At 60.4% G+C, this 56687-nt stretch carries 52 protein-coding genes, 1 tRNA gene and 1 riboswitch (2 of these 54 only partly in view); of the genes, 34 read left to right on the top strand and 19 right to left on the bottom strand.

The genetic code is table 11. The features are described from left to right. Positions 1 to 1060 carry the 3' portion of an ArnT family glycosyltransferase gene (locus HPQ64_RS15385; RefSeq protein WP_172889381.1) on the top strand. Its footprint begins 335 nt before the window's first position, so 1060 of the gene's 1395 nt are visible here — the last part of the coding sequence; its start codon lies beyond the left edge, outside the window; it ends in the stop codon at positions 1058 to 1060. A 49-nt stretch (positions 1061 to 1109) separates the two neighbouring features. On the opposite strand, the gene metC is transcribed toward HPQ64_RS15385, so the two are convergent. Continuing rightward, on the bottom strand, positions 1110 to 2285 hold the full coding sequence (metC, locus tag HPQ64_RS15380) for a cystathionine beta-lyase (RefSeq protein ID WP_172889380.1): 1176 nt from the start codon (positions 2283 to 2285) through the stop codon (positions 1110 to 1112). Positions 2286 to 2619: 334 nt separating this feature from the next. Between metC and HPQ64_RS15375 the strand changes: the two genes are divergently transcribed. From HPQ64_RS15375 to HPQ64_RS15355, 5 genes are all read left to right on the top strand, one after another. Then, positions 2620 to 3600, top strand: coding sequence for an amino acid ABC transporter substrate-binding protein (locus tag HPQ64_RS15375; protein WP_172889379.1), 981 nt, complete (start codon positions 2620 to 2622; stop codon positions 3598 to 3600). 220 nt (positions 3601 to 3820) lie between these two features. Then, on the top strand, positions 3821 to 5038 hold the full coding sequence (locus HPQ64_RS15370) for an amino acid ABC transporter permease (RefSeq protein WP_172889378.1): 1218 nt from the start codon (positions 3821 to 3823) through the stop codon (positions 5036 to 5038). Between the two features lie 10 nt (positions 5039 to 5048). Next, complete coding sequence (locus HPQ64_RS15365; RefSeq protein ID WP_172889377.1) at positions 5049 to 6194, top strand: amino acid ABC transporter permease; 1146 nt, start codon at positions 5049 to 5051, stop codon at positions 6192 to 6194. A gap of 57 nt (positions 6195 to 6251) precedes the next feature. Beyond that, positions 6252 to 7058 carry an amino acid ABC transporter ATP-binding protein gene (locus HPQ64_RS15360; RefSeq protein WP_281358304.1) on the top strand — a complete coding sequence of 269 codons (807 nt, stop codon included), beginning with the start codon at positions 6252 to 6254 and terminating at the stop codon, positions 7056 to 7058. A 202-nt stretch (positions 7059 to 7260) separates the two neighbouring features. Beyond that, positions 7261 to 7998 (top strand): hypothetical protein, encoded by a 738-nt coding sequence (locus tag HPQ64_RS15355; RefSeq protein ID WP_172889376.1) that lies wholly within the window; start codon positions 7261 to 7263, stop codon positions 7996 to 7998. A 66-nt stretch (positions 7999 to 8064) separates the two neighbouring features. On the opposite strand, the gene sseA is transcribed toward HPQ64_RS15355, so the two are convergent. The 5 genes from sseA to HPQ64_RS15330 all read right to left on the bottom strand — a co-directional run bounded on the left by sseA (position 8065) and on the right by HPQ64_RS15330 (position 12709). Beyond that, complete coding sequence (gene sseA / locus HPQ64_RS15350; RefSeq protein WP_172889375.1) at positions 8065 to 8907, bottom strand: 3-mercaptopyruvate sulfurtransferase; 843 nt, start codon at positions 8905 to 8907, stop codon at positions 8065 to 8067. Beyond that, complete coding sequence (locus HPQ64_RS15345; protein WP_172889374.1) at positions 8904 to 9398, bottom strand: GFA family protein; 495 nt, start codon at positions 9396 to 9398, stop codon at positions 8904 to 8906. The genes sseA and HPQ64_RS15345 overlap by 4 nt, the downstream gene beginning before the upstream one ends. 3 nt (positions 9399 to 9401) lie before the next feature. Further along, the gene (locus tag HPQ64_RS15340) at positions 9402 to 10118 is read right to left on the bottom strand and encodes an alanyl-tRNA editing protein (protein ID WP_172889373.1); all 717 of its coding nucleotides are present in this window, start codon (positions 10116 to 10118) and stop codon (positions 9402 to 9404) included. Between the two features lie 64 nt (positions 10119 to 10182). Further along, complete coding sequence (gene cls, locus HPQ64_RS15335) at positions 10183 to 11649, bottom strand: cardiolipin synthase (protein WP_172889372.1); 1467 nt, start codon at positions 11647 to 11649, stop codon at positions 10183 to 10185. A gap of 28 nt (positions 11650 to 11677) precedes the next feature. After that, complete coding sequence (locus tag HPQ64_RS15330) at positions 11678 to 12709, bottom strand: cysteine synthase A (RefSeq protein ID WP_172889371.1); 1032 nt, start codon at positions 12707 to 12709, stop codon at positions 11678 to 11680. Positions 12710 to 12987: 278 nt separating this feature from the next. On the opposite strand from HPQ64_RS15330, the gene HPQ64_RS15325 reads away from it, so the two are divergent. Further along, entirely contained in the window at positions 12988 to 13620 is a 633-nt protein-coding gene (locus HPQ64_RS15325) for a ChrR family anti-sigma-E factor (protein WP_246270719.1), read from the top strand. A 50-nt stretch (positions 13621 to 13670) separates the two neighbouring features. Further along, positions 13671 to 14462: an SDR family NAD(P)-dependent oxidoreductase gene (locus HPQ64_RS15320; RefSeq protein WP_172889369.1), complete on the top strand. Its 792-nt coding sequence runs from the start codon at positions 13671 to 13673 to the stop codon at positions 14460 to 14462. A gap of 6 nt (positions 14463 to 14468) precedes the next feature. Here the strand turns inward: HPQ64_RS15320 and HPQ64_RS15315 are convergent, their stop codons facing one another. The 7 genes from HPQ64_RS15315 to HPQ64_RS15285 form a co-directional block, all read right to left on the bottom strand. Beyond that, a complete protein-coding gene (locus HPQ64_RS15315) occupies positions 14469 to 15785 on the bottom strand; it encodes an MFS transporter (protein WP_343036024.1) in 1317 nt (438 codons plus the stop codon). Between the two features lie 7 nt (positions 15786 to 15792). Next, positions 15793 to 17022: an SAM-dependent methyltransferase gene (locus HPQ64_RS15310; protein WP_172889367.1), complete on the bottom strand. Its 1230-nt coding sequence runs from the start codon at positions 17020 to 17022 to the stop codon at positions 15793 to 15795. A 2-nt stretch (positions 17023 to 17024) separates the two neighbouring features. Continuing rightward, the gene (locus HPQ64_RS15305) at positions 17025 to 17807 is read right to left on the bottom strand and encodes a DUF1365 domain-containing protein (protein WP_210260335.1); all 783 of its coding nucleotides are present in this window, start codon (positions 17805 to 17807) and stop codon (positions 17025 to 17027) included. Positions 17808 to 17887: 80 nt separating this feature from the next. Further along, complete coding sequence (locus tag HPQ64_RS15300; protein ID WP_172889366.1) at positions 17888 to 19192, bottom strand: NAD(P)/FAD-dependent oxidoreductase; 1305 nt, start codon at positions 19190 to 19192, stop codon at positions 17888 to 17890. Positions 19193 to 19209: 17 nt separating this feature from the next. Next, on the bottom strand, positions 19210 to 20670 hold the full coding sequence (locus tag HPQ64_RS15295; protein WP_172889365.1) for a cryptochrome/photolyase family protein: 1461 nt from the start codon (positions 20668 to 20670) through the stop codon (positions 19210 to 19212). Between the two features lie 244 nt (positions 20671 to 20914). Beyond that, entirely contained in the window at positions 20915 to 21529 is a 615-nt protein-coding gene (locus tag HPQ64_RS15290) for a hypothetical protein (RefSeq protein ID WP_210260288.1), read from the bottom strand. Between the two features lie 465 nt (positions 21530 to 21994). Beyond that, positions 21995 to 22070 (bottom strand) — tRNA-Asn (locus HPQ64_RS15285). A 645-nt stretch (positions 22071 to 22715) separates the two neighbouring features. Next, positions 22716 to 22942: riboswitch (cobalamin riboswitch) on the top strand. A gap of 30 nt (positions 22943 to 22972) precedes the next feature. Between HPQ64_RS15285 and HPQ64_RS15280 the strand changes: the two genes are divergently transcribed. From HPQ64_RS15280 to HPQ64_RS15240, 9 genes are all read left to right on the top strand, one after another. After that, entirely contained in the window at positions 22973 to 23161 is a 189-nt protein-coding gene (locus HPQ64_RS15280) for a CbtB domain-containing protein (protein ID WP_246270718.1), read from the top strand. Between the two features lie 38 nt (positions 23162 to 23199). Beyond that, the gene (locus HPQ64_RS15275; protein WP_172889363.1) at positions 23200 to 23958 is read left to right on the top strand and encodes a CbtA family protein; all 759 of its coding nucleotides are present in this window, start codon (positions 23200 to 23202) and stop codon (positions 23956 to 23958) included. After that, positions 23955 to 24506, top strand: a complete 552-nt coding sequence (cobU, locus tag HPQ64_RS15270) for a bifunctional adenosylcobinamide kinase/adenosylcobinamide-phosphate guanylyltransferase (RefSeq protein ID WP_172889362.1) — start codon at positions 23955 to 23957, stop codon at positions 24504 to 24506. The genes HPQ64_RS15275 and cobU overlap by 4 nt, the downstream gene beginning before the upstream one ends. Beyond that, positions 24503 to 25561 carry a cobalamin biosynthesis protein CobW gene (cobW, locus tag HPQ64_RS15265; protein WP_172889361.1) on the top strand — a complete coding sequence of 353 codons (1059 nt, stop codon included), beginning with the start codon at positions 24503 to 24505 and terminating at the stop codon, positions 25559 to 25561. The genes cobU and cobW overlap by 4 nt, the downstream gene beginning before the upstream one ends. 13 nt (positions 25562 to 25574) lie before the next feature. Then, a complete protein-coding gene (gene cobN, locus HPQ64_RS15260; RefSeq protein ID WP_172889360.1) occupies positions 25575 to 29330 on the top strand; it encodes a cobaltochelatase subunit CobN in 3756 nt (1251 codons plus the stop codon). Further along, positions 29324 to 29959 (top strand): cob(I)yrinic acid a,c-diamide adenosyltransferase, encoded by a 636-nt coding sequence (gene cobO / locus HPQ64_RS15255; protein WP_343036043.1) that lies wholly within the window; start codon positions 29324 to 29326, stop codon positions 29957 to 29959. The genes cobN and cobO overlap by 7 nt, the downstream gene beginning before the upstream one ends. Positions 29960 to 30303: 344 nt before the next feature. Next, positions 30304 to 30606 (top strand): YrhK family protein, encoded by a 303-nt coding sequence (locus tag HPQ64_RS15250; RefSeq protein WP_172889358.1) that lies wholly within the window; start codon positions 30304 to 30306, stop codon positions 30604 to 30606. Then, complete coding sequence (locus HPQ64_RS15245; RefSeq protein WP_172889357.1) at positions 30603 to 32090, top strand: cobyric acid synthase; 1488 nt, start codon at positions 30603 to 30605, stop codon at positions 32088 to 32090. The genes HPQ64_RS15250 and HPQ64_RS15245 overlap by 4 nt, the downstream gene beginning before the upstream one ends. Positions 32091 to 32173: 83 nt before the next feature. Next, entirely contained in the window at positions 32174 to 32476 is a 303-nt protein-coding gene (locus tag HPQ64_RS15240) for a hypothetical protein (protein ID WP_172889356.1), read from the top strand. A 14-nt stretch (positions 32477 to 32490) separates the two neighbouring features. Here the strand turns inward: HPQ64_RS15240 and HPQ64_RS15235 are convergent, their stop codons facing one another. Further along, positions 32491 to 33102 (bottom strand): LOG family protein, encoded by a 612-nt coding sequence (locus HPQ64_RS15235; protein ID WP_172889355.1) that lies wholly within the window; start codon positions 33100 to 33102, stop codon positions 32491 to 32493. 242 nt (positions 33103 to 33344) lie between these two features. On the opposite strand from HPQ64_RS15235, the gene HPQ64_RS15225 reads away from it, so the two are divergent. The 6 genes from HPQ64_RS15225 to pssA all read left to right on the top strand — a co-directional run bounded on the left by HPQ64_RS15225 (position 33345) and on the right by pssA (position 40271). Next, the gene (locus HPQ64_RS15225; protein ID WP_210260287.1) at positions 33345 to 34898 is read left to right on the top strand and encodes a LysM peptidoglycan-binding domain-containing protein; all 1554 of its coding nucleotides are present in this window, start codon (positions 33345 to 33347) and stop codon (positions 34896 to 34898) included. A gap of 105 nt (positions 34899 to 35003) precedes the next feature. Further along, positions 35004 to 35429: an ArsR/SmtB family transcription factor gene (locus HPQ64_RS15220; protein WP_172889354.1), complete on the top strand. Its 426-nt coding sequence runs from the start codon at positions 35004 to 35006 to the stop codon at positions 35427 to 35429. Further along, on the top strand, positions 35426 to 37345 hold the full coding sequence (locus HPQ64_RS15215) for an ABCB family ABC transporter ATP-binding protein/permease (RefSeq protein ID WP_172889353.1): 1920 nt from the start codon (positions 35426 to 35428) through the stop codon (positions 37343 to 37345). Before HPQ64_RS15220 ends, HPQ64_RS15215 begins: the two co-directional genes overlap by 4 nt. Positions 37346 to 37602: 257 nt before the next feature. Further along, positions 37603 to 38511, top strand: a complete 909-nt coding sequence (locus HPQ64_RS15210; protein WP_172889352.1) for a LysR family transcriptional regulator — start codon at positions 37603 to 37605, stop codon at positions 38509 to 38511. 138 nt (positions 38512 to 38649) lie between these two features. Beyond that, positions 38650 to 39351 carry a phosphatidylserine decarboxylase gene (locus HPQ64_RS15205; RefSeq protein WP_172889351.1) on the top strand — a complete coding sequence of 234 codons (702 nt, stop codon included), beginning with the start codon at positions 38650 to 38652 and terminating at the stop codon, positions 39349 to 39351. A 23-nt stretch (positions 39352 to 39374) separates the two neighbouring features. Then, positions 39375 to 40271 (top strand): CDP-diacylglycerol--serine O-phosphatidyltransferase, encoded by an 897-nt coding sequence (gene pssA, locus HPQ64_RS15200; RefSeq protein ID WP_343036021.1) that lies wholly within the window; start codon positions 39375 to 39377, stop codon positions 40269 to 40271. A 73-nt stretch (positions 40272 to 40344) separates the two neighbouring features. On the opposite strand, the gene HPQ64_RS20460 is transcribed toward pssA, so the two are convergent. Genes HPQ64_RS20460 through HPQ64_RS15185 form a run of 3 tightly spaced genes read right to left on the bottom strand, consistent with a single transcriptional unit; the run spans position 40345 to position 45592 of the window. Continuing rightward, positions 40345 to 43911: an efflux RND transporter permease subunit gene (locus HPQ64_RS20460; RefSeq protein ID WP_172889350.1), complete on the bottom strand. Its 3567-nt coding sequence runs from the start codon at positions 43909 to 43911 to the stop codon at positions 40345 to 40347. Beyond that, positions 43908 to 45011: an efflux RND transporter periplasmic adaptor subunit gene (locus HPQ64_RS15190; RefSeq protein WP_172889349.1), complete on the bottom strand. Its 1104-nt coding sequence runs from the start codon at positions 45009 to 45011 to the stop codon at positions 43908 to 43910. The genes HPQ64_RS20460 and HPQ64_RS15190 overlap by 4 nt, the downstream gene beginning before the upstream one ends. Positions 45012 to 45040: 29 nt before the next feature. Beyond that, positions 45041 to 45592: a PadR family transcriptional regulator gene (locus tag HPQ64_RS15185; protein WP_172889348.1), complete on the bottom strand. Its 552-nt coding sequence runs from the start codon at positions 45590 to 45592 to the stop codon at positions 45041 to 45043. A gap of 385 nt (positions 45593 to 45977) precedes the next feature. Between HPQ64_RS15185 and HPQ64_RS15180 the strand changes: the two genes are divergently transcribed. The 10 genes from HPQ64_RS15180 to HPQ64_RS15135 all read left to right on the top strand — a co-directional run bounded on the left by HPQ64_RS15180 (position 45978) and on the right by HPQ64_RS15135 (position 53885). After that, positions 45978 to 46367: a hypothetical protein gene (locus HPQ64_RS15180; RefSeq protein WP_246270717.1), complete on the top strand. Its 390-nt coding sequence runs from the start codon at positions 45978 to 45980 to the stop codon at positions 46365 to 46367. Between the two features lie 86 nt (positions 46368 to 46453). Beyond that, a complete protein-coding gene (puuE, locus tag HPQ64_RS15175) occupies positions 46454 to 47362 on the top strand; it encodes an allantoinase PuuE (RefSeq protein ID WP_172889347.1) in 909 nt (302 codons plus the stop codon). A 221-nt stretch (positions 47363 to 47583) separates the two neighbouring features. Continuing rightward, positions 47584 to 48474, top strand: a complete 891-nt coding sequence (locus HPQ64_RS15170) for a PaaX family transcriptional regulator C-terminal domain-containing protein (protein ID WP_172889346.1) — start codon at positions 47584 to 47586, stop codon at positions 48472 to 48474. 160 nt (positions 48475 to 48634) lie between these two features. Next, positions 48635 to 49624, top strand: a complete 990-nt coding sequence (gene paaA / locus HPQ64_RS15165; RefSeq protein ID WP_172889345.1) for a 1,2-phenylacetyl-CoA epoxidase subunit PaaA — start codon at positions 48635 to 48637, stop codon at positions 49622 to 49624. 23 nt (positions 49625 to 49647) lie between these two features. Beyond that, positions 49648 to 49935, top strand: a complete 288-nt coding sequence (gene paaB / locus HPQ64_RS15160) for a 1,2-phenylacetyl-CoA epoxidase subunit PaaB (protein WP_172889344.1) — start codon at positions 49648 to 49650, stop codon at positions 49933 to 49935. A gap of 32 nt (positions 49936 to 49967) precedes the next feature. After that, entirely contained in the window at positions 49968 to 50720 is a 753-nt protein-coding gene (gene paaC / locus HPQ64_RS15155) for a 1,2-phenylacetyl-CoA epoxidase subunit PaaC (RefSeq protein ID WP_172889343.1), read from the top strand. A 5-nt stretch (positions 50721 to 50725) separates the two neighbouring features. Next, positions 50726 to 51241 (top strand): 1,2-phenylacetyl-CoA epoxidase subunit PaaD, encoded by a 516-nt coding sequence (gene paaD / locus HPQ64_RS15150; RefSeq protein ID WP_172889342.1) that lies wholly within the window; start codon positions 50726 to 50728, stop codon positions 51239 to 51241. 35 nt (positions 51242 to 51276) lie between these two features. Further along, positions 51277 to 52356 carry a 1,2-phenylacetyl-CoA epoxidase subunit PaaE gene (gene paaE / locus HPQ64_RS15145; RefSeq protein ID WP_172889341.1) on the top strand — a complete coding sequence of 360 codons (1080 nt, stop codon included), beginning with the start codon at positions 51277 to 51279 and terminating at the stop codon, positions 52354 to 52356. A 121-nt stretch (positions 52357 to 52477) separates the two neighbouring features. Then, the gene (locus HPQ64_RS15140; RefSeq protein WP_281358303.1) at positions 52478 to 53467 is read left to right on the top strand and encodes a DMT family transporter; all 990 of its coding nucleotides are present in this window, start codon (positions 52478 to 52480) and stop codon (positions 53465 to 53467) included. A gap of 28 nt (positions 53468 to 53495) precedes the next feature. Next, on the top strand, positions 53496 to 53885 hold the full coding sequence (locus HPQ64_RS15135; RefSeq protein ID WP_172889340.1) for a RidA family protein: 390 nt from the start codon (positions 53496 to 53498) through the stop codon (positions 53883 to 53885). Positions 53886 to 53916: 31 nt separating this feature from the next. On the opposite strand, the gene HPQ64_RS15130 is transcribed toward HPQ64_RS15135, so the two are convergent. Continuing rightward, positions 53917 to 55788: an adenylate/guanylate cyclase domain-containing protein gene (locus HPQ64_RS15130; RefSeq protein WP_172889339.1), complete on the bottom strand. Its 1872-nt coding sequence runs from the start codon at positions 55786 to 55788 to the stop codon at positions 53917 to 53919. 96 nt (positions 55789 to 55884) lie between these two features. Here HPQ64_RS15130 and HPQ64_RS15125 point away from each other — a divergent pair, with 96 nt between their 5' ends. Further along, positions 55885 to 56346, top strand: coding sequence for a YHS domain-containing (seleno)protein (locus HPQ64_RS15125; RefSeq protein ID WP_172889338.1), 462 nt, complete (start codon positions 55885 to 55887; stop codon positions 56344 to 56346). A 25-nt stretch (positions 56347 to 56371) separates the two neighbouring features. Here the strand turns inward: HPQ64_RS15125 and HPQ64_RS15120 are convergent, their stop codons facing one another. After that, positions 56372 to 56687: the 3' portion of a TetR/AcrR family transcriptional regulator gene (locus HPQ64_RS15120; protein WP_172889337.1), read on the bottom strand. The gene runs 284 nt beyond the window's last position; the window shows 316 of its 600 coding nt (coding positions 285-600); its start codon lies beyond the right edge, outside the window; the stop codon is at positions 56372 to 56374.

Here is a 56687-nt window from a genome sequence, read left to right as displayed (position 1 = left end):
GATGTATCGCCTGCCTTCCGTGGCAGCGGCCGTGCTCAGCGTGTTGCTGGTTTATTGGCTGGCGCGGGCCTTCGCGCCGCCGCAGGCTGCCTTTCTGGCGGGAATACTAGCCGCGCTTACCCTTCTTTTGGCGGCGCAGGCGCGCCTTGCCACACCCGATACGGTCCTGCTTGCGGCCATCCTGGCGGCACAAGGCGCGCTTGCGAGGATCTGGCAAGGGGAAAGGGAGAAACGGAGCTGGGCCTGGATCTCGATTTTCTGGCTGGCGCTCGGCCTTGGCGTTTTGGCCGGCGGCCTGACCATGCCTGCCGTTATCTTGCTTACGATCGCCGCCCTTTGCGGCGTGCGCCGCGAGGTCCGGTGGCTAGAGGCGGTGGCGCCGCTGCCGGGGCTTGCGATCTTACTTGCGATCGTCGCGCCCATGTTCGTTGGGGCTTACCTTTCTGCTGGAGCGGCAGCCTTTAACGACATGTTGTCGGCGGTGCTGCGGGGCGGGGCTGTGAGTACCATGCCGCCGCCGGTCAATACCCTCGCGGCCTTTGCTGCCTTCTGGCCGCTGCCGGCTTTCCTGATTTTCGCCCTTGCCGGCATATGGCGCGATATCCGCTCCAACGAGGTGGTTTTCCTGCTTTGCTGGGCCCTGCCGGCGTTGGCCCTGCTCGAATTCACCGCGTCGGGATTTCCGCATGGCGCTTTGCCGGTCATGCCGCCGCTGGCGGTTCTGGCCGGGGTGACGCTTGCCCGGGCGCAAGCAGAACCGTCGGGCAGGGTCGCCGGATGGACCGCGGCGGCTGTCTACATCCTGCCCGCGCTCGCCCTTGCCGCGGTTTCCTTCGTCGTGCCGGTGACGCTCGGTCTATGGCCGTCACCTCCCGGCGCTGTGCTTGCCGTGTTCGGCCTTATCGGAGCGGGAGCGGCGGCCCGCCGCTTTGCGGCGGGAAATGCGCTTGCCGCCGTCGCGCCGGCGGCGGTGGCCGCCGTGCTGATCACGGCGGGCACCTATGCGTTTACATTGCCGGAGGTCGCTCCGGCGCAATTCGGCATTCTTTTCGCAAACTGAACGCAGCCTTATTCGCAGACCGTGCCCGATTGGCGAACTGGGCCCGGCATCAGCCGGAGACAGCAGAAAAACCGCGTTCCAGATCCGCCTTGAGGTCATCCATGTCCTCAAGGCCGATGTGCAAGCGGATGCTTGCCTGTTCGCCGGGCTGCGTCACGGTTCGCTGCCCTTTCAGGATCACTGGCAGGGCGAGGCTTTCATACCCGCCCCAGGAATAGCCGAGGCCGAACAGGCTCAACGCGTCGACGAAGGCATGCGACTGCTTCACGGAAACGCCCTCCTTGAAATCGAAGGCGAAGAGGCCGCTCGCACCGTCGAAATCCCGCTTCCATAAAGCGTGCCCGGGATCCGATTCGAGGCCGGGATGGCGAACGCGCGCAACAAACGGGTGCTTTTCCAGCCAGCGCGCAACCTCCAGGGCGTTCTTCATGTGCTGGCGAAGGCGTACGCCCATGGTCCTCAGGCCCCTCAGGCCAAGATAAACATCGTCCGGCCCGACGTGGGCTCCCATGTAACCGTGGGTTGCATGTAGCGCTTTCCAGGCGCGTTCGTTCGCCGCGACCGTTCCGAGCATGACGTCCGAATGGCCAACGATGTATTTCGTTGCCGCCTGGATGCTGAGATCCACGCCATGCTCGAGAGGGCGGAAGAAGACAGGCGTCGCCCAGGTGTTGTCCATCAGCACCAGCACGTCATGCCGGCGGGCAGCCGCGACTATCGCCGGGATATCCTGCATTTCGAAGGTGAGCGACCCCGGCGCTTCCGCATATACCGCCCTTGTGTTCGCCCGGAAAAGCTTTTCGACGTTCCCGCTGACGGCGGGGTCGTAGTATTCGATCTCGACGCCGAATTTCACGAGCACCTCGTCGCAGAACTTGCGTCCGGGCCCGTAAACGGTGTCGACCATCAGGAGATGATCGCCCGCCTTGAGACATGAGAGCAGGGCAACGGAAACTGCGTTGAGCCCGGACGGGCAAAGGACGGCGCCTGCCGCGCCTTCCAGATCCACGACCGCTTCAACCAGAGCGTCGGACGTCGGGTTGCCCCGCCGTCCATAGGTATACTTCGATTTTCCAGACAGCATCGTTTCCACATCCGGAAACAGAACCGTCGATGCATGTATGACCTGCGGATTCACGAATCCTTGATTTTCAAGCGGATGGCTCCCGCCATGCGCGAGGCGTGTGTCCAAAGATCGTACAAGATCTGAACTCTTGTTAGGCATGTTCACCTTCTGTGCAGGGAATGGCTTTTCGCCTTGTGAAAAAATATTCGGATTGGCGTTTGTTTACGCGCGAACCACTTGACCCTGCCCGCCAAATGCCCTCGAATGCAAGCCAGAGACGACGGTTAAAACATCTTTGCCGAAAAGAACAAAACGAGCAGAGGTGGCCGTCGGGGAGGGGTATTACAGGTGAAGGTAGTCTTTAAAGCCGATCTTGCCTTCCGTAGCGCCCGAGCCTACGGCCGTTGTCTCCAAAGCCAAGCATCCTAAGGACAACAGAAAAGGCTGCAGATTCATGAAAACAAAGATCCTTCCAATCTTGCTCGGAGCCGCGATGGGTGTGGCCGCCGCGTCTGGCGCAAACGCCGCAAAGCTTGACGATGTCAAGGCCAAGGGGTTCATCCAGTGTGGCGTGAGCCAAGGTCTCCCGGGCTTCTCAAACCCTGATTCCGCGGGCAACTGGTCCGGCCTCGACGTTGATTACTGCCGCGCAATGGCGGCCGCGATCTTCGACGACCCGCAGGCTGTGAAGTTCACGCCGCTGTCGGCCAAGGAACGCTTCACTGCGCTGCAGTCTGGCGAAGTGGACGTGCTTTCCCGCAACACGACCTGGACGATGTCCCGCGACACGCAGCTCGGCCTGAACTTCGCCGGCGTGAACTACTACGACGGCCAGGGCTTCATGGTCCGCAAGTCGCTTGGCGTGACGTCCGCCCTGGAGCTTTCCGGCGCGCGCATTTGCACCAACACCGGTACGACGACCGAGCTGAACGTCGCCGACTACTTCCGCGCCAACAACATGCCGTATGAAATCGTCGCCTTCGAAAAGGCCGACGAGGTCGTGCAGGCCTATGACGCGAAGCGCTGCGACGTCTACACGACGGACGCCTCCGGCCTTTACGCACAGCGCCTGAAGCTCACCAACCCTGGCGAGCACATGGTTCTGCCGGAAATCATCTCCAAGGAGCCGCTCGGTCCGGTCGTCCAGCAGGGCGACGACCAGTGGTTCAACATCGCCAAGTGGGTTCACTTCGCGCAGGTTAATGCCGAAGAACTCGGCGTGACGTCCGCGAACGTCGACGAGATGAAGAACTCCGACAATCCGTCCATCAAGCGGATGTTGGGCGCGGAAGGCGCGTTCGGTGAAGCCGTCGGCCTCAGCAACGACTGGGCGTACCGGATCATCAAGCATGTGGGCAACTACGGCGAGATGTTCGAGCGCAACGTCGGCCCGGACACGCCGCTCGGGATTTCGCGCGGCCTGAACGCGTTGTGGTCGCAGGGTGGCCTGCAGTACGCACCGCCGATCCGCTAATCGGATTGACGCAAATGTGAAGGCTCCGGCCGGGAAATGATCCGGCCGGAGCTTTTGTGATAGATTATTGAAGGCGCCGAATCCGAAAGGTTTCGTGCGTTAGCCGCAAAGATCGCGATTAAGGCGGCGGCGGCATTTGAGGCGGGACTGGTCTGGCGGCACGGCGTGGCGAAGAGCTGCGCGGATTCGCCGACCCGTCGGCAGATTCAGGCGAGGGCAAATGGCTGTTCAGGAGCAGGAGCTGGTGGGAAAGCCACCACGTGCCTCCCTAGTGAACGACCCTAAAGTCAGGGGTATATTCTACCAGGTGGTCTTGGTCGCCGCGGTGGCCTATATCGGCTGGGAAATCGTTCACAACACGATCATAAATCTGGAAAAGCGCAACATCGCGGCCGGGTTTGGCTTCCTGGAAACCACCGCCGGATTCGGCATCATCCAGTCGCTGGTGGAATACAGCGAGGTTTCCAGCTACGGCCGGGCACTCCTGGTCGGCATATTCAACACCATCGCGGTAGCCGCGGTCGGTATCATTATGGCGACGATCATCGGGTTCATCGTCGGTATCGCACGGCTTTCGAACAACTGGGTGATCTCGAAACTGGCGTATTGCTACATCGAGATCCTCCGCAACATACCGCTGCTGCTGCAGATATTCTTCTGGTATTTCGCGGCACTCAGGGCCGTGCCGGATTCGCGAAGCGAGCCGCTTTCCCTATTCGGCGTGATGTTCCTCAATATCGGCGGACTCTGGATGCCGAAGCCGATCTATGAATCGGGTTCTTCCATCGTTGTCGGCGCGCTGATCGCCGGTATCGTGCTTGCCTTCATCGTCAAGCGTTGGGCCCACAAACGGCAGATGGCGACGGGACAGCAGTTTCCCGTGTTCTGGACCGCGTTCGGCCTGATCATCGGCCTACCGGTGATCGCCTACCTTGTGACCGGCATGCCGATCTCGCTCGAACATCCGGAATTCGTTCACGAAGGCCCGATCCTGCGGCGCGGGTTCCAGATCGGCATAGGCACCAACGTCATTCCGGAATTCATCGCTCTGCTGCTGGCGTTGTCGTTCTACACGGCATCCTTCATCGCGGAAATCGTGCGCGCCGGCATCCAGGCCGTGAGCCACGGCCAGACGGAAGCAGCCCATGCACTGGGAATTCGCCATGGCCCGACGCTGCGCCTCGTCATCATCCCGCAGGCTATGCGTGTGATCATTCCGCCGCTGACAAGCCAATATCTGAACCTCACGAAGAACTCCTCGCTCGCGGTGGCGATCGCCTACCCGGATCTCGTTTCCGTCGGCGGCACGGTTTTGAACCAGACGGGTCAGGCTATCGAGGTGATCGGTATCTGGATGCTGGTCTATCTGTCGCTGTCGCTTGCGACGTCGGCCTTCATGAACTGGTACAACCAGCGCATGGCGCTCGTGGAGCGGTAGGAGAGACAAGATGACGGATATGACTGATCTTTCCTACGTGCGCACAACGGACGCGCAAGCGAAGCCGGCACCGGTGAGCACGAGCGGCATCGTCGGCTGGATGCGGCGAAACCTGTTTTCGAGCATCCCCAACACGATCCTGACGCTTATCGGCGTCTGGCTCGCGTATTCGATCTTCGCGCCGATCATCAACTTCGCATTCATCAATGCGGTGTGGACGGGCGATAACCGTGACGCCTGCCTTGCGCAGAACGTTGGTCGCGAGGTCGGCGCCTGCTGGCCATATGTGGAAGCGTATTTCCCGCAGTTCATTTATGGCCGCTATCCGGTGGAGGAGCGTTACAGGGTCGATATCGTCTACCTTTTGTTCGCGCTGCTCATTGTGCCCATGCTCATACCGACCGTCCCGGGCAAGCGGATCAACGCGCTGCTTCTTCTGGTGGCTTTCCCGATCATCTCCTTCATTCTTCTGGTCGGCGGCTACTTCGGCCTTCCGGTCGTGGAGACGAGCCAGTGGGGCGGCCTGCTGGTGACGCTCGTCATCGCGATCACGGGCATTACGGTCTCCCTGCCTATAGGCATCCTGCTGGCGCTGGGGCGCCGGTCGGACATGCCAATCGTCAGGCTCTTGTCGGTCATCTTCATCGAGTTCTGGCGTGGCGTGCCGCTTATCACCGTGCTTTTCATGGCCTCGGTGATGCTGCCGCTGTTCCTGCCCGAAGGCGTGACATTCGACAAGCTCATGCGCGTGCTGATCGGCGTGACGCTCTTCTCCTCCGCCTATATGGCGGAAGTGGTGCGCGGTGGCCTGCAGGCAATTCCCAGCGGGCAGTACGAAGGTGCGCAGGCGCTTGGGCTGAGATTCTGGCAGATGATGCGCCTCATCATCCTGCCGCAGGCGCTGAAGCTCGTGATCCCGGGCATCGTCGGCACTTTCATCGGGCTGTTCAAGGATACGACGCTCGTCCTGATCGTCGGTATGTTCGATCTGCTCGGCCAGGTGCAGTCGTCCTTCACCGATCCCACATGGTCATCGCCGTCGCAAAGCCATACCGGCTATCTCTTCGCGGCGGTGATCTTCTGGATCTTCTGCTTCGGCATGTCGCGATATTCTCTCTTCATGGAGAAGAAGCTGCACACCGGGCACAAGCGCTGACGGGCGCCGACAACAACAAGGGCCACCGAGCCCAGAGGGAAATTGCGGAGTAACCCAATGACCGAAACGACAACCGCAACGGAAGCAACTGCCGGCGCTCCTCGCAAGAAGATGGAGATCTCCAGCACGGACGTCGCTATCGAAATCACCAAGATGAACAAGTGGTACGGCGACTTCCACGTGCTGAAGGACATCGACCTGCGCGTCATGCGCGGCGAGCGCATCGTCATCTGCGGGCCTTCGGGCTCCGGCAAGTCGACGATGATCCGTTGCATCAACAGGCTGGAGGAACACCAGCAGGGCTCGATCGTCGTCGACGGGATCGAGCTGACCGACGACCTCAAGAAGATCGACGAGATCCGCCGCGAGGTCGGCATGGTGTTCCAGCACTTCAACCTGTTCCCGCACCTCACGATCCTTGAGAACTGCACGCTGGCGCCGATCTGGGTGCGCAAGATGCCGCGCAAGGAAGCCGAAGACATCGCCATGCACTATCTGGAGCGGGTAAAGATCCCCGAGCAGGCGAAAAAATATCCGGGCCAGCTTTCCGGCGGTCAGCAGCAGCGCGTGGCGATCGCCCGCTCGCTGTGCATGAACCCGAAGATCATGCTCTTCGACGAGCCGACATCGGCGCTCGATCCGGAGATGATCAAGGAAGTGCTGGACGTGATGGTGGGCCTTGCCGAGGAAGGCATGACCATGCTTTGCGTGACCCACGAAATGGGCTTCGCGCGGCAGGTCGCCAACCGGGTGATCTTCATGGACCAGGGCCAGATCGTGGAGCAGAACGAGCCGGAGCCGTTCTTCTCCAACCCGCAGCATGAGCGCACGAAACTGTTCCTGAGCCAGATCCTGCATCACTGAGGCGGAAATTGCTCAAGCGATACGAAGGGCCGGCCATTGCGCCGGCCCTTTTTATTTACGGTTGTGGTTGAAGATGGACGCCAGCCGTGGGGAGCGAGGCAATTGGCGCGCCATGTTCTTTCAAGGGGACTGAACTCAAAGCTTTGACGGTTGGATATTCAACTGAATTCATTAAAGGATTTTTTCGAAGGGAGTTTTGATTATGGAAGACAGGCGGTCCTTGCCCAAATCCACAAGACGGCTTTTGATTATCATCGGTCTGCCGATTTTACTCGTATCCAGCTGCAAGGCGATTTTCATCCCGACTACGGAGAAGCGTTACCGTCTCGAAATATCCGTCGAGATCGACGGGAAAAATTACACTGGCGGCGCGGTTCAGCAGCTTACGGCTACAGGAGGGGCGAGAATATTCCGAGGGTTGTCCCAAACAAGTGCCCATTATGAGTTTTACGGCGAAGCGGTTGCGATCGATCTTGACGAGCGTGGCACGCTTTATGCGCTGATGCGCTACCCACCGCCCGCGGACAAACCGACGGCATTTCACCTCGCAAAACGGTATTATTCCGCCTTTGTACCGACCGTTTGTGGATTGCGGGTCGGGAGATTTGGTTATGCCGTCTTCATCTGGCGGATCCGGATGCTGTGGAACGACTGCGAAGTTCCCATAGACGAAATGCCCATGCTGGTCCGCTTCGCCAATGAGCCTGAGCTTGACAGCGTGGAGCAGGTGGACCCGAAAAACCTCGCCGCGACCTATGGACCCTCAGCAAGGTTCCTCGGAGCGAGGATTTCTTTCACGCGAGAGCCGCTCTCGATGGAAATTGAGGAGCGATTGCCGTGGCTGGAAGCTCGGAAGAACAAGATTACCGTTCTTAATTATGATCCGAAAAACCCTCAACTCAAAGAACACCTTATAAGATCCGAATTCACGAGGCATTAGGATAACTGGCTTTTCGCCCCTGAAACGCAGCCCGTCTATCGGGCCGCGTATCAAGAGTTGCCTTGCTCAGGAATTCTTCTCGATCACCGCGCCGTCGCGCGAGGCCCAGTCGGTCCAGGAACCGTCGTAGAGGGCAATGTTGCGGTGCCCGGTCATGTCGAGCGCGAGGAAGAGAATGGCCGCTGTCACGCCCGAGCCGCAGCTTGTGATGACGGGCCTGGAATAATCGACGCCGGCCTGCCTGAAGGCGGTCTCGATTTCCTCGGGTGAGCGCAAGGCGCCGTTTTCAAGCAGTTGATCGAAAGGAAGATTTAGCGAGCCCGGCATATGGCCGCTTGACAGCTCCGGCCTTGGCTCCGGCGCTTCGCCTTTGAAGCGGGCGGCGGAGCGTGCATCCACGACCTGTGCGCCGCCGTTTCCAAGGGCCGAACGCACCATGTCGTAATCCCTGACCAACGCATTATCGAGGCGGGCGGAAAAATGCCGTTCGGGCCGATGGACGGGATCGTCATCGACAGGCCGGCCTTCCGCCTTCCACTTCGGCAGTCCACCGTCGAGCACATAGACGCTTTCCACGCCCATCGCCTTGAACATCCACCACACGCGGGCTGCGGAGAGAAGGCCCATGCCGTCGTAGACGACGATGGTCTGTCCATCGCCGATGCCGAGCTTGCGCATCTTTGAGGAAAAGACATGGGGGGCGGGCAGCATGTGCGGCAGGGAGGAGGAGGTATCGGCGATATCGTCGATATCGAAATAGACCGCACCCGGAATATGTTCCGCCCGGTATTCAGCCTTAGGATCGCGCTGATGCGCCGGCAGATACCAGGAGCCGTCGACGACGACCAGATCCGGCGCATCGATGTTTTTGGCAAGCCACTCGGTGCTGACGATCGGGCTATCGGTCATTTTGGTTCCTCTGATGGGTCATTGAGCAGCAGGCCATGGGCGCGGTGCCAGTCTTCGATCGATTGTTCCGGATAACCGGGATAGTGGCGGTGGTTCGCGCCCTCCGGCACTTCTACCCAGCCTGGCTTGAATTCGAGCATGATGTGCACGGTTTCGGGCGGTGAGGGAAGGGGCGTATCTATCGCGCTTGCGAAAGGATGGACAAGCTCCGGCCAGCGCGGATCGTAAACCCAAAGGGCCGAGCCGCAATGCTTGCAAAAACGCCGCTCGCCAGGGCTGACGCCTTCCTCCGTCTCGGCGTGGAACATGGAGATGGCGTCTTCGCCTTCAACCTTGAGCGTTGCGAAATCGCCCATGATGTTGATCGCATAGCCCCCGCCTCCGTCCGTCTTACGGCAGATGCCGCAGTAGCAGCGCATGAAGGGATAGGGTGTGCTGGAGTCCACTTCGAAGCACACCGCACCGCAGCGGCAGGAGCCTTGCAATCTCATCGCTCAATCCTCCAGACGAATGCGGACGCGCCGGTTCTGGCGGCCCTTTTTCTCGATCTTCGTAACGGCAAGCGGGCCAATCTCGGACGTGCGCGAAACATGCGTGCCGCCACAAGGCTGAAGGTCGACATCCTCTCCGATCCTGACGAGGCGAACGCGGCCAGAGCCCATCGGCGGCTTCACGCTCATGGTTTTGACAAGGCCCGGGTTGGCCTCAAGCTCCTCGTCGGTGATCCATTCGGTAGTGACTGGATGATCGCCTACGGCGATTTCATTCACCTTCGCGGCGATCTCTTCCTTGTCGAGCGTGGCTTCGGGAATGTCGAAATCAAGCCTGCCCCCACCCTCGCCGATCTGGCCGCCGGTGACGGGAAAGGGAAGTGCAACGGAAAGAAGGTGGAGCGCGGTGTGAACGCGCATCAGCCGGTAGCGCCGCGCCCAGTCGAGATGGACGACGACCTTCGCGCCGGCTTGCGGCAGCGTCTGGCCCTCGGCCGGAACATGGACGATTTCCTTGCGGTCGTCGCCATAAACGGTCGTCGCAATCTCTACTCTTGAGCCATCCTCAAGCTCCAGATGGCCGCTGTCGCCCGGCTGGCCGCCCCCGGTCGCGTAAAAAATGGTGCGGTCCAACACGATGCCGCCCCGATCGTTCACTTGTGTGATAGTGGCATCGCAGGTGCGCAGGTAGGCATCGTCGCGAAATAGCGGCTCGGTCATCGGTATCCTCTGCAATGGCGGAATCTGTTGATCCAACCTTACAGATTTGGAGGCGAATGGAAACTCACAGGATGGGAGAGAAAAGGCGCGCCGCCTGGGCTGCGAAACGGAAGGCATAAGAGCGCGTGGAAAGGACGTTTCGCGGCTCCTCGATACTGCCCTTGAAATCGGCCTCCAGCATCTTTTCGATTGCGGAAATCGTCGTATCACCCGTGAACCAGAGCGTGATTTCGAAATTGATGCGGAAGGAGCGATTGTCGAAATTGACTGTCCCGACGCTGGCAATCTCATCATCGACGAGCATGACTTTCTGATGCAAAAACCCCTTGTTGTAGCGATAGATACGGATGCCGTGATCTACGAGGTCGTCCGCATGGGCATAGCTGGCAAGCCAGACCAGCCAATGGTCGGCCTTTTTCGGCAAAAGGATGCGCACATCCACGCCGCGCATGGCCGCAGCATAAAGCGATGTCAGCACGTCCATGCCCGGCACGAAATAGGGACTGACGATCCAAAGCCGCTTTCGGGCGCGCGAAATCGCTTCGGTAAAGGCGATCGCGCAATCCTCCAACGCATCGGCCGGTCCCGTCGGCATGACGAGAACAGGCTCGTTTCCCGTTTTTTCCGGAACATTGCCGGGAGAGAGCATGCCGAGAGGTTTTCCCGTCGCCCAATGCCAGTCTTCGGCGAAAACCAGGGCGCAGGAAAACGCGGAAGGACCCTCGACACGCACATGCGTGTCGCGCCAATGGCCGAACGAGGGATCGTGGCCGAGGTATTCATCGCCCACGTTATGTCCGCCGACCCATGCGCATTTGCCGTCAACGACCACGATTTTCCGGTGGTTGCGGTAGTTGAGCCGCATGGGCCCCGTCATGCGCAGGATCTTGTGACGCTTGTTGAAGCCGGAAACCTTGATGCCGGCGTCGCTCAGCCGGGCAAGATAGGACTTCGGCAAGGATTTGCTGCCGATTTCGTCATAAAGAAACAAGACTTCGACGCCGGCCTTCGCCCGCTCGATCAGTGCGTTCGCAACCTTGCGGCCGATGTTGTCGTCATGAACGATGAAGAACTGGAAGAGAATGAATTCCTCTGCGCGATCGATACCGTCAAGAATGGACGCGAAGGTCGCTTCACCGTCGATAAGAACGTCGACCGAATTTCCGGCAAGAAACGGCAGCTGCGCAACGCGAGACAGAACCGGCCAGGCAGCCGTTGCCTGCCGGTCGGAAAGGCCAAGCTCCTCGGCCCGCTTCGTGCGCGTTTCCCGTCCGGCATGGGTGCGGACATCGACATAATCATCGAAGCGCTTCCACCCGAAGACCAGATAGAGAAACGCCGTCGGAAAAGGCAGGAAGATTAGCGAAAGGAGCCAGGCGATTGAGCCTTGCGAGGTTCGGCTGTGCAACACCTCGCGCACCGCGCAGACGGCGCTCAGGGTATAAAGAACGAGCGTCGCCAGCGCGATGATGTGCAGATTTGTGAGGATCAGGTCGACAATCCGGACATCATGTTCGACCGCGCCCTCCATCTTTCAGCTCACTCGCCTCGTTTTCCGTTCATTCGAAAGGTACCGAAATGTCGATCTCGCGTTCAAGCCAGCCGGGCACAGGCAGGCCTTTTTCGCGCAGGAACGCAGGATTGAACATCTTCGACTGATAGCGGGTCCCGTAGTCGCAAAGCACGGTGACGATGATGTGGCCGGGCCCGAGCTCCTTTGCCATGCGGATCGCACCCGCAACGTTTATGCCTGAAGACCCGCCGAGGCAGAGGCCTTCATGCTCCAGGAGGTCGTAGCAGATCGGCAAGGCCTCCTCGTCGGGGATCTGGAAGGCCATGTCGACCGGCGCACCCTCGAGATTGGCGGTGATCCGCCCCTGGCCGATGCCTTCGGTGATCGACGAACCTTCCGCCTTCAACTCGCCATGGGCGTAATGCCCGTAAATGGCCGAACCCATCGGATCGGCAAGGCCGATTTTCACGCCGGGCTTCAGTTCCTTGAGCTTCATGCCGGTGCCGGCGAGCGTTCCGCCCGTGCCGACCGCACTGACGAAACCGTCCACCCGGCCGTCCGTCTGCTCGAAGATTTCAGGAGCGGTGGTCTCGATGTGGGCGCGCCTGTTCGCCGTGTTGTCGAACTGGTTCGCCCAGATCGCGCCGTGAGGCTCGGTCTTCGCCAGTTGTTCGGCAAGCCGGCCCGATAGCTTCACGTAGTTGTTCGGATCCTTGTAGGGAACGGCCGGAACCTCGATCAGATGCGCGCCGGCAAGGCGCAGCATGTCCTTCTTTTCCTGGCTCTGGGTTTCGGGAATGACGATGACGGAGCGATACCCGAGCGCATTGCCGACGAGGGCAAGGCCGATGCCGGTGTTGCCGGCAGTCCCTTCCACGATGACGCCGCCCGGTTTCAAAAGGCCGCGTTCCTCCGCATCCCGGATGATGAACAGCGCAGCCCGGTCCTTCACCGATTGGCCGGGGTTCATGAATTCCGCCTTGCCGTAGATTTCGCAGCCCGTAAGCTCGGACGCCTGACGGAGGCGGATTAGGGGGGTGTTGCCGATCGTGTCGACGACGGACGGGTTCACTTTCATGGGTCTTTTACAATCCCGGATCGGTTTATCTTTGTAGAGGGAAGCTAATAGCCACATCAGGGTGCTGCAAGCACCGCGATTGCGCTATAGACGATCTGCGGGGGAATAGATTATCTCTTTGCGTGAAAAATCTGCGATGCGCATGAAAAAAATCGCAAGAAATCGCGTTTCAGTTTGATCCGGCATAGACTGGCGCGCGTAGGGCGTTTGAGAAAGTGCAGGGTAATTTTGCCTGAGGATCGGGACGAACGGGACGCATGGACCAGGAAGAATTGAATATGGACGCGCTGTTTGCGGGTTACGTGGCCGGAACTCTTGCCGAGCCGGCCCGGATACTCGTGCGTTCGCACCTTGAGATCAGCCCAGTCAACCGTGGCTTCATACGCGATCTGGAAGCCTTCGGCGGCGACATGCTGGAGGAAATGGAGCCGGTGGAAATTTCCGGTCGCGAGGCGAAGCTGAAGGCGATCTTCGCCGATAAGGGTTTTGAAGACGTTTCGCCGAAGAAAGTCGCTCCGCGCCAATGCTCAGACATTTTGCCGAACACGCTTCGCGATTTTCTGGGCTACGATTTGAAGGATGTCCCGTGGCGCAGCCGGCTGCCGGGCATGAAGGAATACAAGCTTGGCGAAATCGATGGCTGCAACGTCAGCATGCTCTGGATACGTGCCGGCATGGCGATGCCGACGCATACCCACCACGGCACGGAACTGACCCTGGTGCTCGAAGGCGGCTTTTCGGACGGGATTGGGCATTTCGTTCGCGGTGACGTTTCCTTCGCCGATGAATCGGTCGATCACAAGCCGGTCGCCGACGATGATGGCGATTGTATCTGCTTTGCGGTAACTGAAGGTAATTTGCAGCTGACGGGGCCTGTAGGCCGGTTCTTCGCGCCCTTCATCCGCGGATAAGCATCCGCCCGACGTTCTTATTACCCCACCTGACGGTGCGAGCCTTACCCATGTCTTCCTACATTGCGAGCCCAAAGGACGGCGTTGCCTGGATTACGGGTGCAAGTTCGGGCATTGGGAAGGCGCTGGCCATGCTCCTTGCCCGCGAAGGCTGGAAGGTGGCCGTCACCGCGCGCTCGCTGGATAAACTGGAAGCGATGGCCGAAGAAGCCGGTTCGTTGCGCGGTTCCATCATGGCTTTTCCGGGCGACGTGACCGATGCCAGGGAAATGGAACGGGTTGTGGAGGCGGTGGAGCGCGCGCTGGGGCCGTTGGTGCTCGGCGTGTTGAACGCCGGCGTCTATCTGCCGGTGAAGGGCGAGGACCTCAACGTTCGGGATTTCGAAAAGTCGATTGCCGTCAATCTGTTGGGTACCGTCAATTGCCTGGTGCCACTTTCCAAATGGATGAAGGAGAGCGGCAAAGGCCAGATCGCCATTGTCTCCTCCGTCGCAGGATATCGCGGGTTGCCGACATCCGCCGCCTATGGAGCGACGAAGGCCGGGCTCATCAATATGGCTGAGGCGCTGAAATTCGATTTCGACCGGATGGGCATTCATCTGCAGGTCATTATGCCCGGTTTCGTGGACACGCCCGCAACGTCGCAAAACCCGTTTCCCATGCCGCATCTTCTTGGCGTCGAGGAGGCGGCGGAGAAAATTGGCGAGGGGTTGAAAACGCACTCCTTCGAAATCACCTTTCCAAAGCGCTTCACTTATCAGCTCAAACTGCTGCGGATGTTGCCCTACCGGCTCTACTTCGCCGCCGTCGCAAGAGCGACCGGTTGGCCGAAGAAGAAGTAGCGGCTTTTACGCGCTGCTCGCGATGCGGCGGCGTAGATCCTTCTGGGCGGTCTCGTCGAGAGGGAAGCGCCACATCAGCGCGATCGCAGCGGCTTTCAAGCCGACAGGCAGGAGGGCATAAAGCGCAGTGAGCATCGATAATCCTGTACGATCGTTTCCCCGGGCGTCAAAATCGGCAAATTCCAGCAGGCTGAAGGCAAGCCCAACGGCAAGAGCCAGAGAAAGCTTCGTCGCAAGGCCCCAGAGCGCGAAATAAAGCCCTGCCCGCCTGGCGCCCGATGAGGCGGTGTCGACGTCAATGACGTCCGCCTGAATAGAGGCCGGCAGGACGAGGTCCGCGCCGAGCGCAAATCCGGTGAGCACGCAGATGACGCCGAAACCGGCAAGGTCTCCCGGACCCAGCAGCGGCACACAGGCGAATACCGCGCATGCGCCAACCATTGCGACGCTCCACGTCCGGTGCTTGCCATATTTTCCCGCAATGGAAACCCAGACAGGCACCCCGGCAACTCCGCACAGGAAATAGACGAAAAGGAAAGGCCCCTGCATGTCCGGCGCTTCGAGTGCGCGGGCGACAAAGAAAAGAAAAAGTGTCGCCGGCAGGCCGTTGGCAAAGCCGTTCAGCACAAAGGCAGTGAGAAGGCGCAGGAACGGGCGGTTGGCACGCAGGTGCGAAAGGCCTTCTCTGAAACTCATTTTTCTTGCGGAATCCGGCCGGGGTTCGGGGATGATCCTGATGGCAAGCACGGCAAGGCAGGGTAGGAATATCAGCACGAACCAGGCGAGCAGCTTCAAGGCGGTGCGCTGATCCGCGAAGCCTTGCGCGGTGAGGGCGGCGGGAACGGCGATCGCGATAAGTGTTCCGGCGACGACGAGACCTTCACGCGCGGCGGCGATCCGGCTGCGCGCATGATAATCGCCTGAAAGCTCCGCCCCCCAGGCCGCATAGGGAATGATCGACGCGGTGTAACCGAACGATAGCGCAAGCCCCCAACCGAGCAGGTAAGCGGGCCCGGCATCGAGCGGGGGCGAAAGCAGCATGAAAGCGGCAAGGGCCGTGGGAAATGAGGCAAGGATAAACCAGCCGCGCCGACGCCCGCCCGGCGGGGTGACGCGATCCGCAAGTACGCCGACCACCGGGTCCGACACCGCATCCACAAGACGCACGACGAGCAGCAGATTACCGACAAGAGCGAGCGGCATGCCTATGGTTTCGGCATAGAAGGTCGGCAGGTAGACGTAGAGCGGCAGCGTCAGAACTGCGAGCGGCAGCGCGGGCGCCCCGTAAACCAGAAGGGTTGCAAGACCGAGGGGCTTCGCCACCACCGCGTTACTGCGCTTTCACGTAAACCATCTGGCGAACGTCAATGTTGCCGGAGCGGAAGCCTGCCTCGCAGTAATGGAGATAAAACTCCCATAGCCGCTTGAATTGCTCATCGAAGCCGAGCCCGCTTATAGATGGCCATGCGGCGCGAAACCTGTCTCGCCACACCTTCAGCGTCAGTGCGTAGTCCTGGCCGAAGGCCTTTTGTCCCGCAAGATCGAGGCCGATGCGCTTGCCAAGCTCCTGCAGTTTGCCGGGTGGAGGGAGCATGCCGCCGGGGAATATGTAGCACTGAATGAAGTCCGGCCGGCGGCGGTAGTCGTCGAACATCCGATCCTGAATTGTGATGATCTGAAGTCCGGCGCGTCCGCCTGGCTTCAGGCATTGGCCGACTTTCTCGAAGTAGGTTGGCCAATACTTCTCGCCAACCGCCTCGAACATTTCAATTGAAGCGATACGGTCGTAAATGCCTGTTTCGTCGCGATAATCCTGAAATTTGATCTCTATTCGATCATTCAGGCCTTCCTCGAAGACGCGCTTTTTGGCGAAATCATACTGCTCGCGCGAGATCGTCAGGCCCGTCACCCTCGCCTGAGCCTCCTTGGCCGCGAAGGCCGCGAAACCGCCCCAGCCGCAGCCGATTTCCAGAACGTGATCGCCAGGGCGAATATCGGCAGCCTCGAGGAGCGAGCGGTATTTGCGGGTCTGCGCCTCTTCCAGATCGTTAACTCCCCCTTCGAAAAGGGCGGAGGAATAGGTCATCGAAGGGTCCAGCCACTCGCGGTAGAATGCGTTGCCGAGATCGTAATGGGCGGAAATGTTGCGCCTCGATCCGCGTTTCGAATTGCGATTGAGCCAGTGGCGTAAATTGGAGAAAAAGCGGAACAAGGGGCTTCCGCGCAAGGCATCCACCGTCGCATCGCGGTTGACGCAGAAAAGCTCCAGAAAGGTGGTGACGTCTTCACTCGCCCAGTCGCCGTCCATGAAAGCTTCCGCGACGCCGATGTCGCCGCCGTCGATCACGCGCCTCACGAAGCGCCATTGATGGATCTTGAGATCGGCTTTGGGACCGGCCTCCTTGCCTTCGATCCTCAGGCGAATGCCCTCCGGAGTTTCGATCGTAAGTTCGCCGTATTTCAACTTCAGCAAAATATGTGCGCCGAGCTTGGCAAAACGCGGCGCGCTGGCCAGAACGTCCTGCAGGTTGTCATGGGTCAGAACGACAGGCGGATGCATAATCAAACCTCGTCCGAAAGAAGCGGGGTTCGCCTGGGTAAATCCCTGGCCTTTGAAGCGCCGCCGTTTTTTGCACGCGTTGATGGCGAAATGAACGGCACCCCCTTTAGCCACAGTTTAAACGCCTCGAAATGAATTGCAGCAATAACCTTTAGCGTCAGCAACGGGATAGTAGAGCATAGGCGTAAAATACTGACGGTGTTCAGTTCTTTGAAACTTCCAGCAAACGTAGCGGAAAATAAGGGGCCTTCGGAATCGGTTTCAAATATCCGCACCCGAATGGACCGTCCGGGCGGCAGTATCCTGAACCGGTAACGTTGCTTCATCTCCATGAATGGCGAAACGAAAAAGGCCTTGTCGGACATCTGGCGTACGCCTTCGGGGCCTGATTGCCCGGGGCGAACCGGTTCCACATAGCTGTGAATGTCGCCGAAGGTGTTGTGCACCTCGTAGATGAGGGCGGTCAGTCTGCCGTTTTCCGCATAGGCGTAATAGACGGAAAGCGGATTGAAGACATAGCCGAGGATGCGTGGATAACAGAGCAGAAGCACTCGTTCCGCCTGCTCCCCGATGCCGGCCTCCAACAAGAGCCGGTCCACATGAGCGCGCAGGGGAGTGCCGTCACGGGGTCCGTGATCCTTTTCGTGGAAGGACGCCAGGTTGAAGCGGCTGACGGAAAAAAGACGGCTCAGGCGGTTGGCGTCCTGCAATCGGTCAAGGTCGATAAGGAGATTGAAGACGCGGTAGGAAAAGCGATGGCCGACGGGCTTCAGCCGAGCGTGCATGACGGAGCCGGTGTAAAGGGAGGCAGGTGCCTCGGGCGGTGCTCCGTTTTCGGCGATCGTCGTGGGCAGGCGCTTGTGTTTCACTCCGCAGCCTCCGCGATCCGTGCCTGGCCGTCGGCCCCAACCTCCCAGGGAATTTCCGCGCCGAGGCCGCGCGCGACGTCGAGGCCTGAAACAAGGCCGTCCTCGTGGAAGCCGTATCCGCACCAGGCTCCGCAAAACCAGGTGTTCCGCTTGCCCTGAAGGCGTTTCAGCATGAGCTGCCCCTTTAGCGCGTTTTCGCCGAATTGCGGATGATCGTAAGTATAGGTTCCAAAGGTCAAGTCTTCGTGCGGCGGCTTCACCGGGTTAAGACTGACGAAAAGCGGCCTGGCGTTGTCTATCCCCTGCAAACGGTTCATCCAGTATGTGACGGAAACATCGCTCCCTGGAGCGTCCGGCGCGGTGGAGCGCATGTAGTTCCAGGAAGACCATACGCGTTGACGTTTCGGCATCAGGGAAGTGTCGCGGTGCAGGTAAACCGTATTCGCGCGGTAGGGGACGGCTGAAAGCATTTCGCGCTCTTGCCCGCTCGCATCGCCGAGCATCGCCAGCGTCTGATCGGTATGGGCAGCGATTACGACCTGGTCGAAAACATCCAGGTTCCCGCTTTCGTCACGAACTTCGACCCTGCCGTCCACACGCTTGATTTCGGCAACCGGCGAGGCAAGGCGTATCTTTCCGCGCAGCGGTTGGAGCAGCCGCTCGACATAAACGCGCGATCCACCAGTAACGGTACGCCATTTCGGGCGGTCGAAACTCACCAGGCGATGGTTTTCGAAGAATGCGACGAAGCTGTCGGCCGGAAAATCCAGCATCTCCTTTGCCGGGGTCGACCAGATCGCCGCCCCCATAGGGATCAGGTAATCGTCGATGAAGGCTCGCGCGAACCGGCGCGCGGCCAGATAATCGCCGAGTGAGCGGCCATAGAGCAGGCCTTGCGCGCGGTCGGCGATCGCCAGTTTGTTGAACCGCAAGATCTCCCGCAGCATCCAAAGGAAACGGGGAGAGAGGAGATTGCGGCGCTGGCCGAAGATCGTGCCGAGGTTCGTGCCGGCCCATTCCCGCTGTCCGCCGTCGACGGAGACGGAAAAGCTCATGTCGCTCTCATGGCTTTTGATGCCGAGATGGCCGAAAAGAGCACTCAGATTCGGATAATTGAGTTCGTTGTAGACGATGAACCCGGTATCGACCGCGATTGTCTCTCCGTCATAATCGATCTCGACCGTTGCGCTGTGCCCGCCCGGGCGGTTTCTTTTTTCATAGAGGACCACGTCATGAACGTCGCTTAAGGCCCAGGCGGCACTGTTACCGGCGATGCCCGATCCGACCACGGCTATGCGCATGTTTTTTCTTTCCTTGTTCAAGCAGCCGAAGAAAGGGATTGAAACGCGTCGAGCGCACGGACGCGCGCTTTCGAATGGTCGACGAGCGGGTGTGGGTAGGTTTTGCCGAGCTCGACGCCGGCCTTTTCCAGAACGTCCTGCGGAGCGTCGAACGGCCTGAAAAGATATTCGTTTGGAAGGTCGGCAAGTTCCGGCACCCAGCGGCGCGTGTAGGTGCCGTCGGCGTCGAATTTCTCGCCCTGCGTGATCGGATTGAAGATACGGAAATAGGGGGCGGCATCCGCACCCGACCCTGCAACCCATTGCCAGCTTGCCGAGTTGTTGGCGATATCCGCATCGACCAGCGTATCGCGGAACCACGCGGCTCCTTCGCGCCAGTCGATCATCAGGTGCTTGATCAGGAACGACGCCACGACCATTCGCACGCGGTTGTGCAGATAGCCTGTGTGCCAAAGCTCGCGCATGCCCGCATCGACTATTGGATAGCCCGTGCGGCCCATCGACCATGCCCTGAAGGCGGTGCTGTCATCCTCCCAGGGAAAACCGTCGAACTTCGCCTGATAGTTTTCGCTGGGAAGCGAAGGGAAATGGAAAAGCAGGTGGTAGGAGAACTCGCGCCACGCCAGTTCCGACAGAAACTTCTCGAGCGGTTTGTCGGCAAGCTTCTCTTTCGCGACATGATGACAGGCCGCATGCCAGATCTGGCGCGGGGAAATTTCGCCAAACCGCAAGTGCGGTGAAAGCATCGATGTTGCGGAAGCGCCCGGAAGATCACGCTCGGTCGCGTAGCGTTCGAGCGCGTTTTCAAGAAAGTCCCTCAGGCGTGCCTGTGCGCCGGCCTCGCCGGGCGTCCAGATTTCGCGCAGGCCCTCGGCCCAATCCGGCTTTCTCGGCAGGAGCGAAAGATCATCGATCGCGAGGCTTTGCGGCGGTCTATCGACGCCAGTCAGTCCCTTGACTGCAGGAGTTGGAGCAGGCGGCTCGCCGCGCTGGCGAAGCGCGCGCCAGAAGGGCGTATAGACGCGAAAGGGACCGCCGGACGATGTCTCGATCTCCCAGGGCTCGACCAGCAAGTTCGCATTGAAGCTTTCAACGGCAATCCCGCGTTCTTTCAGGCCGGACTTGATGACTTTGTCCGTCTTGATTCCCGCCGGATCGTAGCGCCGGTTCCAAAGAACGGTACTGGCGCCGGTCTCTTCGGCGATTTGCGTCAGTTCCGCGGCTGCTTTTCCCTCGCGCAAGACAAGCGCAATGCCGAGGTCTGCCAGAGTCTCGTTCAAGCGCGTGAGAGAATGATGGAGCCACCATTTTGCCGCGCCGCCATATCGCTCGAGCGTGGGGTCGTCCGCTTCAAAGATGAAGCATGCAAGCGCGGGTCGGCCGATTTCAACAGCCCGCTCGAGAGTCGGATTGTCCGTGATACGAAGATCGTCCCTGAACCAGACAATGGTTACGCCGTCGAATTGCGATGATGACATTGACCGTCAAAATCCTTGTGCAAGCTTGCTGAATTGTCTGAAGGTTACGTAGCAGCAGCTTCGATGGATCAAAGAAATTCGAACACGCACAGTCATGCCCTTCGCAAATGGCGCAAGGCTGGAAGCGTACCTTCGGCCTGAGCGGAGAAGTATGGGTTTACCGGCTGACTTAAATAAAAACCGCCATGGCTTTCGCCATGACGGTTCCCTTCGGGAGGTAAGGGCGAGTGAATTGGATGCCGGATCAGGCGCTGGCCGGACCGAACAGCCAATCCCAGGCTACGCGGACGCCGTCCGCAGCCGTTTCGAATGCACCCATGATCGCCGTCCAGACGTTATTTCCGAACTCGGCAAGCGCGATCAGCGCGGTCTTTTCCTGATGGGGCTTTTCCTCGATGAATTCAATCGCGGTTTGTGCCGGTCCGCCTTCGAAATCGACGACGCGGCGCGTAACGACCAGACGGGCATCGGGCGCGATGCGGCTTTGGTCAAGTTTAACAACCTTCGTTTCGTCCGAGGCCCCCTCGTCAAGCGCGCGGACGACGATCGCCCGGCCGTCAGGCAGGAGGTGCGTCTCGTTGCGATTGACTTCGCTGTCATAGACAACCTCGCCGTATTCGTCGATCAACTCCACCCACACGGCCTTGCGACCGCCAAGTTCGACTTCACCGACCCAGATGGAGTATTTGCTGTCATCGACAGTCGATTGAGCAACGCCGGAGCCGCCCACCGTCACCGCGAGCCGGTCTTCAGGCAGTTTGAACGTTTCCCGATCTTCCTTCGCGGTGGAGGAGGATGCGAAACTTACCGAAATGACGATCGATGCGGCTAGTGCCGCGACTTTGAACAAGCTGGTCATCGTGACGCCTCCCGAAGGCACTGCCCGTCCGGTTTCTTTATTGAGCCGATCCGAGCAAACGATCCCTGTAAGCCGTTATGTATGCAGGCTTAGTCACAATTGTACCGTGACCCTCCGTCATAATGCGGAGAAAGCTCGCCACGATTTTGTGTTTTGCGTCACAAAATTACATATTCTCGAAGATTTTCTGTCATTTTTATCTTCAATACTGTTCAGTAAGTAGCTGAATTGCAGGCAAATTTGAATTTTGGCGGCAATGTGGCGAGTAGCAGGCGAAACTGCGACGAAATGTCGATCACATTTTCGTGATTAGATGTAACGACTATTCCCTGCGTCTTCACGGCAACGGTGCTCTCCGCCTTGATTTTCCCGGAAAACGGCGGTTTTCAAGGATGATCGCGAACAGAGTTATCCACAGCGAAGTTCGGCGCTGCTGAAGACGGAATTATAGATTTGGGAGGGAGGTGGCTCCCCGGGCCGGACTCGAACCAGCGACCCAGCGGTTAACAGCCGCTTGCTCTACCAACTGAGCTACCGGGGATCACATCGGCAAGCGCCTCAGCGCCGCGTCGATGGCGAGCGTATAGCAAAGCACTGCCCGCCTTGCCAAGCGATTTGTTTGGAAATTTTTCCACAAGCCGGGGGAAACGAGAAACGGCAAGGTAGGCTTCGTTCGGCAAGCCTGGTGGGATATTCCGGTCGCATCGCGGGGTGGCCAGTAAAATGAGCCGGGATGGCAGTTGGTTGCGGAGTGAGCGTTTGTACGATTTCTCCGGTGCGTTACGCGTCATCGAAGATTGGTACTCAAAGGAGCGGCGGTCCTTATATGGCCGGGGGTCCGGGTGATGTTTTGGCAGATCTGGCGGCTTGCATTGGGCGGGCCGTGGCTTGCTGTCCCCTCGCTGCCGGAGGAGTTTTGAAATCTCGGGACCGGCACCGCAATTTAAGCGGCTGTCGAGGCTGAAGCTGCCCGTCTGGGTAACACCGGGATTTGTGTTTCTGCAGTTTGTGCCGAATCCTTTGTAAGGCGGCGCGGGTGGAGCCCGGTGGTCAAGGCGGTGCCGTGTCGCGGAGAGGTTTCGATTTTTGAAAACCTTCTCGATCCGGCAAGGCGCGGAAGATGGTATTGGGTCATTGGATGACGCAATTGCGATAGCCGCGCTCTTGTTGGGCGACGCGCAAGGGGGTACAAGGGGGGTGTTTCGGTTCCCATCAATCGGGCAAAGCCTGATCGGGATGAAACGGGAATGCGGTGGGGGATGACCCAAGTCGGGGTCCCAAATCCGCAGCTGCCCCCGCAACTGTGAGCGGCGAGCCTGCCTGCATCGTACCACTGGGTCGAACCGATCCGGGAAGGAGCAGGAAAGGCTGAGACCCGCAAGCCAGGAGACCGGCCGGAATCGGTTGACTCACGATCGTCGTCGGGTGGACGACAAAAGGAGAATGAACATGAATTCCGCTGTTTCTTCCGTCGCACAAAGCACTTCCTCGCGCGCTGCGGTTCTTCCGGTCGCGCTTCTGAGCGCCTTTATCGGCGCATTCGTCGTATTCGGCGTCGGCTTCGCGCATTCCAATGTGCTGCACAATGCAGCGCACGACAGCCGGCATGCGCTCGGGTTCCCCTGTCACTGATCTTTCAGAGCGGCTGGCGGTTAGCCGGTCTCCAGACAATGATCACAAGATTGTTCGGGGTGGCTCTCGGCGCGGGATGCGTCGCGGGTCTCGCCCTTGCTTTGCTGCAGGTTCTGTTTACGACGCCGCTCATCCTCGAGGCGGAAACATACGAACTTGCCTCTTTTAATCAGCCGACGCTGCAGCATGCGGGCGGCATCACCGACGACGGGCGTCTATGGTTCGTCCATGACGGCGAGAAGCACGCCGATCAAGGAGAGCTTGGTCTTATCGACCGGGTGATCGGGGCCTGGGCGCCGGAGGATGGGGCGGAGCGCACGTTCTATACCAGCCTTTCGAGCGTGCTCACTGGGTTCGGCTTCGGGCTGATGCTGCTTGCGGCGATGCTGCTTGGTGCAAGGCGCATCGATGCGACGAGCGGCCTGCAGTGGGGGCTTGGCGCTTTCGCGGCGGTCACACTAGCGCCTTCGCTGGGGCTTCCGCCGGAACTTCCCGGCTCGGCAGCAGCCGACCTTGTCTCGCGCCAGGCATGGTGGATCGGCACGGCCGCCGCAACCGGCCTCGGCCTTTGGCTGGTGATCGCGCGCGCCGAGCCGTTTTTGAAGGCGGCCGGGCTTCTCATCATTGTCGCGCCGCATCTGGTCGGCGCGCCGCATCCGCATGAATACGCCTCGAGCGTCCCTGCGGAAATCCAGGGCCACTTCGTTGCCGCGTCGCTGGTTTCCGCCGCCGTTTTCTGGGCGGTTCTGGGAAGCGTTTCCGGCTGGCTCTGGCAACGCGGTGAAGCGAAACAATGAGCGCGGCGCGCGCCTCCGCGACGCTTGTCATCGGGGGTGCGCGCTCGGGCAAGAGCGCGTTTGCCGAAAAACTGGTTATAGAGAGCGGGCTTGAGCGAATTTACGTCGCGACGTGTGCGTCTTTCGACGAGGAAATGCAAGCACGTATCGCACGGCATCGCGATCAGCGCGGCGCAGATTGGAAGACGGTCGAGGAAGCGCGCGACATCGCAGACGTTTTGAAACGCGAAGCCGCAGCGGGATCGGCGGTGCTGGTCGATTGCCTGACGCTTTGGCTTTCGAACCTGATGTTCGAACAAGCGGATATCGAGGCCGAGACTGCCAGGCTGCTCGAAGCGCTGCGTAAAACCGCCGGGCCGGTAGTGCTCGTTTCCAACGAGGTGGGCACCGGGATCGTGCCGGAAAACGCATTGGCGCGCCGATTTCGCGATGCGCAGGGGCGCCTCAACAAGCAAATCGCGGAGGTTGCGAACCAGGTGGTGCTGGTTGCCGCAGGGCTCCCGCTTTTGATGAAACCCAATCACATTCAGCCGGAGATTCGCCTATGAGCGCCGGAACGAAAATCCCCGCAACCATCGTCACCGGTTTCCTCGGAGCTGGCAAGACGACACTGTTGCGCAACCTTCTGCAAGGTACGGAAGGCAAGAGAATCGCGTTAATCGTCAATGAGTTCGGTGACATGGGCTTCGACGGGTCGCTGGTCGACGGATGCGCCGATCCCGGATGCAAGGCCGATGAAGTGGTGGAACTTACCAACGGCTGCATCTGCTGCACGGTGGCCGACGACTTCCTGCCGACGATGGAAATGCTGATCTCCCGCAACCCCGCGCCGGACCATATTGTCATTGAAACGTCGGGACTTGCGCTGCCGCAACCGCTGGTGCGGGCGTTTTCCTGGCCATCGGTGAAAACGCGGGTGACGGTCGATGCGGTTGTCACCGTGGTCGACGCCGCAGCGGTTGCGGAAGGTAAAATGACGGGTGATTTGGGTGCTTTAGAAATCCAGCGCGCGGCCGACGAAGCGCTCGATCATGAAAGCCCGATAGAGGAGCTTTTCGAAGATCAGCTCGTCTGCGCCGACCTTGTCGTGATCAACAAGGCCGATCTTGTCACCGTGGAAGATATGGAGCGGGTGCGGGGAGAGATCGCCTCTCACGTTCGCGCGAGCGTCGAGGTGGTTGCAGCGGAAAACGGTAAGCTCGACGGCTCGATCCTGCTCGGGCGTGGTTCCGCTGCGGAAGAGGATATGGCGGCGCGGCTCTCGCATCACGAGGCCCATCATGCCGATGACGAAGACCATCATCACGAACACCACCACGATGACTTCGAAAGCTTCGTGATCGACGCGCCCGGTTTTTCGTCGATGGAAGAAGCGCAAGGTGCGGTGCGCGAGGCGATGGCGACCCATGGCGTATTGCGGATCAAGGGTGCGGTTTCAATCTCCGGCAAGCCCGCGCCTGCCATCGTGCAGGCGGTCGGCCCGCGCGTCGAGACGTGGTTTGCGCGCGAGGCGAAAGCGCCGGGGCGGCTTGTGGTGATCGGGCTCAAGGGCTTTTCGTTGGACGAAGTGAAGGTGCGGCTCGCTCAAAAGATGGCGGCGTAAGCGGCAAAGACACATGCATATACTTGCCAGCCGGTCGGGACGGATCGATCAGGGTGACGAGGCCGTTGACCTCGGTCAGTCGCCGGCAGATATCGTGGTCCTCACGGCGGCCGACACGGAAATCGCTGGCTTTTCAGTAGCCGTCGCAGCGCTCGGGCAGGAAGCCCCAAGGGTGCGGCTTGCGAGCCTGCTTGCGCTTTCGCACCCCTATTCGGTCGACCTTTATGCCGAGCAGACGGTACAGGGCTCAAGGCTGGTGTTGATCCGGCTGCTGGGCGGGGCGGAATACTGGCCCTATGGCCTCGACCGGCTAACGGAAGTGGCACGCGGCTACGGCGTGAAACTGGCCGTGGTGCCGGGCGACGACCGCTGGGACGAGGATCTTGCCAGCCGCTCGACAGTGCCGGTTGCGGAGGCGAAGGCGCTGTGGCGTTACTGCGTGGAAGGCGGCGTCGAGAACCTGAAGAATGCGCTGCGCTACGCTTCGCATGTTCTGGGGGAGGCGGACGAACCGCTGCCGCCGAAACCAATCCCGCGCGCCGGCATCTATTATCCCGGGCTTGCAAGTGCCGGATTTGACGAAGTCAAACGCAAGTGGGCGGACGAGAATGCGCCTGTCGCCGCGATCGCCTTCTATCGCGCGCTGGTGCAATCGGCGGCAACGGCTCCGGTCGATGCGCTGGTCGATGCATTCAAAGAGCGTGGGATCAATGCGCTTCCGGTTTTCGTCTCCTCGCTGAAGGACGCCGAAAGCGCCGCCGTCATTGACAGGCTGTTCGAAGAGACGAGGCCGGCGGTGGTGCTGAACGCGACCGCCTTTGCCGTTTCGAAAGCCGGCGAGGGCTACAAGCCGACGCCGCTCGACAGAACAGGCGCGCCGGTTCTGCAGGTGGTGTTTTCATCCTCATCGGAAGAAGGATGGCGCGATAGCGATCAGGGCCTTTCGATCCGCGATCTTGCCATGCATGTGGTGCTGCCCGAACTCGACGGTCGGCTGACGACGCGTGCCGTCTCTTTCAAGGAAGAGGGCGCGCGGGACGAGGCGACGCAATCGACCCCGATGCGGTTCGTCGCCATGAAGGACCGTATCGACTTCGTTGCCGAACTTGCACGCAATATCGCCCGGCTCGGCCAAACTCCGGAGGCGGAGCGCAAGGTGGCGCTGATCCTCGCCAACTATCCGAACAAAGACGGGCGGCTTGCCAATGGCGTCGGTCTTGACACGCCGGCTTCTTGCTTCAGGCTTTTGCAGCGCTTAAGCGCGGTCGGATACAGGATTGAAAACGCAGCGTCAGATTCTGCGGGCCTCATGCAACGCCTGAACGAGGGTGTTACGAATGCACTTGAAGGCCGGTTGAATCGCGCCTCATATGAAACTTTAAGTGTTGAAGACTATCTGAATCATTTCAAGACGCTGTCGAAGAAAGTTCGCGCTGAAGTTGAATCGAGATGGGGCGAGGCTGAGGACGATCCGCATGTGGTGGACGGTGCGTTCCGCCTTGCACTGCATCGCTTCGGCAACGCTGTCGTCGGCATCCAGCCCGCGCGCGGTTACAACATCGATCCGAAGGAAACCTACCACGACCCGGATCTTGTTCCGCCGCATCATTATTTTGCGTTCTACATCTGGTTGCGTGAGACATTCGGCGTTCACGCTGTCGTTCACCTCGGCAAGCACGGCAACCTGGAATGGCTGCCTGGCAAGGCGCTGGCACTTTCCGAAAGCTGTTATCCCGAAGCGGTGCTCGGCCCGCTGCCGAACGTCTACCCCTTCATCGTCAATGATCCGGGCGAAGGCGCGCAGGCGAAACGGCGCAATGCCGCGATCATTGTCGATCACCTCACGCCGCCTCTGACACGGGCCGAGAGCCACGGCGTGGCGGGTGAACTCGAAACGCTGCTCGACGAGTTCTACATCGCGCAAGGGGTGGACCCCCGCAGGCTCAAGGTGCTCTCACGCGAGATATTGGATACGGCGGCCCGCCACGGGCTTGACCTTGACATCGGCATCACGCCCGACATGGACGAGATGACGCGGCTTGCAAGGCTCGATGCGCATCTTTGCGACCTCAAGGAACTGCAGATCCGCGATGGGCTGCACATCCTTGGTGAAGCCCCCGAAGGCGAACAGCTTACGGATCTGCTTGTCGCGCTTGCCCGCGTGCCGCGCGGCGAGGGGGACCGCAACGCAAGCCTGATCCGCGCGCTGGCGCAAGATCTCGGACTTGACGATTTCGATCCTCTCGATTGCGAGTTCTCATCAAGCTGGGAAGGGGCGAAGCCGGATGCGCTTGCCGCGATAGCCGAAGCGCCATGGCGCAGCAACGGCGACACGGTGGAGCGGCTGGAACTTTACGCGCAAACGCTCGTTCGGGACCGCGCGCTGCCGGACGCCCTTCCGGCGACAAGGGCGGTGCTCGCGGAAATCTACGAGCGGTTCGAACCGTCGATCGCCGGTTCCGGACCGGCGGAAACGAAATCGGTGCTCGACGCGCTTTCCGGACGCTTCGTGCCGCCCGGGCCATCCGGCGCGCCGACACGCGGACGGCCCGACGTGCTGCCGACGGGACGAAACTTTTATTCGGTCGATGTGCGTTCCGTGCCGACGGAAACCGCATGGGGCATCGGCAAGGCAAGTGCCGAACGGCTGGTTGAGCGGCATTTTCAGGATGAGGGTGAGTTCCCCAAGGCGGTTGTGCTGACCTGCTGGGGCACGGCCAACATGCGCACCGGCGGTGACGACATCTCGCAAGCGCTGGCGCTGATCGGGGCAAAGCCCGTCTGGGAAGCGGGTTCGGGCCGTGTGACGGGTTTCGAGATTATTTCGCTTTCCGATCTTCAGCGTTCGCGCGTGGATGTGACGCTCAGGGTCTCCGGCTTCTTCCGGGATGCATTTCCCCACCAGATGGATCTCTTTCAGTCGGCGGCATCGGCCATTGCCGATCTGGTGGAGCCGGAAGAGGCAAATCCGATTGCCGCGCGTGTCGCGGAAGAGGCGCGGCGGCTTATCGCTGACGCGGGACTGGGAGAGGCAGAGGCGCGGGCAAGGGCGAAATACCGCGTCTTCGGCTCCAAGCCGGGCGCATATGGGGCCGGGCTTCAGGCGCTGATCGACGAAAAGATCTGGGACGAGCGCTCGGACTTCGCAGACGCCTTCCTCGCCTGGGGCGGCTATGCCTATGGTGGCGGCGCGAAGGGTGAAGCGGCGCGGGCAAGCCTAGAAACCCGGCTTTCGAAGGTCGATGCCGTTCTCCACAATCAGGACAACCGCGAGCACGACCTGCTCGACTCCGACGACTACTACCAGTTTGAGGGCGGGCTGGCGGCAACGGTCGAGACGCTGAAGGGCGAGGCGCCGCGCGTCTACCACAACGACCACTCGCGGCCCGAACGCCCCGTGATCCGCACCCTCGACGAGGAAATCGGCCGGGTGGTGCGCGGTCGCGCGGCGAACCCGAAGTGGATCGCCGGCATCATGCGCCACGGCTACAAGGGTGCCTTCGAGATCGCAGCGACTGTCGACTATCTTTTCGCCTTTGCCGCTACCACGCGGGCGGTGAAGGATCACCATTTCGACCAGCTTTTCGCCGCCTACATCGAAGACGGCGAGGTGCGGGACTTCATCGAGGATGCCAATCCGGCGGCGCTTCAAGAAATCCTCGACCGTTTCCAGGAGGCGGTCGACCGAGGGCTCTGGACGCCGAGGCGCAACAGCACGCATGAAAATCTGGAGCGGTTCAGGCGCTTCAACAGGGAGAAAGCATTGTGAGCGACAAGAAGAAAGAGCTGAGCGAGGAAGAACTTGACGCCCGCCACGCCGACAAGATGCGCAAGAAAAAGGCCGCGCGCGACAAGATCATGGCCACCAAGACGATCGAGAAGGGGCTTTTGATCGTCCACACCGGCAAGGGCAAGGGCAAGTCCACGGCCGGCTTCGGCATGGTGTTCCGCTCGCTCGGCCACGGCCACAAGGTCGGCGTCGTGCAGTTCGTAAAGGGCCGCATCGAGACGGGCGAGCGCAAGGCGCTGGAGCGGTTTTCCGATCTCGTGACAATCAAGCGCATGGGCGAGGGCTTCACCTGGGAAACGCAGGACCGTCAGCGTGATATCGCCGCCGCCAGACAGGCCTGGGACGCTGCGAAGGAGATGATCACCTCCGGCGAATATCGCCTCGTGCTGCTCGACGAGCTCAACATCGTGCTGCGCTACGACTATTTGCCGATCGAAGAGATCGTGGAGTTCATGAAGAACGAGAAGCCTGACGACGTGCATGTCATCATTACGGGCCGCAACGCCAAGGACGAGCTTCTGGAAATCGCCGATCTCGCGACGGACATGACGCAGATAAAGCACCCCTTCCGCTCCGGCGTGAAGCCGCAGGAGGGGATCGAGTTCTGAGGGGCGCGTTCCGAATTTGGCAAGCGATCTCTGATCATTGCTGTCGGGCTTGAACCATCGAGGTCCGGTTATTCGATTAATTAGCGAATTTGCCGAAACCTCGTAGCGTGTGATTCACCTCTCCCCTGGTGGGAGAGGTCGGCGCGAAACGCGCCGGGTGAGGGGGGTGTTATGATCCCAATCCGGAATATTGATACCCTCACCCCTTCCCTCTCCCTTGAAGGGAGAGGGGGCGCTAGTATCGCTTTTTCTGCCAGTCAATAAAGGTTAGTGCCTGCCGCGGGAAGTATTAGGCGCACGGATGCTTCTCCGAACAACGCCAAGCAGGTTCGAAAGGTACCGCCATGAAACTCTTCGACCAGACTTTGCGCCGCGCTTCGCCGGATCATGCCGAACTGGTGCGCAAATATGAGCTTTATCGCACGCTGGTGGAATTTTTCGCGGCCCTTATGTTCATCATCGGCAGTATCTTCTTCTTTTACCAGAGCCTCGTGTTCGCAGGCACATGGCTCTTCCTGATCGGCTCGATCCTCTTCGCCGTGCGCCCGACGGTGCGGCTTGCGCTGGAGCTTCGCCTGACGCAGCTGCCCGTTCCAGACGAGTTCCGCCCCTATGGCTCCCTGCCTGAGGCATCCGCGAAAAAATGAGTGCCCGCACGCCCGCGATCATGATCCAGGGGACCGGCTCGAACGTCGGTAAAAGCCTGATCGTGGCGGGGCTTTGCCGGCTCTTTGCCAATCGCGGGCTTATCGTGCGCCCGTTCAAGCCGCAGAACATGTCGAACAACGCGGCGGTCACAGTCGACGGTGGCGAGATCGGCCGGGCGCAGGCGCTGCAGGCGCTTGCCGCACGTGCCAAAACAAGCGTGCACATGAACCCGGTTCTGCTGAAGCCCGAGACGGACACGGGTGCGCAGGTGATCGTGCAGGGAAGGCGCGCGGGCACGATGAAGGCGCGCGAATACGGCAGCCGCAAAGCCGAATTCCTGCCGAAGGTTCTGGAGAGCTTTGCGATCACGGGCGAGGGGGCGGACCTCGTGCTGGTGGAGGGTGCGGGCAGCCCTGCCGAAATCAATCTTCGCGCGGGCGACATCGCCAACATGGGATTTGCGCAAGCCGCCGACCTGCCGGTTGCCATCTGCGGCGATATCGACCGGGGCGGAGTGATCGCAAGCCTGGTCGGCACGCACACGGTCCTGAACGAGGCTGAACGGGGCCGCATCAAGGCGTTTTTCATCAACAGGTTTCGCGGCGATCCTTCCCTTTTCGACGAGGGCGTGAAGGAGATTGCGGCACGCACGGGCTGGGCCTCGCTTGGCGTCGTGCCGTGGTTCGATGCCGCTGGCAAGCTGCCTGCCGAAGACGCGCTCGGCCTGGAGGACGGGCAGGGCAGGGGCCGCGTGAAAATCGTGGTGCCGGTGACGTCCCGGATCGCCAATTTCGACGATCTCGACCCGCTGCGCATGGAGGAGGATGTAACGCTTCAACTCGTGCGCGGCGGCGAGGCGCTGCCGGGCGATGCAGACCTTGTTCTCCTGCCGGGCTCCAAGTCGACCATTGGCGATCTCGCCTTTTTCCGCAAGCAGGGCTGGGATATCGATCTGGCCGCCCATGTGCGACGTGGCGGGCGCGTGCTCGGCATTTGCGGCGGATACCAGATGCTGGGCAAAGCGATTTCTGACCCGCAAGGCATAGAGGGGGAGGCGGGGACGGTCGCGGGCCTCGGGCTTCTGGATGTCGAGACGGAACTCACGCCGGAAAAGCGGCTTGTCTCCACACATGGCAGGCATTGCACAAGCGGCGAAGCGATCTTGGGTTACGAAATCCATATCGGCCGCACGGAAGGCCGCGACCGGGCGCGACCCTTCGCGACAATCGCGGGTGAGGGGGAGTGTGAACACGCCGATGGTGCGGTTTCCGCCGGCGGCAGGATCGCGGGAACCTATGTTCACGGGCTCTTCGCGGCGGATGGTTTCAGGAAGTCCTTCTTGGGCGAACTCGGCGCGGGATCGACGCTTTCCTATGACAGCGTGATCGACAGGACGCTCGACGATCTGGCCGCGCACCTGGAGGCGTGTTTCGATACGGACGCCCTGCTTGATGTCGCCCGTGACAGGGTACGAAAGGCGTAAGCCTGATCTGTCGCTTTAAATCGATTATTGGACTATGCTTTAAAGTGTTGGGAGAAGCGGCATTTCGCCCCGGAGTAAGGTGGATGAGTAAGTTGCGTACCGCTACGGCCACTCTTGAGCGCGTCAGGTGGAGCGAATTGCCGGGCGGCGACGCCCAGATTGCGGCGTTCGGACGTATCACCATGATCGTGAAGGCCATCGGGCCGGCTGACGGCCCTTATTGGCAGCCCTGGGCGATCGGCCCGCGCGATGGCTGGTCCGTCGCCGACCGGCCCATGACGCTGCTCGCCGCGCGCTCGCGCGCGGAAATGATGGCGCGGGAGATGGACGCGCCCGGCGACCACGGCATCAGGCCGGAGAACCTCAATTCGTCGAACGACGGCTGAGGCCGGGAGGCCGATCAAAGATTGTCGACCGGAGCGACATCCGCTCCCTTGTCACGGCCAGTGAGGGCGGCCTGCGCGCAGGTGCGCTGCAAGGTCGGGATGATTTGCGCAACGTCGGCGCACATTTGATAGTCGACCTCGAAGCCCTCGCGAATGAAGGCTTCCTGTTCCATGTGCTCAAGCAGACGCTCCAGCGGATCCCAGAACCCGTTGATATTGGCGAGAAGGACCGGGCGCCGATGACGGCCAAGCTGCCCCCAAGTCATCATTTCCACGACTTCCTCCAGCGTGCCGATGCCGCCCGGAAGGGCAACGAAGGCGTCCGCGCGCTCGAACATGGTGCGCTTGCGCTGGTGCATGTCGTCGGTGACGATAAGCTCCGAGACGTTTTCCATCATCACTTCGCGCTGTTTCAAAAAGCGCGGGATGACGCCGGTGACATGGCCGCCGTTTTCCAGCGTGGAGCGGGCGACCGCCCCCATGAGCCCGACGGAACCACCACCGTAAATGAGATTGAGCCCGGCCTCGGCAATTTGCCGGCCAAGCTCGATGGCCGCGGCCTCATAGGCAGGATCGACACCGCTGCCTGAACCGCAATAAACGCAAACACTCGTAAGTTCTGTCATAAGGGAAGATTTGGCATCCGAGCGATGCGCCGGTCAAGCGCTGACGATGTTGACCATTTGTCAAGCCCTCGCTTGCCGGAGCCGCCAATCCGGTATAACCATGCGCGCGAGAAGCCATGGAATGGCTCGATAGAACAAAAGAAAGCAAAGATTGTAGCCGAGGGCACCGACCCTCGGGTTACAGGCGGGCGGTCCGGCTATAAAATAGAGAATATACGCCGGGCGAAGGAGTTGATGTCGGCATGACGAAGAAGAGTATCCAGCAGCTCCTGGGGGGCGCCGCGATCGCTGGCATAGCGGCTCTAGGATATGCCTGGTACGAGCGCGGAGCGGAGCTTGGCCTGCCAGGAGCGGGCGCGCCGGAAGTCGCCGAGACCACCGCGGGCGACAAGCCGGAAACCACTGCCGGTGCGGATAGCGACGCCACCCAAACTGCCGAAAAAACCTCATCTTCCGTCAAGGATACGGAAGATGAAAAGAGCGAAGCCGCCACGGAAGACGCCAGTTCCGGCGATACGACAGCCGAAGCAGCCATCCAGGCGGACGATCAGGGCGAAAGGCGGCTCGGACCCACGTTCGATGTTTTTCGCGTCGAACCGACGGGTGATGCGGTGGTTGCCGGGCGTTCGGAAGCGGGCGCGATCATAGCCCTCCTCTCGAACGGGGAGATCGTTGGCAAGGGAATTGCCAATGATTCGGGTGAGTTTGCGATTGTGCTCGAAAAGCCGCTCAAGCCTGGCACGCACGACGTGAAGATCGAATCGAAGAAAGACGAGAAAGCCGAACCCGTCGTTTCCGAAGAAAGCATCGCGGTTTCGATTCCCGACCCTTCCGAAGGGGAAGGTGAAGTACTCGTCGTGCTGAACAAGCCGGGCGAGGCGACGGAAATCCTGCAAAAGCCGGAAGGTCAGCCTCGGGATGCCGGGGGTGAGCAGGTGGCGGCTGTAGGTTCCGAAGACGCAGGCAAGTCTGAAGTGGCGGTTTCGACCCGGGAGGAAACCTCGGTGGTTGCGGCCCCGCCAGAAGCGGCTGAAGCCAAGGATGCCCCTGTCGTGAACGACGCCGCGGCTGGCGAGAGCGAAGAAGTCGCGCTGCTGAAGAGGGAAAATGAGGCTGCTTCCGATACACCACGAGCAGCCCCGGAAAGCGACGAAGTTTCTTCGTCGCCCGCGCAAGGCGAAACGATAGTCGCAAACATCGACGTCGAAGCATCGGCGCAAGCGGGTGGAACGCAGGAGACGGCTCCGGAACCGGACGGCTCGGTAACCGTTGAGGCGGTCGAGACGGAAAAAGACCGGCTCTATGTCGCCGGCCAGGCTGAGCCCGGCAGTGATGTGCGCGTTTATGTGGATAATGAGCTCGTCGGCGAGACAAGGACGGACAATACGGGACGCTGGCTGCTGGAAGGTACGAAGAAGATCGAGCCGGGCAAGGTGGATGTGCGCGCCGACAAGGTGGAGAACAGCGAAGGCGAAGTGACCGCGAGGGCCGAAGTCACCTTCGAACGGGCGCCGGATCAGGTCGTGCTTCGTCCGATATCCGTTTCGGCGCAAGGGTCGGGTAGCGGTGCGGGCACTGCTGCCCAGGGCTCCACCGGGCCGATCCCCAACGTCATTATCCGGCGCGGCGACAATCTTTGGACGATCTCGCGAAGGCTTTATGGCGAAGGCATCCGCTACACCACGATCTACCAGGCGAACCAGCGACAGATCCGCAACCCGGACCTGATTTATCCGGGGCAGGTGTTTGTCCTGCCGGTGCGCGACAAGGTGTGGGAAGAGCAATCGGCCAACTGACTCGTGTCCGGCCGCGCGCTGCCAAGCGCCGCTGTTCGGAGTAACCTTGCGAAAATTTGCCGCCGGACCCTTGTAGCTCGGCAATTCATCGCTAAATTACGATGAATGTCCGACATCCCTTCTACCTGTGCGCCTTTCAAGCGGGCCGACACGAATCCTTGCTGTTGCGGTAGCGATCTGGCCGGGCTCTACAAGGCTCTCGGCCACCCAGCGCGCATCGATATCCTGCGGGTGCTTTCGACTTGCGACCATGCCTGCTGTGGCGAGATCGTCTCGAAGCTGTCGCTCGCCCAGTCGACCATATCTCAGCACCTGAACGTGCTGAAATGCGCGGGGCTGATCGGCTGCGAGGCGAAGGGGCGCTGCTGCCGCTATTACATCAGGAGCGATGCGTTGCGTAGCTTTGCCGCGCTGTCGCGCACGTTGATGGAGACGCTCGATACCGCCGTTTCCGGCCATGAAGACCATGAACGTCAAGCCTTGACCGATGACAACCGCGAGGCCGATTGCCCGCGAAAGGAAAAGCCATGACCAGCCGCCGTTCCGGGATCCAGGCGGCGCAGGAGCCGTTCGTCTCCGCCGATGAAGGTTCGACGCTGCAGACGCTGCAAAACCTGTGGCCCTATATCTGGCCGCAGGAGCGGCCCGACCTGAAAAAACGCGTCATGCTGGCGATCGTAGCGCTCGTGATCGCCAAGTTCGTCACGGTTCTGTCGCCCTATTTCTTCAAGTTCGCGACCGATGCGCTGACGGGGGAGGGAGATAGCGGGCTGCCCGCTCTGATCGCGGCGCCGGTTATGCTGGTGATCGCCTATAATGTCGCGCGGGTGAGTTTCGTCGGCTTCAATCAGCTTCGCGACGCACTGTTCGCGCGCGTCGGCCAGCATGCGGTGCGTCAACTGGCGCTCGTTACCTTCCGTCATCTGCATGCGCTGTCGCTTCGCTTCCACCTGGCCCGGCGTACGGGCGGGCTTTCGCGAGTGATCGAACGCGGCGTGAAGGGTATCGAGAACATCGTCCGCTTCACGATCCTGAACGGTTTTCCGACCATTCTGGAATTCGCCATCATGGCGGCAGTGATCTGGTATCAGTTCGGCTTTTCCTATGTGATCGTCGTGGCGGCCATGATCGTCGCCTATGTCTGGTTCACGGTGAAAACCTCGAACTGGCGCATCTCCATCCGCCGCGAGATGAACGAGAACGACACGGAAGCCAATTCCAAGGCGATCGACAGCCTCCTGAATTTCGAGACCGTCAAGTATTTCGGGAACGAGAAGATGGAAGTCGGGCGCTTCGACCAGTCGATGGCAGGTTACGAACGCGCGGCGACCAAGACCTGGACCTCGCTTGCCTGGCTGAATTTCGGGCAGGCGGTGATCCTCGGTGTCGGCATGGCGCTTTGCATGATCTTTTCCGCACGTGCGGTGATCGCGGGCACGCAGACTGTCGGCGATTTCGTCATGATCAACGCGCTGCTCCTGCAGCTTTCCATTCCGCTCAACTTCATCGGCTTTCTCTATCGCGAAATCCGACAGGGTCTTGCAGACATCGAGGCGATGTTCAACCTGCTGCAGGTTCCCGCCGAGATATCCAACAAGCCGGGAGCGCCCGACCTTGAAGTGGGTGAGGGGAATATCCGCTTCGAGAGCGTGAGCTTTCACTACGACGCGGACCGCGCGATCCTGCACGGGGTTGATTTCGAAGTGCCAGCAGGCGAAACCGTGGCGATCGTCGGCCCTTCAGGCGCCGGTAAATCCACGATCTCCCGGCTGCTCTTTCGCTTTTACGACGTGACCGGCGGACGCATCACGATAGACGGGCAGGATGTACGCGACGTCTCGCAGGAAAGCGTGCGGGCGAAAATTGGCATCGTTCCCCAAGACACTGTGCTTTTCAACGAGACGATCGCCTATAATATCCGCTACGGGCGCCCCGACGCGAGCGAGGAAGAGGTGCGCGATGCCGCACGCCTTGCGCAGATCTCCGATTTTATCGACACGCTGCCCAAGGGCTTCGATACGGAAGTTGGCGAGCGGGGCTTGAAGCTTTCGGGCGGCGAGAAGCAGCGTGTGGCGATTGCCCGCACGATCCTGAAGGCGCCCCCGATCTTGATCCTCGACGAGGCGACATCGGCGCTCGACACGCACACGGAGCGCGAAATCCAGTCCGCGCTCGACCAGGTCTCGAAAAACAGAACGACGCTGGTTATTGCCCACCGGCTGTCGACGGTGGTGAACTCGAAGATGATCCTCGTGCTGGAAAAGGGACGCGTGGTCGAGCGCGGCACCCATCAGGAACTGCTTGCGAAGGGCGGGCTATACGCCTCCATGTGGGCGCGCCAGCAGGAAGCGAGCGAGGCCGAAGAGCGCCTGCGGGCCGTTACCGCCGACGAAGAGGGCTATGTGCTTCGCGGTCGCCGGGCGGAGGAAGTGGAACCCGCGCAATAAGAGCGGACTCACCACATCACGAATTGCACCGTGCTTACGTCCTTCGCCGGGAAACGGCGCGAAGGATTGTCGACAAAAAGCCGGTTATGGCTTCGGACCTCAGCCGATGCGCGCGCCTTTCTGCCTGTGCATAGAATTCGAGTGTGATGTAATCGCTCTTCATGGACAGTCTCCTTTGATCTGCCGGGACTGTCTCACGTGCTGATATTTCGTATAATCAGGCTTGTATCGATAGGATCTTTCATGGATTTCGCATAATGAAGCTTGAGGACCTCCGTTTTTTCACGCGCGTTGTGGCGCTCGGGAATCTTTCAGCGGCAGGCCGGGAGTTCGGGCTGTCGCCATCAGCGGCAAGCGCGCGGCTCACGGCGCTTGAAACGGGAGCGGGCTCGCAGCTTCTGGCGCGCACCACGCGCAAGGTTTCGCTAACGGAAGCGGGGCAGGTGTTCATCGAGCACGCCAACAGGGCATTATCGGAAATGGATGCCGCCATGAGCGCGCTTGAGGCTTCCACCGAGGCGCCGCGCGGGACGCTGCGGATCACGAGCAATGTTTCGTTCGTACGCAAGCATGTGCTGCCTTACCTGAACGAATTCAAAAGCGAATATCCAGATGTGCGCATAGAGATGAATATTACGGACCGGATCGTCGATATCGTTGAGGAAGGATACGACCTTGCGATAAGAGTGGCCGAGTTGCCGGATTCGGCGCTGAAGGCGCGAAAACTCGCGGAGAATCCGAGATATCTTTGCGCCTCTCCCGATTATATCGCCAGACACGGGGAACCGACTTCCCCGGCAGATCTCGCCAATCACGAGTGTCTTGGTTTCGAACCCATGCCGGCCTGGTACTTTGCCGGGCCAAATGGCGAAGTCGCCCACCACGTGCACTCCGCAATTTCAAGCGACAACGGCGATTTTACCCATGAAGCGGCAATCCACGGGCTTGGCCTGACGGTGAAATCCATCGCCCACATCTGGGAAGACCTTCGCGAGGGACGGCTGGTTGTGGTCATGCGGGACTATCCAGTAACCAGGGCGGGTGCTGTCTGGGCGGTCTATCCGCCCGGCAAGCAGACCCCGCCAAAAGTAACCGCCTTCATCGATTTTCTTCAGAAGAAATTCGGACGTCCGGCCTATTGGGAAGCGGATTTCCGACAGGAATGATCTGCGATAAAGGCTGGATGCGTGTGACTAACCTTTCCGCGATGCATTGATTTCCGCCCGCGCTATGGTGCAAATGGGCGTGCCGGTTTCCGCGTCGGGAACCGTAGCGAATGTGCTTCAACAAACCGGAACGTGTGAATGTCCCTTGCCGATACGATTTCAAAGACCTTCGTACCGATCCATCGGGAAGGGTGGCCGTTCATAGCTATTGCCGGGGTCGCCGCGATCATCCTTGGTTGGTTTTGGGACCCGCTGTTCTGGATCGGCCTGATCGTCACGGGATGGATCTGCTATTTCTTCCGCGACCCGCCGCGCGTGACGCCGATGATCGAGGGGATTGTCGTCTCGCCCGCCGACGGTACGGTCTCTCATGTCGGCATGGCGGTGCCGCCAAAAGAGCTCAACTTCGGCGACGAGCCGCTGATGCGGGTCTCCGTCTTCATGAATGTCTTCAATTGCCACGTGAACCGCGCGCCCATCGGCGGGCGGGTCGTGCGTGTCGCCTATAAGGCCGGCAAATTCCTGAATGCCGAACTCGACAAGGCTAGCGAGGACAATGAACGCAACGGCCTTATTATCGAGACCGGCGACACGCGCATCGGCGTCGTGCAGATTGCAGGCCTTGTCGCGCGGCGGATCGTGTGCTTCGTGCGCGAGGGCGAGAACGTCGGCATGGGCGAGCGTTTCGGCCTGATCCGCTTCGGTTCGCGTCTTGACGTCTATCTTCCGGTGGGAACCGTGCCGAAGGTTGCCATCGGCCAGACGATGATCGCGGGCGAAACCTTGATCGCGGACCTGCGGGGCGAACAATTCGCGGCACCTGTGACGCGCGTTAACTGAACTACCAGAGAAGGCGAACCCCCGTGTCCGCACCCTTTGCGCCTTACGATCCCGGGCCGACGAAACGCAGGCGAGGCCGTGCGCCGCGCTTCAGGCGGGTGCCGCTGCGCATGGTGCTGCCGAATCTCGTAACCTTGCTTGCGCTGTGCTGCGGGCTTACCGCCATGCGCATGGCGCTGGAGGCGCGCTGGGAATATGCGATCGGCGCGATCGTGTTGGCGGCGTTTCTCGATGCGCTGGACGGACGCCTCGCGCGGTTGATCCGGGGAACGTCCAAATTTGGCGCGGAGCTCGATTCCCTTGCCGATTTCGTGAATTTCGGCGTTGCGCCAGCACTTATCCTTTATTCCTGGCTCTTGAGCGAGGTGAAATCCCTCGGCTGGATCGCAGCCCTTGTCTACGCGATTTCCGCGGCCTTGCGGCTGGCAAGGTTCAATGTCTCCATCGACGATCCGGACAAGCCCGCATGGGCGGTGAATTTCTTCACCGGAGTACCGGCGCCTGCGGGTGCGCTGACCGTTCTTTTGCCGATCTACCTCGAATTCGTCGGCATCGTGCCGCACCTCGAAGAGCTTGCTCCGGTCATCGCGCTCTATGTGGTCGCGATCGGGCTCTTGATGGTGAGCCTCCTGCCGACCTTTTCGGGCAAGAGGTTCGGCTCGCGCATCCGCCGCGACCTTGTTTTGCCGCTCTTTGTCGTCGTCGTGCTCTTCGTGGCGCTTCTGGCAAGCTACCCGTTCGAGGTGCTGGCGGCGGGCGGGATTGCCTATCTCGCCTCCATCCCCTTCGCCTGGCGCAGCTACAAGCGCTTCAAGGCAGGCGATGAGGCAGATCCGGCGCCGACCGGGGAGGAACTCGATGAAGAAGCGGAAGGCTCCCTCGACGATCTTGCGGATAACGACAAGGGCGATACCCGCTGAAGCGAATTCCCCGGAAATACTATTAAAACGCCGCCGGTAAATCCGGCGGCGTTTTTCGTTTTGTAATCCCACGCTATTCGGCAGCGGCGGGTAGCGAGGCCGGCGGGCGCTTGTCCCTGTCCTCATGCTTCTTCTCGAAAGGTAAGAAAGCCGCGACTTTCCGGTCGTCTTCTTCGGCTGGCGTGTCCGGTTCGGCAGCCTTCGATAGTTTTTCGTGGCGCGAAACGAGGCCCGCAGCCCACGAACCGATGCTTGAACCGGTGCGCGCCCATGTGGAGGGGAGCGCCAGCATCGTCGGAATGACGATGAGGGTCAGGATCGTCGAGAAAGCGAGGCCGAAGATCACCGCCGTGGAGAGCTGGATCCACCAGATCGCCGTGATCGAGCCGACCGAAATGACCCGGTTGAAAAAATCGAGATTCACCTGCGTCGCCATCGGGATGAGGCCGGCGATGGTGGTGATCGTCGTCAGCATGATCGGGCGGATACGCTGTGCGGATGCCTTCAATGCCGAATCCAGGGGATCGATGCCGTCCTCGCGGAAACGGTTGTAGGTGTCCATCAACACGATGGAGTTGTTCACCACGATGCCGGCAAGCGCGACAATGCCCGTCCCCGTCATGATGATGGAGAACTTCTGACCCGTGGCCAGCATGCCAAGGAGCACGCCCATGGCCGACATGACGACCGTCGATAGCGTCAGTGCCGTCTGGTAGAAGGAGTTGAACTGCGTCAACAGGATTATGAACATCAGGAAGAGCGATGCCACCATCGCCTTCATGAGGAATTCGCCCGACTCCTTCTGGTCCTCGTCGGCACCGCGGAACTTGAAGAAGATGTTCTGCGGCCAGCTCTCGCCCTGCAGCCATTCGTCGATTTCGCCGACCTTGGCATCCGGCAGAATGCCGGAAGAAGGCGACATGTTGGCCTTCAGCATCATGGAATAGAGGCCGTCACGCCGGGTGATCGACGACACCTTCTGCTGCGGCGAACGGTCGACGAAATTGGCGATGGGGACGAGACCGAGCGGGGTTTGCAGGCGAAGGGAATCGAACCGGTCGAGCGTGCGCTCCTCCTCCGGCAGGCGGACGCGGATATCGACCTCATCATCGGAATCGGTCGGCCGGTACTTGCCGATGAGCACGCCGTTGGTGACCAGCTGCACCATGGAGCCGACGGCGGCGATGCTGGCCTGGTAGCGGCCCGCCTGCTCGCGGTCGATCTCAAGCTGCCACTCGATGCCGGGCAACGGACGATCGTCCTCCACGTCGATCAGCGTATCGTCCTGGTCGAGATGGCCGCGGATCTGCGCGACCGTCCTGACCAGCGTGTCGTAGTCGGTCGACCTCACCTCAAGCTGGACGTCCTTTCCGGTCGGCGGGCCGCCCTCGATCTTGCGGACCTCGACCTTGATGCCGGCGAGCCCGGCGGTGCGTTCGCGGATCTCCTTGAAGATCTCGACGGCTTTCCGGCGGCAGCAATAGTCGGTCAACTCCGTCTGGATTTCGCCGATGACGTCAGCCGGCTTGTCCTGGACGCCGCCGATGAACTGCGGACCGCTGCCGCCGCCCGGCGCGAAAGCGGATGTCACCGCATTCATCACGCCGCGCGTGGAAAGCACTTCGCGTTCGACATCGGCAACGAGGTCGCGCGCCTCGCGCGAGGAAAGGTTGCCGCGACCCGAGATAAGCACGACGGCCTGGTCCGGCTCCTCGTCGACGAAAAATTCGACGCCGGCGTTATTGGCCATGAAGGTCGTCAGGATGACACCGCAAAGCGCGACCACGCCAACGATGACGATGACATTGCCGACGACACTGCCGGCAAACATCTTCAGAGTGCGAACGTAGACGCCCGTGGCGCCCCTGATCTTCTTCGGGTCGAAGTCCTCATGACCGGACAGGAGGCGCGCCTGGCGCTGCTCTTCGGCGACGCGCTTCGCAGCACGCTTGCGCGAAGCGGCGACAACCGGGCGCAGGATGAGGAAGGACAGGACGCCGACCGCGACGAAAGTGAGCGCGGCAAGGCCCTGAAGGGCTGGTCCGGCGAACTCGGCAGGCACGAAGCCGGAGACCTGCGCGGCGACGGGCGGCGCCATCATCACCGCACTTGCGGCGAGCGTTGCGAAGACAAGCGCAAGCAGACCGGTAGCGTGCCGGCCCGTCCACGAGGAGATCATGGCGAAGATGCCGCCGGTTACCGGCAGGAACACCATCGCCGTGACGAGGGAGGCCGTCAGAACGATGATGACCATGATCGGCAGGTAGCTCATGAACTCACCGGCCACGCCCGGCCAAAGCAGCATGGGCAGGAAGGCGGCGAGCGTCGTTGCCGTCGACGAGACGATCGGCCAGAACATGAGCTTGGCGGCGCGAATATAGGCCTCGCGCTGCTCCATGCCCTCGTGGATCTTGCGGTCGGCGTATTCCACGACGACGATCGCGCCGTCGACGAGCATGCCCACGGTGAGCACGAGGCCGAACATGACCATGATATTAACGGTCATGCCCATGCCGCCGAGGATCAGGAAGCCGACCATGAAGGATGTCGGGATCGCGAGCCCGACGAGCAGAGCGGACTTGAGGCCGAGCGCGGCGATCACCAGGATCATGACGAGGAAGATCGCGGTCATGATCGACGATTGCAGGGAGCCGAGCGTCTCGTTGATGTTGCTCGACATGTCGATCATGTAATCGACCTTGATCGTCTCCGGCCAGTCTGCCGTCGCCTCGCCGACGACCTTTCGCACGGCCTCGTTGTTGTCGATTATGTTGGTGCCGATACGCTTGGTGACCTGCAGCGCGATCGCGGGCTTGCCGTTCACGCGGGTGAAGGTGCTCGGATCCTTGAACGTGCGATGGATGTCGGCAACGTCCGACAGTGTGACGACGCCTTCGCCGCTTTGCTTGAGCGGCAGGGAATAGACATCCTCCGCCGTCTCGACAAGACCCGGAACCTTGACATTGAAGCGGCCCTGGCCGTCGTCGATGAAGCCGGCCGGCACAAGCTGATTGTTGCGATCGAGCGCCTCGAAAAGCTCCTGCTGGGTGATCGCGTAGGATTCAAGCTTCAACGTGTCGATGACGACTTCCAGAAGCTCTTCGCGGTGGCCGGTGAGATCGGCGGACCGGACGGTATCGATGGATTCGATCTCGTCCTTCAGCCGACGCGCATGGCGATAGAGCGTACGCTCCGGAACGTCGCCCGATAGAGCGACTGTTATCGTCGGCAGAAGAGCGAAGTTCGTTTCCTGAATGGTAGGCTCTTCAGCCTCTTCGGGCAGATCCGCCTTGGCCTGGTCGACCTTGTCGCGGACGTCCGCCAGCGCTTCGTCTTTATCGAAGGAAATGTCGAACTCCAGCACGATGCCGGCATGGCCTTCGGAGGCGATTGCGGTGATTTCCTTCAATCCGTCAAGGCCGCGAAGCTCCGTCTCCATCGGCCTAACAAGCAGCCGCTCGGAATCTTCCGGCGATATCCCTTGCTGGGCGATCGAGATGTAGAAGACCGGAACGTCGATGTCTGGGCTGTCTTCCTTCGGGATCGAGATGTAGGTGAACACTCCGGCGGCAACCAGCGCGACCATAAGGACAAAGACCGTTTTCGGCCGCCGCAATATGCCCTCAAGCATGGCAATCATTGCGACACCTCGGCGGTTTCGACGATCGGTTGAACGGTCTGGCCCTCAATCACGTAATCCTGCCCGACGGTAATGACGCGTACCGTCTCCGGCAGGCCGCTGACCCAAAGACCCTTCGTATCGCCGCCGAGGATCTCCACGGGTATGAATTCGACGCTGTTATCGTCATTGACCGTTCGAAGGCCGACGACGCCTTCATCGTTCAACGTCAGGGTCGATGGAGAAATCCTGTGGGCCTTGCCGGCATCGAGCGGCAGGCGCGCGAGCACGGTGATGCCGTCAAGGATAGTGCCGTCGGAATTCGGGATTTCGATCTCGACGCGGAAGGTGCGCGTGTCAGGATCGGCCGAAGGCGCGATATAGCGCACCTTCCCGTCGACAGTCTGGCCTGTGACGAGTTCCACAGTGGCTTCCTGGCCAAGCTTGAGCGCACCGATGTTGCGCTCCGACACTTGCCCGATCGCCAGCATAGGATCGGCATCGACGATAGCAGCGCAAGTGTCGCCAATTTCCAATGTAGTGCCGACCTCGGCCATCGGGCTTTCAAGACGCCCTGCTACAGGTGCCTTGATAACCGTCCTTTCGAGTTCGAGCTTTGCTTCCTTTAGGCGTGCTTCAGCGGCATCGCGCGCCGCCTTCAGCGCGGCGACCCGCGTTTGTGCTGCGAAGCCCTTCGAACTCAGGCTGGACGATGCGTTGTGGTCCAATTCGGCCTGGGCGAGTGCTGCTTCGAATTCCATGACCCGTGCCTCGCGCGTGCCGCGATCCAGAACACAAAGGATCTCGCCCGGCTCGACGCTTGCGCCTTCCGTTGCCGGACGTTCGACGACACGGGCAGACGTTTCCGCACGCACCATGACGCGGGCTTCGGCCTCGGTGCGGCCACGGATTTCAAGCTCCGCATGGCGCGGCTCGGCGACAATCGACCTGACGCGCACGGCAAAGGGGTCATCGCCGTTTTCCGCCTTGCGCTCGGCGGGAGGGGGCGTGGAATTCTCATTGTCGCCGGCGCCGGCGACGATCGTCTGGCCCGTCAGCATCCAGCCCGCCACGGCGGCAGTCAGCCCGGCTGCGAGGAGATAGGAAAACTTGATACGCATAAGATGGGCTCTCCGAAAATCGAACCGCGTTATTCCGCGGCCTGCGGCAATGCCTCGCCACCATTCTCGGCGATTTTCACAAGCCTGTGGCTTTCGCATTCGAGAAAGGCGAGATCGTTGCGCATGCAATTCAGACCGTATTCGACGATAAACCGGGTGCCGGGGTGGTCGGTCTCTTCGCGTATCGTCGAAAGCTTGTCGATTTCCTCCCGGAGTTTGGATTTGCGCTCTTCAAGAGCGTTCTTGATGACATCCGGACCTGCCAGATCCGCCCACATGGCGACCAGCAGAAAGGGGGAGCGGAAGGTATCGGGTGCGGGCGGTTCGCCAAGCAATCTGCGAAACGCTTCGCGCCCTTCAGGGGTTATCGAATAGATCTTGCGTGCCGGACGGCCGGGCTGAGGTTCCTCGCGAACCGTCACGAGGCGGTCCGCCTCAAGCCGGGCGAGCGTGGGATAGATCGACCCGTAGCTTGCATCCTCGAAATAAGAAAACTTGCCCTCGGTCAGATGCTTGCGGATCTCGTACCCGGTGGCATCGCCGCAGTTGAGGATCGCCAGGCAAAGGGTTTTCACACTCATTCGCTCACTCTTCCGATAGGTGCGGGCAGCTCGGGATATATCGTCAGAATACCAGCCTGCGGGCCAAATCCGTCTCTCATCGCCCCGAAGAACGAATTCGCAGTCTTTCGTTTTTTGCTTCGAATTGTTCGAAGTTTCAGAAATTCGCAAGCGGCGATATATCACCTCGATATATGCAGCATCTATATATCCTAGCGGAAAGTGTCAAGGGTTCCCGCCGAGCGAAAAACAAAAAAATTACGTAACGTCCGAAATGCGGGTAGCGCGTATGTGATGCGCGCTCGTGTCGCGTCGATCTTGAAGCGGTTCTGCGTCACGCTATCTCCGAGAGCGCGAAACATTGCGCGGTGCGCAAAAATATCGCGGCAAGTGGGAGTTAGACACTATGACGGAGCGCGCTGACGGCGCCGGGGTTCCGGCCCAATCCAACGATGCGGTGGCTCTGGCAGGCATTCGGCGCCTGTTGCGTGAACCGCTTCTGCGGCTTCTGGCGATCAACTGGGCGATCGGCGCATTTGTCGCAGGCCTCGTTACCTCCGGTCTTTTGCTGCTCGATACGTCCGGGCTTCGCACGCTTGTTCTCAATTCCGACAATCCAGCGATACCGGTAGCGGTGCTGTTTTGCGGGCTCCTGATAACCCTGACATCCGCCGCTATGGGGGCTGCGATCATGCTTTTGCCGGCAAAGGATGACGGGAAGCGCCGTGGGCGGAGAGCGGGGGCAGGCGTCCCCGTTCCCGTTCCTGCAATAGTGCCGGCAAGAAACAGGCATTGATACGCCGCGCTCAGTCTGTATTTTCCCGTTGCAACGTGGATGCTCCTGAAATTTCATAGCGAATATTCTGCAACGGGACCAAATGCATGTCGGACGACTATCCCCGCGATCTGATCGGCTACGGCCGGACCACCCCGGATCCGCATTGGCCGGGCGAGGCGAATGTCGCCGTGCAATTCGTCGTTAATTACGAGGAAGGCGGCGAGAACTGCCTTCTTCACGGCGATACGCATTCCGAAGCTTTCCTCTCCGAGATTGTGGGGGCAGAACCCTGGCCCTATCAGCGGCACATGAACATGGAATCGATCTACGAGTTCGGTTCCCGCGCGGGCTTCTGGCGGCTTTGGCGGCTTTTCGCTTCAAGATCCATTCCGGTCACAGTTTTTGGAGTAACGACTGCGCTTGCCCGCAATCCGGACGCAGTAGAGGCGATGAAGGAGGCCGATTGGGAAATCGCCTCTCATGGCCTGAAATGGATCGAGTACAAGGATTTTTCCGAAGACGACGAACGCCGGCAGATGCAGGAGGCGATCCGCCTTCATGAGGAGGTCACGGGCTCGCGCCCGCTAGGATGGTACACGGGACGCACCTCCGTACACACTCGCAAGCTCGTGATGGAGGAGGGGGGCTTCCTTTACGACTCAGATAGTTATGCGGACGATCTGCCATATTGGGTGGAAGGTGCAGGTGGGCCGCATCTCGTCATTCCGTACACGCTGGATGCGAACGACATGCGTTTTGCGACCGCGCAGGGCTTCAATTCGGGCGACCAGTTCTTCACCTATCTGAAGGATGCCTTCGATACGCTTTACGCCGAAGGGGAGGCTGGCCATCCTAAAATGATGTCGGTGGGGCTTCATTGCCGGCTGTCGGGCAGGCCCGGACGGGCGGCGGCGTTGGCGCGCTTCCTTGACTATATCTCGTCTCACGACAAGGTGTGGCTGCCGCGCAGAATCGATATCGCCTGGCACTGGCATGCGCATCACGCACATTAGACCGTGCGGGTGGACTGTATCCCGCCTGATTTCGGGAGCTCGGCCTTTAGTTTGTGTTTGAGTCGAGCTTTCGCGGCGATAACCGAGCAAGACAAATCTTTCGCTGCAGGTGCGCTGGAATTGGAAACCGGTATCTTTCCATCCCGTAAGCCGCCTTTTGCACCGATTTCGCGGAAACTCGGCGGGTGCGGGATCGAAAGCCAGTAACGGGTACCATCTGGATGAAAGTTGCCACATCAGCCGCAATCGACAAGCTTGTTGTTGCTCTTCATGCGTGCCAGCCGCTTCGCGTCTGGTCTTTGATCGTAACATTTTATGGTGATGCGGTGGTCCCGCGCGGCGGAGAAATCTGGCTCGGTACGATCTCCGAGCTGATGCAGGCCATGGAGATCGACGACCGGGCCGTTCGCGCGGCGATGTCACGTCTTGCCCGCGACGGATGGGTGGAACGCTACAAGATCGGCCGCAGAAGCTTCTATGGGCTCTCGGCCGCCGGCCACGATGAGTTTGCCGCCGCAAGCGAACGTATCTATACCCGTCCGGAAACGCAGGAGGGAGGCGAATGGCAGATCGTGCTCCTGGGCGAGGGTAACGGCCGCCAGAGCCAGCGCGAGCGCCTGCTGAAGGCTGGCTTCGGGCAGCTTTCGGCCAATATGCTGATCGGCACGATTGCGACGGCCATCCCAGGGCCGGCCGCGGGCGGGGCGACGCTGGTATTCCGCTCCACGCTCGAACGGGGCTCGGAGGAAGATCTCATAGGGCGTGCCTTCGATCTGGCGCCGCTGGCGGTGCGCTATCACGCGTTCATGGAGCGCTACAAACCTCTTTGGACAGCCCTTGATGACGGCGATCTTCTTGCCGGGATAGATGCCATGATCGCTCGTACGCTTCTCATTCACGACTACCGCCGCATCGTGCTGCGAGACCCGTTCCTGCCTAAACGTTACCTTCCCGAAGACTGGGCCGGCCATGAGGCGCGCAAGCTGTGCGCGGGTATCTACAAAGTGCTTCAGAAGCCGTCTGACGCCTGGCTTTGCTCAGCCGGACAATCTCGGGATGGCGATCTTCCCAAGCCGGTTTCCGGGTATTTTCAAAGGTTTGCCGAAGTCTGAAACATTCAGGCCGGAAATGTGATCGGCTACGGATTAATTCGTGACAAAATATCATTGCATATCACTAATATTGTCACGTATTATGTGGGCAACCTGAACGGAAGGTGTGCTCGATCCGTTGAGTTCGCGATGCCGGATCGAGGAGGAGGACCAGGCAGCCATGTATACGCAAGCGCTCAACAACCTCGAAGCCGTCACGGATGTGGAAGACGCCGGGCGCAATGCCGCGTTCCAGGCGCGTGTCGACAATGAGTATAAGATCGAGCCGAACGACTGGATGCCGGAAGGCTACCGCAAGACGCTGGTGCGCCAGATTTCTCAGCACGCGCATTCGGAAATCGTCGGAATGCTGCCCGAGGGCAACTGGATTACCCGCGCGCCGACGCTGAAGCGCAAGGCGGCGCTTCTCGCGAAGGTGCAGGACGAGGGCGGCCACGGGCTCTATCTCTATTCGGCAGCCGAGACGCTTGGCGCTTCGCGTGAAGAGCTGAACGAACAGCTTCTTTCCGGCAAGGCGAAATACTCCTCCATCTTCAATTACCCGACGCTGACATGGGCGGACATCGGTGCGATCGGCTGGCTGGTGGACGGTGCCGCGATCATGAACCAGATCCCGCTGTGCCGCTGCTCTTTCGGGCCTTATTCGCGCGCGATGATCCGCATTTGCAAGGAAGAAAGCTTCCATCAGCGCCAGGGCTACGAGCTGCTTCTGACGATGTGCAAATCATCGCAGGAGCAGAAGGACATGGTGCAGGACGCGCTGAACCGCTGGTGGTGGCCGTCGCTGATGATGTTCGGGCCGTCCGACAAGGATTCCCAGCATTCCGCGCAGTCCATGGCCTGGAAGATTAAGCGCTTCTCCAATGACGAGTTGCGCCAGAAATTCGTCGATGCCACGGTCCCGCAGGCGCATTACCTGGGGCTCACAATCCCCGATGAGGACCTCAAGTTCGACGAGGAAACGGGGCACTGGGAATACGGCGAGATCGACTGGTCGGAATTCGCCCGTGTGCTCAAGGGCGACGGCCCCTGCAACAGACAGCGCATGAAGGCACGGCGTAAGGCGCATGAGGATGGTGCCTGGGTGCGCGAGGCCGCGCTTGCCCATGCAGAGAAGAAAAAAGCGCGCAAGGCCCAAAAGGCCGCCTGACGAAGCTTACAAGGAAACGTCCGATGAATGAGAAAACCACTCCGCTTTGGGAAGTCTTCATTCGCTCGCGTAACGGCATGGCGCATCGCCATTGTGGGTCCGTGCATGCGGCGGATGCCGAAATGGCGCTTCAGGCCGCCCGCGATGTCTATACCCGCCGCGGTGAGGGACTCTCCATCTGGGTTGTGCCGTCGGCTGAGATCGTGGCATCCGATCCGGGAGCCAAGGACATGATGTTCGAGCCGACGGGAACGAAGATCTACCGTCATCCAACGTTCTACGAAATCCCCGAAGAAGTGGGGAACATGTGAGCACGCCTGGCTTGCGTGAGGAGGATGTGGTGATGAACGACCGTTTGTTCGCATATACCCTGCGGCTTGCAGACGACGCGGCGATCCTGGGCCAGCGCCTTGGCGAGTGGTGCGGCCATGCGCCGACGCTGGAAGAGGACATCGGGCTGGCGAATATCGCGCTCGACCATATCGGCCAGGCGCGCGCACTCTATACCTACGCCGGCGAAGTGGAGGGCAAGGGCCGCGACGAGGACCAACTCTGTTTCCTGCGCAAGGAGCGGGAGTTTTCCAACTGCCTGCTGGTCGAGCAGCCGAACGGCGATTTCGCCGAAACGATCGCGCGCCAGTTCTTCTTTTCCGCTTTCATGCTGCCTTTCTGGGAGAAGATGAAGGCGTCCAGGGACGAAACGCTGGCCGCGATCGCCGCAAAGGCTGAAAAGGAAGCCGCGTATCATCTGCGCCATTCCGCCGAATGGGTGATCCGCCTGGGTGACGGGACCAGGGAGAGCCATGAGCGCATGCAGGACGCGATCGAGCTTCTGTGGCCGTTCACGGGTGAGCTTTTCGAGGCGGATGACACCGTGAAAGCGCTGGTGGCGGAGGGAATCGCCGTCGATCCGGCGACGATGCGCGACGTATGGGGCGAGACGGTGAAGAAGGTGCTTGGTCAGGCCACGCTTGAGATGCCGGAGGAAGGCTGGGCCCAGACGGGCGGACGTTCCGGCATCCATAGCGAGCATTTCGGCCATCTTCTTACAGCAATGCAGTACATGCAGCGGGCCTACCCCGGCCTGAAGTGGTGATCGCCATGGCGAGCCTTGCCGAAAATCAAGGGAATAACAGGACGCTTCGCGACAGGGCCTGGGCTGTGGCGGCGAAGGTCGTCGACCCCGAGATACCGGTGCTCACGCTGGAGGATCTGGGCGTACTTCGCGATGTTCGCGTGGCAGACGACGGCGCGGTGGAGGTCGATATTACGCCTACTTACGTAGGCTGTCCGGCGATGGGCGTTTTCACCATGGATCTTGAAACGGAACTGGCAAAAGCAGGCTTCGACAAGGTGCGGGTAAAGACGGTGCTTTCGCCCGCCTGGACGACCGACTGGATATCGGCGGAGGCGAAGGAAAAGCTGCGCGAATACGGCATTGCTCCGCCGGAGGGCAAGGCGTCGCGCCGCGCGCTTTTCGGCGATGAAACCGTGACCTGCCCGCGCTGCGGATCGGAGAATACGGAAAAGATTTCGGAGTTCGGTTCCACCGCCTGTAAGGCGCTCTGGAAGTGCCGCGACTGCGCGGAGCCATTCGACTATTTCAAATGCATCTGACGGCCGCCGTGCCGGATATCGGGAGGACGAAAGGCATGTCGCCGCGTTTTCACACGCTCAAGATCAAGGACGTAAACCGCGAGACCGCCGATGCGGTATCGATATCCTTCGATGTGCCGGATGACCTGAAGAACGATTACAGCTTTTCCGCCGGTCAGTATCTGACGCTCAAGACGTTGATCGACGGAAGAGAAGTGCGCCGCTCCTACTCCATCTGCGCCGGTGAGCAGGACGGTGAATTGCGTGTCGCGATCAAGAGGATCGACGGCGGACAGTTTTCCACTTTCGCCAATGAAAACCTTGAGCCGGGAACGGAAATCGAGGTCATGAGCCCGTCCGGCCGGTTCCTGCTTCCCGACACGGATGGCAGCCCCAGAACGCTGGTGGCAATTGCCGCCGGTTCCGGCATCACACCGATCCTGGCGATGATCCGCACGGTGCTGGCGTGTGAACCGGAGACGCATTTCTTCCTGTTCTACGGAAATCGTTCGTCACAGTCGATCATCTTCAAGAACGAGCTTGAGGACCTGAAAGACCTGTTTCCCACACAGCTTTCCGTCTTCCACGTACTTTCACGCGAGGAACAGGACCTGCCGCTGCTTTCAGGCCGCCTCGACAGGGAAAAGCTGGAAACACTGCTCCGCCATATGGTGCCGGCGGAGGGCGTCGATCATTTCTTCCTCTGCGGCCCCGGAGAGCTGATAGAAACGGCGAAGGGCGCGCTAAAGGCGCTTGGCGTCGATGAGGGCAGGATCCACCAGGAGTTCTTCACGCCTGCCGATGGTTCCGCTCCACATGCGCCGAAGCCCGCTCACGAAGGAGCGGCGGTCGACCACAAGGCTATGGCCGAACTCGTCATGGACGGGGCGCGGGTTTCGGTGCCGATCGCCGCCGGCGAGACGATCATCGACGCTGCGGTTCGCGCGGGCGTCGAAGCGCCATATTCGTGCAAGGGCGGCATGTGCTGCACCTGCCGTGCAAAGTTGGTGGAAGGCAAGGTGGATATGGCCGTCAACTACTCGCTGGAGCCCTGGGAGGTGGAAGCCGGCTTCGTGCTGACCTGCCAGTCACGCCCGATCAGCGAGCGCGTGGTGCTCGACTACGACGAAATTTGAAGCCGTCGTGTCGCGTTGGTCAGCATTCTGACCTGATTTGCCAGGCCGGTGGACAGATTTGGAAAAGAGCGGTGAAAGCCACTCTTTGTGATGCATTGTCCAACCGGATTTTGTATGACTTTTGACAGGTTTTGATTTTCCTGCGGCCGGTATCAGCTCAATCTGCCCGCACGAAGGAGATACGCTCATACCTGTCAATCTCGCGTCACCGCTGAAAACGCCTTCCGTCGCCCCGCGTTCGGAGAGCGGGCTTGGGCTCGCGCTGATGGCGGGCGGAATGTTCCTCTTTTCCGCCGTCGACACGCAGGCGAAGTTCCTGACGGAAACACTGCATCCGCTACAGATCGTCTGGGTGCGGCAGCTTGGCCTTCTGCTCGGCGTTATCGTACTTCTGGCGGTGCGGGGGCTGCCTGTTCTCAGGACGAAAAACCCCATCCTTCAGATCTCGCGCGGCGTGCTGGCGGCAAGCTCGGCGACGCTCTTCATCGTCGCCGTGCGCTATGTGCCGCTGGCGGACGCCGTGGCGGTCAGCTTCGTGGCCCCTTTCATCGTCACGCTATTTGGAGCGCTTATCCTGCGCGAGCCGGTCGGTATTCGCCGCTGGAGTGCGGTGACGATCGGATTCATCGGCACATTGATCGTGATCCGGCCCGGCATGGGCGTGATCCACCCTGCCGTTTTGCTGGTGATTGTCGCGGCCACGCTCTTCGCCTTCCGCCAGATACTTTCCAGGGTATTGAGCGGCGCGGACAGGACGTCAACGACGGTTGCCTACACAGCGCTCGCCGGCAGTGCCGTCCTGACAGTGCCTTTGCCTTTCGTCTGGACATGGCCGCAGACGAACCTCGAGATCGCTCTTTTATGCGGAATCGCGGTTCTGGCCGCGCTTGCCGAACTTTTCGTGATAAAGGCGCTGGAAGTCGCGCAGGCGGTTGTCGTGGCGCCCGTTCAATACACCCTTTTGCTGTGGAGCACGATGTACGGTTACCTGGTGTTCCACCACCTGCCGGACTTCTGGACATGGGTGGGCGCCCTCGTCATCGTGGCGACCGGCCTCTACACCCTGCACCGTGAGCGGGTGATGGCCCGCGCGACACGGAAAACCAAATAAGTGCCCGGAGATGAAAGCGGAGGAGACGATGACGATCGAACGCTTCATGGTGGAAGGTCAGTTGCCGCCCGTCAGCCACTATTGCCACTCTGTGCGAGCCGGAAATCAGGTGTGGGTGTCGGGCGTCGTGGGAATGCGCGCCGACGGCACGATCCCCGAAGATACCGTCTCGCAATTCGACATCGCGATGGACGCGCTCGACGCGTGCTTGCGTGCAGCGGGCGGCAGGCCGGAGGACATCGTGAAGGTGCAGGTTTTCCTGACCGACATTTCGGAGCGGGCGGCGATCAACCCGCGCCGTCAGGCCTATTTCGGCGAGCATCGCCCGGCTTCCACACTTGTGGAGGTTTCCGCACTTGTCGACCCGCGCATGAAGGTCGAGATCGAGTGCCAGGCCGTTCTGCCGGAGGGGCGCTAAAGCGCTTCGCTTGCTTTCGGGAAGAGAACAGTCACTTGAAACCGGCCGCGCGCAACCCGTTCAGGAGTTTTCTGGAGTTTTCCTCATTGCCGATGTTGCTGGCGAAGATCGCGGCATCGAAAAAGGGATAAAGGCGCAAGGCCTTTTCAACTTCGCGTTGGGCGGCTTCCATCCGCCCGAGACGCGCGTTTGCGGCTGCAAGGACCGCGTGGGGAGCCGGATCCTCGTCGAAGCCGCGTGCGCCGGCGCTCAATAGATCGGCCGCGTCTTTAAAACGGCCGACGAGGTAATACCCAACCGCAAGATTGGTCAGGGTCCAGCTCGACGATTCCGGGTCGATTCGTATGGAAAGTTCGAGATTACGGATTCCTTCTTGGAAATCTCCGGAAAAGATCATCACGCTGCCGCAAGTCGATCTGGCCTGGGCATCATTGGGGTTGATTTCAACCGCGCGCAAGCATTGCGCCCGGGAAGAAGCGAGCCTGCCTTGCAAGTACAGAATCTCAGACCGGGCGGTCATGGCCAGGACGTTTCGCTCATCCAACGCCAACGCCCGGTCCGCGTATTCGATGCCTTTGTCGAGGGCGGAGGTCGGCCACTCGCTCCATCCCCATGAAACGTCATTGACATTCGTGAACGCCAGGCTCGCATAGGCATCGGCGTAGTTTGGATCTTTCTCCGCCGCGGCGAGAAAGAGCTTGCGCGCCTCGATATTCGCCTTGCGCTCCACCCGGCGGATCAGTGACCGGCCGCGCAAGACCAGATCGTAGGCATCCAGCGCTTCCGTCGGCGTCTCGAAGGCGCGTTGCTGCTCTATGCGATTGAGGCCGACCGCCAGCGAACCGGCAATAGCGTTTGTGATCCGATCCTGAACTTCGAACAGGTCTTCGATCGGGGCCTCGTAGCGCCTGGACCACATCAAGATCCCGTCGCGCGCATCCGTGAGCTGAACGTTCAGGCGAAGCTTCTCGCGGCCGCGCTGAATAGATCCGCCGATCACGTAACGTGCTTTCAGTTCTTTCCTGAGAGCGTCGATATCCGCGGGGCGGTCTGCGAAGGGAGCAACCGCGTTCCACGACAGGACCAGCAATTCGGAAAACCTGCCGAGATGGCTGATAACGTCTTCCGTCACGCCGTTCGCGAAATACGCTTCTTCAGCGTTGTTGGCCGGATCCTTGAACGGGAGTATGGCCACGACCGGCCTACTGTCGGTTGGTGCGCGCGATTGATCAAAAGTTCGACGACCTCCCGGGAAGGAATCCAGAAGAGCCGTGGTGGCTAGCCCCAGGGCGAATATGGCGCCGAACACGGCGACGAAAGCCAGCGGCCGCCGATACTTGCGCCCAGGCGGTGGTCTGGCCTGGAGGGTGAATGGAGGGCGTGCAAAATATATACGGACCGGGTCGGAAATATTCTTGACGCTGTGCGCTCCGCCGTCGGCAAATGCAACAGGCAGGCGCTTGCCAAGCTGGTCCCGCACGGCCCTGGTTATCGCGATGCCGCCCGGCGGCGCGAGGGTCTGAACCCTTGCGGCGACGTTCACGCCTTCGCCGAAGATATCGTCGCCGTCGGCAATAACGTCGCCGAGGTTAACGCCGACCCGGAAAGAAAGCGGCGTTCCGGAGCTGGCTGAAGGATCTGCGTCCGCCATCGCGCTTTGAAACTCCGTAGCGGCCGCGACCGCTTCCACCACGCTAGGAAATTCCGCCAGGAACGCATCGCCCGCGGTTCCCACGAGGCGCCCGCCGTGTGCCGAAACTATCTCCCGCGCGCGGTCCATGGACTGCGCGACCGCCGCCTGGGTGGCGCCCTCGTCGGAATTCATCAAGGCGCTATAGCCCGCGACGTCGGCGTGAAGGATCGCCGCAAGCCTGCGTGTGGTCGGGTGCGATCTATCGTTCACGATATCGAGATGGCCATAGTGGCCGCTCCTTTGTCGCCAAGGATTGTGCTAAAATAACACAGACAAAGCCGCATAAAGTTCCGATAAGGAAGATGAATGAAACGGCTTGCGACAACCTCGTTTCTCACAATGACCTTAATGGTCTTCTTCGCTGCGGAAAGTATTTTGTTCGCGGGCGAGGTGATAAACGCGCGCCCGGGCGGGCTTGCGGTAAAGGGGTATGACGTCGTTGCCTATTTCACGGAAGGGCGCCCAACGCTCGGCAGGGAAGGCATTGAACACACGTGGCAGGGCATTCGCTGGCGTTTTGCCAATCAGAAGCATCTGACAATTTTCGCGGAGGACCCGGTACGTTACGCGCCTCGCTACGGCGGGTTTTGCGCGGGCGGCGTTGCGATCGGAAACCTCGCGCCCATCGATCCGGAAGCTTTCGTGATCATCGACGGAAGGCTCTACTTGAACTACGACAAGCCTACACGCGATGAATTCGCCGAGAAAGCGGAAGAAAGCGTCGCGAAGGCCGACGCTAATTGGAAACGCATCGGGCAGACGGAATAGGAATTGTAGCTTTTCCGGAATTGCATCAGGACGTCAGGCTTCGCGCGCCATTCAGCAAAATCGCCGTCGCGATGTCGGCGTAATCCTCGCGGCTGACAGGGCCGTGCGGACGGAACCAGAGGTAATGCCAGTTCACCATGCCGAAGAGGCTCATGGTAACCGGCTTCAGCAATTTCGAGCCGTCCCCGAGTTCGGGGATCGCTTCTACGATGGCCTCGGAGAAAAGACGCACCAGATGGCGCTCCTTCTCCTTCAATTCCTCCTGTTGATCGGGGGCCAGGCGCTTCATGTCGTTGATCTGGATCTTGTGCTCGGCGTTGGCGTCGCGATAGGCCTCAAGC

It is taken from the genome of Hongsoonwoonella zoysiae, assembly GCF_013266695.1.
GTDB classification, from domain to species: domain Bacteria; phylum Pseudomonadota; class Alphaproteobacteria; order Rhizobiales; family Stappiaceae; genus Hongsoonwoonella; species Hongsoonwoonella zoysiae.
The sequence above is the reverse complement of the archived record's forward strand: the minus strand, read 5'-3'. Positions and strand labels throughout refer to the sequence as shown.

What these genes read in the sequence shown, in the direction of transcription:
- metC (WP_172889380.1), bottom strand. Translation starts at nt 2,285, where the DNA reads ATGCCTAACAAGAGTTCAGATCTTGTACGATCTTTGGACACACGCCTC.
- HPQ64_RS15375 (WP_172889379.1), top strand. Translation starts at nt 2,620, where the DNA reads ATGGGTGTGGCCGCCGCGTCTGGCGCAAACGCCGCAAAGCTTGACGAT.
- HPQ64_RS15370 (WP_172889378.1), top strand. Translation starts at nt 3,821, where the DNA reads ATGGCTGTTCAGGAGCAGGAGCTGGTGGGAAAGCCACCACGTGCCTCC.
- HPQ64_RS15365 (WP_172889377.1), top strand. Translation starts at nt 5,049, where the DNA reads ATGACGGATATGACTGATCTTTCCTACGTGCGCACAACGGACGCGCAA.
- HPQ64_RS15360 (WP_281358304.1), top strand. Translation starts at nt 6,252, where the DNA reads ATGACCGAAACGACAACCGCAACGGAAGCAACTGCCGGCGCTCCTCGC.
- HPQ64_RS15355 (WP_172889376.1), top strand. Translation starts at nt 7,261, where the DNA reads ATGGAAGACAGGCGGTCCTTGCCCAAATCCACAAGACGGCTTTTGATT.
- sseA (WP_172889375.1), bottom strand. Translation starts at nt 8,907, where the DNA reads ATGACCGATAGCCCGATCGTCAGCACCGAGTGGCTTGCCAAAAACATC.
- HPQ64_RS15345 (WP_172889374.1), bottom strand. Translation starts at nt 9,398, where the DNA reads ATGAGATTGCAAGGCTCCTGCCGCTGCGGTGCGGTGTGCTTCGAAGTG.
- HPQ64_RS15340 (WP_172889373.1), bottom strand. Translation starts at nt 10,118, where the DNA reads ATGACCGAGCCGCTATTTCGCGACGATGCCTACCTGCGCACCTGCGAT.
- cls (WP_172889372.1), bottom strand. Translation starts at nt 11,649, where the DNA reads ATGGAGGGCGCGGTCGAACATGATGTCCGGATTGTCGACCTGATCCTC.
- HPQ64_RS15330 (WP_172889371.1), bottom strand. Translation starts at nt 12,709, where the DNA reads ATGAAAGTGAACCCGTCCGTCGTCGACACGATCGGCAACACCCCCCTA.
- HPQ64_RS15325 (WP_246270719.1), top strand. Translation starts at nt 12,988, where the DNA reads ATGGACGCGCTGTTTGCGGGTTACGTGGCCGGAACTCTTGCCGAGCCG.
- HPQ64_RS15320 (WP_172889369.1), top strand. Translation starts at nt 13,671, where the DNA reads ATGTCTTCCTACATTGCGAGCCCAAAGGACGGCGTTGCCTGGATTACG.
- HPQ64_RS15310 (WP_172889367.1), bottom strand. Translation starts at nt 17,022, where the DNA reads ATGCATCCGCCTGTCGTTCTGACCCATGACAACCTGCAGGACGTTCTG.
- HPQ64_RS15305 (WP_210260335.1), bottom strand. Translation starts at nt 17,807, where the DNA reads ATGCACGCTCGGCTGAAGCCCGTCGGCCATCGCTTTTCCTACCGCGTC.
- HPQ64_RS15300 (WP_172889366.1), bottom strand. Translation starts at nt 19,192, where the DNA reads ATGCGCATAGCCGTGGTCGGATCGGGCATCGCCGGTAACAGTGCCGCC.
- HPQ64_RS15295 (WP_172889365.1), bottom strand. Translation starts at nt 20,670, where the DNA reads ATGTCATCATCGCAATTCGACGGCGTAACCATTGTCTGGTTCAGGGAC.
- HPQ64_RS15290 (WP_210260288.1), bottom strand. Translation starts at nt 21,529, where the DNA reads ATGACCAGCTTGTTCAAAGTCGCGGCACTAGCCGCATCGATCGTCATT.
- HPQ64_RS15280 (WP_246270718.1), top strand. Translation starts at nt 22,973, where the DNA reads ATGAACATGAATTCCGCTGTTTCTTCCGTCGCACAAAGCACTTCCTCG.
- HPQ64_RS15275 (WP_172889363.1), top strand. Translation starts at nt 23,200, where the DNA reads ATGATCACAAGATTGTTCGGGGTGGCTCTCGGCGCGGGATGCGTCGCG.
- cobU (WP_172889362.1), top strand. Translation starts at nt 23,955, where the DNA reads ATGAGCGCGGCGCGCGCCTCCGCGACGCTTGTCATCGGGGGTGCGCGC.
- cobW (WP_172889361.1), top strand. Translation starts at nt 24,503, where the DNA reads ATGAGCGCCGGAACGAAAATCCCCGCAACCATCGTCACCGGTTTCCTC.
- cobN (WP_172889360.1), top strand. Translation starts at nt 25,575, where the DNA reads ATGCATATACTTGCCAGCCGGTCGGGACGGATCGATCAGGGTGACGAG.
- HPQ64_RS15250 (WP_172889358.1), top strand. Translation starts at nt 30,304, where the DNA reads ATGAAACTCTTCGACCAGACTTTGCGCCGCGCTTCGCCGGATCATGCC.
- HPQ64_RS15245 (WP_172889357.1), top strand. Translation starts at nt 30,603, where the DNA reads ATGAGTGCCCGCACGCCCGCGATCATGATCCAGGGGACCGGCTCGAAC.
- HPQ64_RS15240 (WP_172889356.1), top strand. Translation starts at nt 32,174, where the DNA reads ATGAGTAAGTTGCGTACCGCTACGGCCACTCTTGAGCGCGTCAGGTGG.
- HPQ64_RS15235 (WP_172889355.1), bottom strand. Translation starts at nt 33,102, where the DNA reads ATGACAGAACTTACGAGTGTTTGCGTTTATTGCGGTTCAGGCAGCGGT.
- HPQ64_RS15225 (WP_210260287.1), top strand. Translation starts at nt 33,345, where the DNA reads ATGACGAAGAAGAGTATCCAGCAGCTCCTGGGGGGCGCCGCGATCGCT.
- HPQ64_RS15220 (WP_172889354.1), top strand. Translation starts at nt 35,004, where the DNA reads ATGTCCGACATCCCTTCTACCTGTGCGCCTTTCAAGCGGGCCGACACG.
- HPQ64_RS15215 (WP_172889353.1), top strand. Translation starts at nt 35,426, where the DNA reads ATGACCAGCCGCCGTTCCGGGATCCAGGCGGCGCAGGAGCCGTTCGTC.
- HPQ64_RS15210 (WP_172889352.1), top strand. Translation starts at nt 37,603, where the DNA reads ATGAAGCTTGAGGACCTCCGTTTTTTCACGCGCGTTGTGGCGCTCGGG.
- HPQ64_RS15205 (WP_172889351.1), top strand. Translation starts at nt 38,650, where the DNA reads ATGTCCCTTGCCGATACGATTTCAAAGACCTTCGTACCGATCCATCGG.
- HPQ64_RS20460 (WP_172889350.1), bottom strand. Translation starts at nt 43,911, where the DNA reads ATGATTGCCATGCTTGAGGGCATATTGCGGCGGCCGAAAACGGTCTTT.
- HPQ64_RS15190 (WP_172889349.1), bottom strand. Translation starts at nt 45,011, where the DNA reads ATGCGTATCAAGTTTTCCTATCTCCTCGCAGCCGGGCTGACTGCCGCC.
- HPQ64_RS15185 (WP_172889348.1), bottom strand. Translation starts at nt 45,592, where the DNA reads ATGAGTGTGAAAACCCTTTGCCTGGCGATCCTCAACTGCGGCGATGCC.
- HPQ64_RS15180 (WP_246270717.1), top strand. Translation starts at nt 45,978, where the DNA reads ATGACGGAGCGCGCTGACGGCGCCGGGGTTCCGGCCCAATCCAACGAT.
- puuE (WP_172889347.1), top strand. Translation starts at nt 46,454, where the DNA reads ATGTCGGACGACTATCCCCGCGATCTGATCGGCTACGGCCGGACCACC.
- HPQ64_RS15170 (WP_172889346.1), top strand. Translation starts at nt 47,584, where the DNA reads ATGAAAGTTGCCACATCAGCCGCAATCGACAAGCTTGTTGTTGCTCTT.
- paaA (WP_172889345.1), top strand. Translation starts at nt 48,635, where the DNA reads ATGTATACGCAAGCGCTCAACAACCTCGAAGCCGTCACGGATGTGGAA.
- paaB (WP_172889344.1), top strand. Translation starts at nt 49,648, where the DNA reads ATGAATGAGAAAACCACTCCGCTTTGGGAAGTCTTCATTCGCTCGCGT.
- paaC (WP_172889343.1), top strand. Translation starts at nt 49,968, where the DNA reads ATGAACGACCGTTTGTTCGCATATACCCTGCGGCTTGCAGACGACGCG.
- paaD (WP_172889342.1), top strand. Translation starts at nt 50,726, where the DNA reads ATGGCGAGCCTTGCCGAAAATCAAGGGAATAACAGGACGCTTCGCGAC.
- paaE (WP_172889341.1), top strand. Translation starts at nt 51,277, where the DNA reads ATGTCGCCGCGTTTTCACACGCTCAAGATCAAGGACGTAAACCGCGAG.
- HPQ64_RS15135 (WP_172889340.1), top strand. Translation starts at nt 53,496, where the DNA reads ATGACGATCGAACGCTTCATGGTGGAAGGTCAGTTGCCGCCCGTCAGC.
- HPQ64_RS15125 (WP_172889338.1), top strand. Translation starts at nt 55,885, where the DNA reads ATGAAACGGCTTGCGACAACCTCGTTTCTCACAATGACCTTAATGGTC.